Origin of the sequence: Streptosporangium sp. NPDC051023 (assembly GCF_040689595.1) — a bacterium.
GTDB lineage: Bacteria > Actinomycetota > Actinomycetes > Streptosporangiales > Streptosporangiaceae > Streptosporangium.
The window spans coordinates 10,934-62,208 of the sequence record NZ_JBFBCE010000053.1; the positions used below are offsets into that span (position 1 = coordinate 10,934).

The window sequence follows — 51,275 nt, forward strand, 5'->3', positions numbered from 1 at the left end:
CCCCGACTCCTCCAACAGGCAGGCAGAACGGAAGAAGCCATCAACGCCTGGCACCGGGTCGCCGACGCCGGAGACCTCTTCGCCACCCGCAGGCTGACCCGCCTCCTGCAGCGGGCGGGCAGAACGGAGGAGGCCATCGCAGCCTGGCACCGCGCCGTCGACGCGGGCGAGGCGGGTGAGACCGGGGAGGCCCAGGCCCGCCAGGAGCTCACCCGGCTCCTGGAACAGACGGGCCGCACCGAGGAAGCCATCGAAGTGTGGCAGCATGCCGCAAGAACCGGCGGCGCCCAGGCCCACCAGGAGCTCACCCGGCTTCTAGAACAGACGGGCCGCACCGAGGAGGCCGTCGAAGTGTGGCAACAGGTCGCCGTCACCGCCGAGGATCCGGCTGAGCGGGCGCTCGCCCACCAGGCTCTCACCCGCCTCACCCACCAGCCGCTGTCGAGCCTGCGGGTCGAATATGAGCTGCGGGCCGCCTCGAACACCGGAGACGACCTCGCCCTGCTCGCCCTCGTCCATCTTCTGGAGCAGGAGGGACGGCATCGGGAGGCGGAGGCCGTGCTCCACACGGCGGCGGTGGCGGGCAACGTGCTCGCGGCCCAGACGATCTCGCATCGCCTCACCGGCACGGACCGGCTCACCGACTCCCGGGCTCCCCACCCCCGGACCGAACACACCTGGACGCGTCATCCTGCGTCAGCCGTACGGCCTGATCCCGGCCCACCTGCGCGGTCCGGCACAGGTAGTCACCGATGACGGCGAGTTCGTCGTCGGTGTACGTCTCGAGGATCTCGGCGAACGCCCTGCCCGGGATCTCCCATTCCTGCCCGACCCTGGCCGTGGAGTCGGCCGCCAGCAGGACCAGGGTCCGCCTGCGGTCGCCGGGGTCGGCGCGTCGTACGACGAGACCGATCCTCTCCAGGCGATCGACCAGCCGGGTGGCCGACCCCGGGGTCAGACCGGTCATCCTGGCGATCTCCCCCGTGCTCAGCGGCCCGGTCTCCAGGTCGAGCAGGCTCAGACACTGCAGGTCGGTGGGGTGCAGGCCCAGCTTGTCGGCCAGCGCCTGGTTGAACAACGTGTAAGCCGCGTAGTGCCGTCTGCTCTCGGCGACGACTCGCCCGAGCAGCTTCGCCCGGTTTGACACCGAGCCTCCCTTGCCTCAAATTATGTGCGTTACACAATCTTTGTGCGACGCAATATATGTGTCACGATTACATTCTATGTGACGCCTTCCTGCGTCCTCCATCTCCGACGGCACGGGCCTCCTGGCGTGAACTCCAGCCCCACCAGCCTCAGGCCCGCGCGAAGCACCCGGGAACCCGCCGAAAGGAAACCCGAAAAATGACCACCCTCATCACCGGAAGCCGTGGGCTCGTCGGCAGCACGCTCCTGACCCTGCTGCACGGCAAGGGCCACGACGTGCGCGCGGCCTCTAAGGAGCCGGAGCGGCTCAGCCCACCCGAAGGCGTGCCGACGGTGAGATGCGACCTCACCGACCCCGCCACCTTCCCCGCGGCCCTGGCCGGGATCACCTCGGTCTTCCTCTACGCCGAGCCGTCGCACATCGACGCGTTCGTCAAGCAGGCCGCCGACGCCGGGGTCCGGCACATCGTGCTGCTGTCGTCCAGCGCGGTGCTCTCGCCCGACGCGGACATCAACCCCATTGCCAGACCTCACCGGGAGGTCGAGCAGGCCCTGACGGCCTCCCCCATCGAGACGACGCTCCTGCGGCCCGGCGCCTTCGCGAGCAACGCGCTGCAGTGGTCCTGGTCCATCAAGGCCACCGGCACGGTGAGCCTGCCCTATCCGAACGCCCACAGCGACCCCATCCACGAGGCGGACATCGCCGACGTCGCACTGGCCGCGCTCACCGACCCCGCGCTCGGCGGCAAGGAGTATCACCTGACCGGCCCCGAGTCCCTCACCTTCCAGCAGCAGATCGACCACCTCGCCCGCGCGATCGACCGGCCCGTCACGATCGAGGTCATCAGCGAGGAGGCGTGGAGAGGGGAGATGACGAAGTACGCCCCCGCTGCGGTCGCCGACGCACTCCTGAACTGGTGGCGGCAGCAGGACAACTCCCCGACCGAGCCCACCGGGACCGTCGAGCGGGTGACCGGCCACCCGGCCAGGTCCTTCGCCACCTGGGCCGAAGACCACGCGGACGCCTTCAGGAACTGAGCCCGTCCACACCCACGAGGGGCGCGCCTCTCATCACGGGACGATATGCCCCCGGGAGGCGCCGCCCGCGCACGAACCGCGCGTAGCGTGCCGAGCACGAGGAGCGGGGCCGCGGCCGGACGTCATCTCCGTCGAGAGGATCCGAGGAACAGGCGCAGCGTACGCGCAGGACAACAGACGGTTCACGGTTCGAACCCGCCCTTATCCAGCTTGACATACGAAAATGCTATGCCTTTACGGGGCTTGTCAACTTTTCTCCTACATGTCACCTTTGGTTCAGCCCTGGCCGGCCACGGCTCCTAGCTAGTCCCTTCCCCCCCTTGCGGGACTTGTGAGAGGAGTCATCCGTAGTGAGGTCCAAGACAAGGCTGGGAGGCGTCGCCGTACTGGCGGTCGCCGCCCTGGCCACATCCGCGCTCACGAGCGCGACCGGCGCGTACGCCCACAGTGCATCGACGGACCCGTCAGCAACCGCGAGTTCCGAAGGCGCGTACGCCCCGCCGGACGCCCAGAGCCGTGAGCGCGCGATCGCCACCGCGGACAAGGCGCTGGTGTCGCAGTCCCAGGCACTGCACAAGGCTCCGGAAGACAGCTTCACCCACGACAGGACCGTCGCGGGAACACTCAGCCTCCAGTACGTGCACTACAAGCGCACCTACCGGGGCCTGCCCGTCTACGGCGGTGACGTGATCGTCGCCACCGACCGGACGGGTGAGCAGGTACGGGACGTCGTCTCCGGCCAGCAGGCCAAGCTGGACCTGGACACCAACGCCACCGTCAGCGCGGACGCGGCCTCGGCCACCGCCCGCGGCCAGCTCACCACCGTCAACACCGCGGCCCAGCCCGTGCTGGTCGTGCACGCCGCCACCGAGACCCCGGTGCTGGCGTGGGAGGTCGCGCTCACCGGACGCACCGAGCACGCGGAAAGCGTGCTGCACGTGTACGTCGACGCCCACACCGGCGCCGTCGTCGACAAGGTGGACGAGGTCAAGGAAGGAACCGGCAAGGGCTTCTACAACGGCACGGTCACCATCCAGACCTCCGGCTCCTACTCCCTGACCGACACCACCAGGCCCGGCCTGAAGTGTGGCGGCCAGAACGGCTCCGCCTACACCAAGAGCACCGACTCCTGGGGCAACGGATCCGGCACCAACCTGGAGACCGCCTGCGTCGACGCGTACTACGCCGCCCAGAAGGAATGGGACCTGCTGAAGAACTGGCTGGGTCGCAACGGCTTCAACGGCACCGGCGGCGCCTTCCCCGCGCGCGTCGGCCTGAGTGACGTCAACGCCTACTGGAACGGCTCGTACACCAACTTCGGCCACAACCAGGCCAACAACCAGCAGGCCACCCCGATCGACGTGGTCGCCCATGAGTACGGCCACGCCATCTTCCAGTTCTCCGGCTCCGGCGGCTCGGGCAGCGGCAACGAGGCCGGCGGCCTGAACGAGTCCACCGGCGACATCTTCGGGGCCCTCACCGAGGCCTACGCCAACAACCCCAACGACCCGCCGGACTACAGCGTCGGCGAGGAGGTCAACCTGGTCGGCAGCGGCCCGATCCGTTACATGTACAACCCGTCCCTCAAGAGCGACCCGAACTGCTACAGCTCCTCCATCCCCAGCACCGAGGTGCACAAGGCCGCGGGCCCGCAGAACCACTGGTTCTACCTGCTCGCCGAGGGCACCAACCCCGGTGGCGGCAAGCCGGCAAGCCCCGTCTGCTCCGGATCGTCGAGCCTGACCGGCATCGGCATCCAGAAGGCCGGGAAGATCTTCCAGGGTGGCCTCAACCTCAAGACCATCCCCTGGACGCACGGCAAGGCCCGGGTGGCGACCCTGAAGGCCGCCAAGTCCCTGTACACGTGCACCGAGTTCAACGCGGTCAAGGCCGCGTGGAGCGCGGTCAACGTCCCCGCGCAGAGTGGCGAACCCAGCTGCTGACCGCGGACGCCGGACGCCGGCGACGGTGACCCCGCCGTCAGGCGCCCGCCGAGCACCCGTCTGACGCAGGCCTGATACATCTCGGGGCAGGCCGACGTCGGCGGCGGTGTCCACCGCCGGCCCCGGGGACGACGCCCGAACCCCGGCCACCCTCGACCGCTTCATGAGTGGCACACCCGCACCGTCACTCACGGAGCGTCCCGCCGGGATCGCGTTCTTCCGAGCAGGAACGCCGGATGGCCCGGACCACACCAGGTCCGGGCCATCCTCCGCGTCCGGGAGGCTTGGCTCACTCCTCCAGGGAGGTCTCCTCGCTCCCTGCGCCGAGGTCGAAGCCGATGCCGATGCAGCGGGGCCGCGGAATGACCACCACGTCGTCGACGACCGGGCCGTACAACCCGTCGGTTGTGGAGGCCAGGCTCAGCACCGCGCTGGAGTCCTGGGCGCAGAAGGTGAACCTCTCCCAGACGTAGCCCATGCTCTGTGGCGTCTTGCCGGTGGTGTCGAAGCTGAAGTCCTTCTGGGTCAGGAGAAGGCCCTGTGTCACCCTGGCGTATCCCGTCTTCACGACGGGAGCGCCGTAGGTGTTCCCCGCCAGGGCGAAGCTGGCGGTGTAACAGCGTCCCGGCGTCGTGGAGATGGTCTGTTCGATCGCCCCTCGCCGGTTGCCCGTCAGGTCCAGCGACTGCCGTCCTCTGGCCGCCCGCCACGGACCGTCCCGGCCTATCAGGTCGACCGATCCCGTCGTGACGTTCCATTCCCCGATGCCGCTGCCCGTGTCGTAGAGAGCCTGTCCGGCGATCACCGGTGTCTCGAAGCCGCCGTTGCCGACAACGGGGGCCGCTTCGGCCGAGGCCGGGGCTCCCATCGAGGTGAGACAGGCGCAGAGGGCGAGGGCACAGGTCGCCGTCCTGGCCGTCCTCCGGCCGCGAACCAACGGAACAATCATGGTCTTCCTCCTGCTACGCGTGATCTTCACTCGTGACGAGGCGACCGGCTCATCTGGCCACACGCTCACGATTGACCACACTGAGTAGTCACAAGAAGATCCACGGTAACGGGGAAGGGCCGACCTGCCTCTGTGGCACGCCAGCCGGAGAAGAGAAGAAAAGCGGTCAGGCCACGTCGAGGTAGGCGCTGGGCGGGGCGGACTCAAGCCAGGCGACGAAGCCGGTCAGGGCGCGGTAGCCCATCGCAAGCTCGAACGCGTTCTCCCCGTTCCGGCACTCCAGTGCCGTCACGCCCTCGATGAACCCGTAGAACTCATCGGGCCCGATCCTGCGGCGCCCGGAAACGACAAGGCCGCGCCTCACGATCACGTGGCGCGGCCTTGGAAGCAGACCTATGAGCGGAATCCAGTTGAGCTGGCCGTCGGCGTAGCGGGCCACACCGACCCGCCAGCCTCGCTCTCCCGACATCGGGCGCAGGCAACACAGCACCGAGCCCCGGGACCGGGTCAGGATCAGCACACGGGAGGCGAGGAGGGCGACGAGCAGCGTCACCACGATGAGTACGTCCAGCACCACCATGTCTCCGCCCCCAACAACCGGTACCGCTCAGAAGCAGAATTTATCCGACTTCTTCGCCTGCCGCGCGCAACCTGGCCCTGGCGCGCTTGGCTTCGAGGGCGGCGTCGGCGTCCTCCTGGTTGGCCTCGATGGAGGCCTGTGCCCGCTGGAGGGCGTCCTTGGCCGCGGCGACGTCGACCTCGGAGCCGAGCTCGGCCATTTCGGCCAGGATCGACACCTCGTTGTCCGCCACCGAGAGGAACCCTCCGTGGACCGCGGCGACGAGGTCGGGCTCGCCACCGCCGCGCTTGACCGTCAGCACGCCGCCCTCGACGAGGACGCCGAGCACAGGCGCGTGCTTAGGCATGATACCGATCTCGCCGTCGATGGTCTTGGCAATCACCATGTCGGCCTCGCCTGACCAGATCTCACGCTCCGGCGAGACGACTCCTACTCGCAGCTTCGCCACTTTCCTGAAGTTCCTTTCGAACCAGGCACCGGTACGGCGGGCCGTACCGGTGCCGATGGCGACTAGCGGGCGAGTTCCTTGGCCTTGGCGATGGCCTGCTCGATGCCACCGACCATGAAGAACGCCTGCTCGGGCAGGTGGTCGTAGTCACCGGCGCACAGACCCTTGAACGAGGCGATCGTCTCGTCCAGCGGCACGAACTCACCCGGCTGACCGGTGAACGCCTCGGCGGCGTACATCGGGTGGGACAGGAAGCGCTCGATGCGGCGGGCCCGGTTGACGGTGACCTTGTCCTCTTCGGAGAGCTCGTCGATACCGAGGATCGCGATGATGTCCTGCAGTTCCTTGTACTTCTGCAGGATCCGCTTGGTCTCCTGGGCCACGCGGTAGTGCTCCTCGCCCAGGATGAGCGGGTCGAGGATCCGCGAGGTGGAGTCGAGCGGGTCCACCGCGGGGTAGATGCCCTTCTCCGAGATCGGCCGGGACAGAACGGTCTGCGCGTCGAGGTGCGCGAACGCGTTGTGCGGGGCCGGGTCGGTGATGTCGTCCGCGGGGACGTAGATCGCCTGCATCGAGGTGATCGAGTGACCGCGGGTCGAGGTGATGCGCTCCTGGAGAACACCCATCTCGTCGGCCAGGGTCGGCTGGTAACCCACCGCGGACGGCATACGGCCGAGCAGGGTGGACACCTCGGAACCGGCCTGGGTGAACCGGAAGATGTTGTCGATGAACAGAAGCACGTCCTGCTTCTGCACGTCACGGAAGTACTCCGCCATGGTGAGGGCGGACAGCGCGACGCGCAGACGGGTGCCCGGGGGCTCGTCCATCTGGCCGAAGACGAGGGCGGTGTCCTTGAGAACGCCGGCCTCCTCCATTTCCAGCCAGAGGTCGTTGCCCTCACGGGTGCGCTCGCCGACGCCCGCGAACACCGAGGTGCCCGAGAACTTCAGCGCGACGCGGCGGATCATCTCCTGGATCAGAACGGTCTTGCCGACGCCGGCGCCGCCGAACAGACCGATCTTTCCACCCTTGACGTACGGGGTGAGCAGGTCGATGACCTTGATGCCGGTGGGCAGCATCTCGGTGCGCGACTCGAGGGTGTCGAAGGCAGGCGAGGGACGGTGAATGCCCCAGCGCTCCTCGATCTTGAGCGACGCGGTCGGCACGTCCAGGGACTGGCCCAGGGTGCTCCACACGTGGCCCTTGACGACGTCGCCGACCGGCACGGAGATGGCGGCGCCGGTGTCGGTCACCGCCGCACCGCGGGTCACGCCGTCGGTGGGCTGCATGGAGATGGCGCGGACCAGGTTGTCACCCAGGTGCTGGGCGACCTCCAGAGTCAGGGTCTTGGTCTCCCCCGCGAGGGTGACGTCGACGGTCAGCGCGTTGTAGATCTCGGGCATCGCCTCGACGGGGAACTCCACGTCGACGACGGGACCGGTGACCCGCGCGACGCGGCCCACGCCGGTCTCAACAGTCTGTGCAGTCATTTCACTCTTTCCCCGCTGCGGCGTCAGCCAGCGCGTTGGCGCCACCGACGATCTCGCTGATTTCCTGGGTGATCTCGGCCTGGCGAGCCTGGTTCATCTGCATGGTGAACACGCGGATCAGCTCGTTGGCGTTGTCGGTCGCCGACTTCATGGCCCGGCGACGCGAGGCGTGCTCAGAGGCCGCCGACTGGAGCAGCGCACTGAAGATGCGCGACTCCACGTAGCGCGGCAGCAGCGTGTCGAGCACGGCGCCCGCGGTGGGCTCGAACTCGAAGTACGGCAGCGGCGTCTCCGGCTTCTCGGAGGTCTCCTCGATCTCCAGCGGCAGGATGCGCTTGACCACGACCTCTTGCGTGAGCATCGACACGAACCCGGTCGAGACGATGTGGATCTCGTCCACGCCGTCCTCCGCAGAGAACGCCTCGATCAGCGTGTCCGCGATCTGCTTGGCGTGGGCGTACGACGGGCTGTCGGAGAACCCGTCCCACCGCCCGGCCATCTCACGACCGCGGAAGGTGTGCCAGGCGATGCCCTTGCGACCGACCACGAAGGGGATCGGCGTGATGCTCTTCCCCTTCAGCAGCGTGCCGAGGGCCTCGGCCTCACGCAGGATGTTGGCGTTGAAGCCGCCACAGAACCCGCGGTCGCTGGTGACGATGAGCACGGCCGCCTTGACGGGCCGCTCCTTCGCCACGGTCAGCGGGTGGTCGACGCTGTTGGTGTTGCTGACGACGCCCGTCACGGCGCGGGTGATCTCGCGCTCGTACGGCACAGCCGCCTGCATCCGCTGCTGCGCCTTGACGATGCGCGATGAGGCGATGAGCTCCTGGGCCCGCGTGATCTTCGCCGTGGACCTGACCGACTTGATCCGCCGCCGCAGCAGTCTTAGCTGGGCACCCATCGGCTACTTCTTCTCAGCCGAGCGAACGTGCTTGGTGATCTTCTCCTGGCCGACCTCGTCGGCGCCGAGCGCCGCGACCGGCTCCTCGTTGATCAGCAGCTCGCCCGCCGAGGTCTCGAAGGTCTTCTTGAACTCGGTGATGGCGTCCTTGAGAGCCGTCACCGTGTCGTCGGACAGATCCTTCGTCTCGCGGATGCCGTCGAAGATGCCCTTGTTCTCCCGGGAGAGGTAGTCAAGGAAGTCCGCCTCGAAGCGGCGGATGTCCTCGACCGGCACGTCGTCCAGCTCGCCGGTGGTGCCCGCCCAGACCGAGACGACCTGCTTCTCGACCGGGAACGGGGTGTACTGGGCCTGCTTGAGCAGCTCGACCAGGCGCTGGCCGCGCTCCAGCTGGGCACGGGAGGCCGCGTCCAGGTCGGAGGCGAAGGAGGCGAAGGCCTCCAGGTCACGGAACTGCGACAGCGAGAGGCGGAGCGTGCCCGCGACCTTCCGCATCGCCTTGACCTGCGCGGAGCCACCGACTCGGGAGACGGAGACACCGACGTTGATGGCCGGACGCACACCCGCGTTGAACAGGTCGGTCTCGAGGAAGCACTGACCGTCGGTGATGGAGATGACGTTGGTCGGGATGAACGCCGAGACGTCGTTGCCCTTGGTCTCGATGATCGGCAGACCCGTCATCGAACCGGAGCCCAGGTCGGCCGACAGCTTCGCGCAGCGCTCGAGCAGCCGGGAGTGTAGGTAGAAGACGTCGCCGGGGAAGGCCTCACGGCCCGGCGGGCGGCGCAGCAGCAGCGAGACGGCGCGATAGGCGTCGGCCTGCTTGGTCAGGTCGTCGAAGACGATGAGGACGTGCTTGCCCTGGTACATCCAGTGCTGGCCGATGGCCGAACCGGTGTAGGGCGCGAGGTACTTGTAACCGGCGGGGTCGGAGGCCGGGGCGGCGACGATGGTGGTGTACTCCATCGCGCCCGCCTCCTCGAGGCGGCCCTTGACCTGGGCGATCGTGGAGCCCTTCTGACCGACCGCGACGTAGACGCAGCGAACCTGCTTGTCCGGGTCGCCGGAGAGCCAGTTCTCCCGCTGGTTGAGGATGGTGTCCACGGCGACGGCGGTCTTGCCGGTGCCACGGTCACCGATGATCAGCTGGCGCTGGCCGCGGCCGATCGGCGTCATGGCGTCAACCGCCTTGAGGCCGGTCTGCAGCGGCTCCTTCACCGGCTGGCGCTGGACCACGGACGGGGCCTGGAGCTCGAGGGCGCGCAGGCCCTCGGACTCGATGGCGCCCTTGCCGTCCATCGGAACGCCCAGCGGGTCGACCACTCGGCCGAGGAAGGCGTCGCCGACCGGCACGGACAGGACCTCGCCCGTCCTGCGGACCGACTGGCCCTCCTCGATCTTGCTGAAGTCGCCCAGAACAACGACACCGATCTCCCGGACGTCCAGGTTCAGTGCCAGGCCACGCGTGCCGTCCTCGAACTCAAGCAGCTCGTTCGCCATCGCCGAGGGAAGGCCGGAGACATGGGCGATACCGTCGCCGCAGTCGACGACGGTCCCGATCTCCTCGCGCGCGGCGCCTTCCGGCTCGTACGCCTGGACGAAGCGCTCAAGCGCGTCCCGGATCTCGTCCGGCCGGATCGTAAGCTCCGCCATCTCTCTTCAGTCTCCCTATTCGCCTAGCCGGCCAACCGGCGGCGGACTTCTTCGATTCGTCCCGCGATGGTGGTGTCGATGAGGTCGTCCCCGATCCGCACCGAGAACCCTCCGAGCACTCGCGGGTCCACCTCGACGTTCAGATGAACGTCGCGGCCGTACGAGGTGCGCAGCCACGTGGCGAGACGCCGCTTCTGCTCCTCTGAGAGCTCGACGGCACTGCGCACCACCGCGACGAGGCGCTGCCTCTGAGCGGCGACCAGGTTGCCGAACTCGTCCAGTCCTCTGTCCAGGCTACGTCCTCGCGGATGCAGCACAAGCTGCGTGACCAGACGAAGGGTGGTCGGGGCGACCTTGCCGCCGAGCAGGGAGCCGAGCAGCTCCCGCTTGGCCTGCTCCGCGACGGCGGAGTCGGCCAGGACACGCTGCAGCTCCAGGTTCGAGGCGACGATGCGCCCGAACCGGAACAGCTCGTCCTCGACGTCGTCGAGCTTGCTCTGTGCCTCGGCCTCGGCCGAGGCGGCGACGACGCCGAGCCGCTCAAGGGCGTCGGCCAGGTCTCCCGAGCCGGACCACCTGACGGAGACGGCCTGGACGACCGTCTCCAGAGCGGCGTTGCTGACCTTGCCCTCCAGCAGGACCCGTGCGGCCTGGGCCTTCTGGGTCGCCGGACGAGCGGGGTCGGACAGGTAACGGCGGAGCCCGTGTTCACGGTCGAACAGGTCGGCGACCGCGAAAAGCTCGTCGGCCAGCGAGCCGAGGTCGGCGCTTCCCGCGACAGCGTTGAAGCGCTCTTCGACCTCGGCCAGCGAAGCCCTGCTCAGACCGCGCATCAGCGAACCGCCGCGCTGCTGGACTCGAGCTCCTCGAGGAACCGGTCGACGGTACGGCGCTGACGCGTCTCGTCCTCGAGGGACTCACCGACGATGCGGCCCGCGAGGTCGACCGAGAGACGGCCGATCTCGGAACGGAGCTGAGCGAACGCCTGCTGGCGGTCGGCCTCGATCTGGGCGTGCGCGGCCTCGATGAGGCGGCGGGCCTCGGCCTGCGCCTCCTCGCGGAGCTCGGCCTTGATCTGCGCGCCCTGCTCCCGGGCCTCCTCACGCAGGCGAGACGCCTCGTGACGGGCCTCGGCCAGCTGGTCGCGGTACTGCTTGAGGGCCCGCTGCGCCTCTTCCTGCGCGTCCGCGGCCCGCTTCAGACCACCCTCGATCGCGTCAACGCGCTCGGCCAGGGTCTTCTGAATGCGGGGCACCAGGAGACGGCCCACGAAGAACAGGACAACCAGGAACGCGAACCCGCCGACGACCATCTCGGCTGTTTCGGGCAGGAGCGGGTTCGGCGCTTCCTCTGCCACTGCCGCTAGGAGATACATGGGTGCTGCCTTCCGTCAGAGCGGGTGGTGTATCAGGCCCGGAAGACGAACGCGAGCGCGATACCGATCAGCGCGAGAGCCTCGGCGAAAACGAAGCCCAGGATCATGTTCTGGCGGATCAGGCCGTAGGCCTCGGGCTGGCGGGCGATGGCCTGCACACCCTGGCCGAAGATGATGCCGATGCCGACGCCGGGGCCGATCGCTGCGAGGCCGTAGCCGATGGAACCGAGGTTGCCGGTCACTTCGGCGAGCAGACCACTCATGGGTTGGTTTCCTTTTCTATCGACCAGTGGAGTGTCCACCGGGGTTCTCTGGCGGTGAGAAGGGAAGTCTTAGTGCGCGGGGGCGTGCAGGGCGTCGTTGATGAACATCGCGGCCAGCAGTGCGAACACGTAGGCCTGCAGCGCCTGGATGAACAGCTCGAAGGCGGTCAGCAGGATCGTCATGATGACCCCGAGCACACCGATCGGGGCGCCGAGCGGAGTCAGCTGGACGAAGAGGAAGTGCCAGCCGACCTCGGAGAACAGGGCGACGATCAGGTGACCGGCCATCATGGTTGCGAACAGTCGGATCGCGTGCGTGATGTGGCGCAGGAAGAAGGTCGAGATGAGCTCGATCGGCGCGACCAGGAAGTAGATCCACGTCGGCAGGCCGGGCGGGAACATCACGTTCTTGAAGAAGCCGATGGGGCCCTGGTTCTTGATGCCCAGGTACATCACCAGCAGCCACACCCCGAGCGAGAGGATCACGGGGTAGCCGATGCGCGACATCACCGGGAACTGGATGAAGATGACCGAGCCGAACAGGTTCATGATCCACACGAAGAGGAACATGGTGAACAGCAGCGGCATCCACCGGTCGCTGTCCTTACCGAGGTTGGGCCTGGCGATCTGCTCACGAACGAACTCGTAGGCGAGCTCGCCGACGTTCTGCACGCCCCTGGGCACCAGCTTGGGCCGGGAGAAGGCGGCATAGGCGAACACGATGACCAGCAGCCCGCCGAACAAGGCGAGGAGAGCCGGCTTGTTGAACCAGGCCTGACCTTCGACGAGCGGCGGCCAGTCGAATATGCCGAGCCCCGGAGCGTGGAACTCCTCGGAGGCGAGAGGCGTCAGCGCGGCGCTCACTCGGCGTTCCCTTCGTCGTGATGATTGGTCAAGAGGGTGTCGTCCAGCTGCCGCGCCCTGGGCGGGCCGGCCGGACGAGGAGTGTTGAGATGGTGAGGAAGCCAGGGCTCGATGGCTCCGACGGACGTCCTCTACCGTCGTTTATCGCGACGTTTATCGCGCACGCGACAATAGCAGGCGCGGCTCGGACTAGTCATATCGGGCCAGCCTCCAGGGTTCTCTCTCCCGGGACGGCCGGCCGTGACCGGTCCTGCCTCGTCTGCCAGGACGAGCTTAGAGGATGGCCTGCGAAGATCGCGACCCGTCATCGCTTGCTCCCGAACTGCCCGGGAACCGTGACGTCGGGGTCGACGTAGAGGATGCGGAGCTTCATGAAGCCGCGCGCCTCACCGGCCGTCCAGCAAATCGTGCACGCGATGACCGTCAGGGCGAACGCCATCGGGCTCCACACGGTGGTGTCCTCGAAGGCGGTCAGCAGCACCACCAGCGCGAGGATCTTGGTGAAGAAGATGCCCATCGCCGCGGCCATCATCATCGTGGGCGAGATCCGCGCCGCGTAGGCGACGGCCATCAGGCCGATCGTGAAGAACGCACCCACCACGAGAACACCGATGCCCGCACCCAGCGCCCCCTTGCCGCCCGCGAGGATCGCGGCGACGACAACGGCGACCAGACCGACCAGCGCCGTGGGGATCGCGGCGGCCCTGAGGACGTGGAGATCGTTGGCCTGCATCGGTACTCCAGGTACGGTTATCAAGCGAGCAATTGCTACGGCACAGGATGCGTTCATAGTGGGGCTTCCCGCTAGTGAAAGCTATCACAAGCTCTCGAAGGCCGCCTTTACCTGCCGTTTCAAGTAAACGATCAAGAAGTGTCCAGCGGTTGAACCTGACACGGTCCAACACGCCCCGACACGGTCAAGCACGCCCCGCGTCCGGGTCCACATCCGCCGCGCCGAGACGTCGGCGGCCTCGACGGTTCACCCGCCTCGGCGGACCGGCACAGACAGGCAACCGGCCCCGGTAAACGAGCATACCGTTTTCCGGCCCCCGGCAATCGCAATCAATTTCGCCACGCCATTAACTACCGAAAAAGAACTGTTTTCCTTTAGCGCCACCCGCGTGCCACATCACACGAATAAACCCCCCGCCTGACCGGGGATGGGAGCGGCGGCCACACCGCCGAGTAAACAAATGCCCTGAAGAAGCGACTCATTATGCGAAGTCATGACCTTGCACTGATTTTCGCCACGAACTTCAGGTTCTTCGCCGCCGCACCCCGGCGTGGAGTCAGCGCTGGCCCGCCCGTACCGTCTCGCTCCCGAGCAGCGCCTTCGCCTTCACCGTCGGCGCACCCGGCGGCGTGGGCTCGCCTCCCCATCCGCCACCGGCGAGGCCGCCCCAGGGAAGAACCACCCCGGATCGTCAGGGAAAAGAGGGCCCGAGCCTGACGTCACATTCGACCATCACATCCGAATTGGGGGCTTTCTGTGAGCTTCGCGCCGCCTACGGAGATCACCCTCAGTGACAATCTCCACCTTATGCCACATAGAGCGACAATTCCCGCCCTAAGCTGTAGACAACGGACAAAGCCATATTTCTCCCCGGAACGCGGCGCACGAATGACCGTCCCGCTCTCGCGGAGGCCACCGCCCAGGTCACCTGCTTTTCGAAAACCTCTCGCACGCCTCCAGCACGGGCCCGCGCCCCGCCGCCACACGCACGGTCGTCCCGTCCGGCGTGCCGAGCACCGGGACTCCCACCCACCGCCGCGGACATTCACCACGCCGGGCGCGCCCATCTTCCGATCACCCCCCGCCGCCCCCTCATCCGCCGCCACACAGTGACGGATCACACACGATCGCGGTGGCGAGCGGAGCGCGGCTCACCCGCAGGCGGCCCTCAGGGCAGCACCTCGGGGTTGGAGAAGCCCGGCCTCGGAGCGGTGAGGGACATGTCGGGGAGCGCGGACAGCACCGTCGTGTCGTCGCCCGCTCCCGGTGCCTGCGGAGCCGTGGGAGTGCCGGAGGGGAAGGGGACCTGTCCTGGGAGGACGGACCCCTGCCCGGGGAACGGTTCCACGTCGTCACGCACGTGACGACCTCCCGCGTGCGCTCCCCCTGCGCCGCCCTTGCGCGTACGCCAGCGCGGCAGCGCCATCATCACCAGCACCACGACCGCGAGCAGGAAGGTCAGCGGGAACAGCACGAGCGGGACGCCCTCCATGGACAACGCCACGACCGTGAAGGCGAACAGGAACGTCCAGGCGTACATGATCAGCACGGTGCGCCGGTGCGAGTGCCCGATGTCCAGCAGTCGGTGGTGCAGGTGGCCCCGGTCGGGCGCGAAGGGCGACAGGCCGTTCGAGGTGCGTCTGATCACCGCCATGATCAGGTCGAGCAGCGGCAGCACCAGGATGGCGACCGGAACCAGCAGGGGAAGGATCACCGGGAAGCGGTTGATGGTGGTCGAGTCCACCGGCGTGATGGTGATCATCGTGGAGGCCAGGACCAGGCCGATCAGCATCGCCCCGGTGTCACCCATGAAGATCTTGGCCGGGTGGAAATTGTGCGGCAGGAACCCCAGGCACACCCCGATGAGCACCGAGGCGATAACCGCCGTGACGTTGATGCTGGTGTTGCCGTAGTACTGGGACAGGACGACGGAGTAGGTCCACGTGGCCATCGCGGCGAGGCCGACGATTCCGGCCGCAAGCCCGTCGAGCCCATCGACGAAGTTCACCGCGTTGATCATCACGACCACGACCATGATGGTGATCAGCGGGCTGAGCGTGGAGTCGAGGGTGGTCAGCCCGCCCAGCGAGGTGGGCAACGGCAACCACGGCAGGCTGACGTCGAACGCCACCAGGATGCCCGCGGCGCCGATCTGCCCGACCAGCTTGACGAGGGCGCTCATTCCCCACCAGTCGTCCAGGAAGCCGGTGAGCGTGATCAGGCCGCCGGCCGCGATCAACGCCATCGCGGTGTTGCCCCCGGCGAACGTGTCCTCACCCAGCTTGCCCCCGGCGTACGGCAGATGGCTCGCGATCAGCAGGCCCGCGACAAGCCCGCCGTACATGGCCAGGCCGCCGAGTCTGGGGGTCGGGATGGTGTGCACGTCACGGTCGCGGACCTCCGGCATCGCACCGATGCGGATGGCGAACACGCGGACCAGCGGGACGAGAAGGTACGTCGTCGCCGCCGCGACCAGTGCCATGAGTAGGTATTCGCGCACGGACCTAGTTTCGCTGATAGTCCGGCCATCTGTGACCGGAAAAGCTGACAGAACACCTCATAGTTCCCTGGGATATATCTGATGGCCGCGTGACAGCTCCTTCGCGCGTTCCCTGGTTTCCGCCACAGCGTCAGGGTTGCGGATGACCTGCGCCACCATCGAGGCGACCTCCTTCATCTCCTCGGCCCCCATCCCCTGGGTCGTGACACAGGGGGTGCCGACCCGGATCCCCGACGTCACCGTGGGCGGTTCGGGGTCGTAGGGGATCGCGTTGCGGTTGAGCGTGATGCCCGCCGAGGCGCACCGCTGCTCGGCGACGGCACCGGATATCCCGGTGCCCCGCAGGTCGACTAGGGCCAGATGGCTGTCGGTGCCTCCGGAGACCGGCCGCATCCCCTCCCCGGCGAGCCCGTCGGCCAGCACCCTGGCATTGGCCACCACCTGCTCGGCGTAGTCGGCGAACTCGGGCCTGAGCGCCTCGCCGAACGCGACTGCCTTGGCCGCGATCGCATGCATGAGCGGACCGCCCTGGATGAACGGGAAGACCGCTCGATCGACCTTGCCTGCCAGCTCTCCCGTGCACATGATGCCGCCGCCCCTCGGGCCACGCAGCGCCTTGTGGGTGGTGAAGGTCACCACGTCGGCGTACGGCACGGCGGACGGCATGGCTCCCCCGGCCATCAGCCCGATGGTGTGCGCGATGTCGGCGAGCAGCCAGGCGCCCACCTCGTCCGCGATGCCCCTGAAGGCGGCGAAGTCGATCTGCCTGGGGTAGGCCGTGGCGCCACAGATGATCATTTTGGGCTGGTGGCGCAGTGCCAGCTCCCTGACCTCGTCGTAGTCGATCAGCTCCGTGTCCCTGCGGACGCCGTACGCCACGACGCCGAACCAGCGCCCGGAGAAGTTGACCCTGGAGCCGTGGGTGAGATGACCGCCGTGGGACAGCGCCATGGCCAGCACGGTGTCGCCGGGCTGGAGCAGCGCCGCGTACGCCGCCAGGTTGGCCGAGGCCCCCGAATGGGGCTGCACGTTGACGTGGTCGGCGCCGAAAAGGCGTTTCGCCCGGTCGATGGCGAGCTGCTCCGCGCGGTCGACGACCTCGCAGCCCGCGTAGTAGCGCCTGCCGGGATACCCTTCCGCGTACTTGTTGGTCAGCGTCGATCCGAGCGCGGCGAGCACGGCGGGAGAGGCGAAGTTCTCGCTGGCGATGAGCTGCACGCCGTCACAGACCCGATCGAGCTCGTCGACGAGGACCTGCGCGATCTCGGGATCCTGCTTCTGTAGGAGGCCGAAGTCGGGCCCGTAGTACGGCTCAGCACCCATGACTCACATCCCGGGGATGACGACTCACCCCACTGTATGCCCGCCTGTTGCTGTTTTCCCACGCCAGGTGCACGTTTCCACCGGCGAAGACGCTTTTGTCCAGCTAGGGGAGCATGTCAGGAGAACGCGTGCGGTGCCCCCGCGTTGACGGGGATCCACCTGGGCGTGTCGGCCGCCTGGTCGCTGATGGAAGTGAGGATCGCCTGCCGGTAGAGGGCAAGCCGGGCTCGCCACTCGGCCATCTCCTCCACGTAGCGCCCGGAGACCGGGGCGTCCCAGACGTCCTTGCTCCTGGCCAGCTGATAGGCCTTGTCCAGGCTTGAGGTCAGCGTGTCCAGTGTGGGGAGCACCTGCCGCCACATCATGACCAGCCGCTGGTAGTCGGGGTTGAACTCCCAGGAGACGGCCGTGTCAGGACTCGGCAGGCCGGGGGCTCCCGAGACGGGAGGGGTCTCCCCCGGCTGCAACGGCTGCGGGGCGGGCGGGTCCACGAACATCACCACGTTCCTCCAGCATGGATGCCCCGTCCTTCAGGGCGGGGAGGAAACGCGGAACGGTCTCTCATGATGTTCTCCGGATTTGCTCGGCGGGGCTTGTTGCGGTGAGTGAGTCGGCGATAACCAAGCTGACATCGCACCACCGCCCCAGGGCATGGGGTGGCAGCGCGGGGAGCCCTCCAGCCGTTGGGCGGGGCTGTGAACCGCGAACCGCCCGGTTTCGGCCGGGAATCCTGGCCCCTTTGGGGCCGGGAGGATGTCAATTCACACCCGACTGTCCGTCACCGGGCGGCCGGACCGGATCTTCCGAGTCCAGGTCGCCCGTCTGCCCTTCGGGCTCGGCGTCCACGGGCGTCCAGGTCTCCTCTCCTCCCCAGGCCAGCCCGTCGGACGCCTGCGCGTCCGGCATGTCCAGCGGCTTGACGTCACCCGCCTTGTCGGCGAGCGTCTTGAGCACGTCCGGGTCCGGTTGGGCCGCCTTCGCCGAGACGACGTTGTCGTTGTCCGCGTCGTTCGCCCACTGCGCGAGCACTCCGTCGCCCGCCGAGGCGGAATGGGTCCCCGTCGCGTGCGTCCCGGTCGTGTGGGTCCCCGTGGAAGAGGTGGAGTGGGTCCCGTGCGAGCCCGTACCCGTGGAGTGGGTCCCGGTGGAGTGCGTCCCGGTGGAGTGCGTCCCGGTCGAGTGCGTCCCCGTCGACTGGGTCCCCGACGAGTCGCCTCCTCCGCCGTCGTAGAACGTCCCGACGGCCTGGGTGCTCGTCTCTCCACCCGTGCCCGTGGGCTGGGGCGGCTGGTCGAGTGCGGGCTCGACGGTGTCGGGAATGGGGAAGGCGGGCTTGGCCGACGGCAGCGGATCGTACGCCTCGGCCTGGCCTGGCTGGTGGGAGTCCGCCCCGGTGGGGCCCTGATGGAGACCGGAGCCTCCGTCGAGGCCGGAGCCCGCGTCACCCGCGGGCATCTCCAGCGGCGGGATGTCCTCGATGTGGTCCAGCAGCTCGCCGACCTGCGCCGCCGTCGGCGAGTCGAGCGGGATCTGCAGCACCTTCGTCCCGTGCACCTCTACGACCTGCGGCTTGTTCCCACCGGTCTGGTCGATATCGTCGGGATGGTTCTTCTGCGGGGTGTCGATGATGTCGATCTTGCCGTCGGTCCTGGGAGATCGCTCGTCTCCCTTGGAGCCGCTGTCCGGCTTGGAATCCCCATCTCCCTTGGAGTCAGGCCGCTCCGCCGAAGAAGAGTCCTCCCCCGACCCGTCATAGGACGAATGCCCATCCCTCGGAGAGCGCTCATCCCCCTTCGAACCACTGTCCGGCTTGGAATCCCCATCTCCCTTGGAGTCAGGCCGCTCCGCCGAAGACGAATCGTCCCCCGACCCGTCATAAGACGAATGCCCATCCCTCGGAGAAGTCTCGTCCCCCTTCGAACCACTGTCCGGCTTAGGATCAGGCCGCTCCTTCGAAGACGAGTCCCCCTCAGACCCACCCCCGCCGGAAGGCGAATGCCCATCCCTCGGAGAGCGCTCATCCCCCTTGGAACCACTGTCCTGCTTGGAATCAGGCCGCTCCGCCGAAGACGAGTCGTTCCCCGACCCGCCATGGGACGAATGCCCGTCCCTGGGGGACCGCTCGTCCCCCTTCGAACCACTGTCCTGCTTAGGATCCGGCCGCTCCGCCGAAGACGAGTTACCCTCAGACCCGCCCCCACCCGAGGACGAATGCCCATCCCGGGGAGACCGCTCGTCCCCCTTGGAACCGCTGTCCTGCTTGGAGTCGGATCCGCTCTCCGGCTTCGCGTCCGGTGACGAGTGGGACTTCTGGCCGTCCTTCGGCGCGTTGTCCGCCGACTGGTCCCCGGCGTGCTGACCGTTCTCAGGCCGTACGGCGGGCTTCAGGTCCTCGGCGCGCGGCGTGTCCGGCTTCGCGTCCGTGCCCTTCGACTCCCCGGTCCCCGCGCCTTCGGCCTTCGGGGCCTCTCCCCTCGCGTCCGCGACCCTGGACGTCTCCGCCTTGTGATCGTCCGTCTTGGGGTCGCCGATCTTGTGATCTCCGGCCTTGCTGTCCCCTGCCGCCGGGCTCGCCGGGGATCCACCCTCCTGTTTGACCTTCTTCTCCAGGAGTTCCACACGGGCCGAGACGTCGCGGACCATCACCTCGCATGCGTCCGCGACCTGAGAGGGCCGGTGCGTGGACTGCGAGGGCAGCCCCGCGGCGCTCAGGATGCGGGTGACCCGGCCCTCCGTGGTCCGCATGTGCTCCGCGGCCTGTCGCACCTCGGACAGCAGATCACGGACCAGCTTGGGGTCCATTCCGTCTAACTTGCCCATGAACGTCTCCCGGAAGTGTCGGCCACCTCAAGGTACCGGGGGGACAGCCCGGCGTCACGATGATAATCGGACGGTATGGATCACGATATGAGACACGGATCCGTTGTTCAGTCGCCGGAATCCGGCTTCGCGTCCGGCTTCGTCTCGGCCTCCGGCCCGATCTTGGCGTCCGGCTTCGCCTCCGGCTCGACCTTCGCGTCCGGCTTCGCCTCGGCCTCTTGCTTCGCCTCTGCCTCGGCCTCCGGCTCGGGCTCCGCGTCCGTCGCCACGTAGCCGACCACAGCGCGCAGCTTCTCCACCGGGATGGCCCCCCTGCGCAGCAGCCGGGGCACCGCGGTGGTCAGGTCGAGGATCGTGGAGGGAATGTTGCCCGGGGTCGGGCCGCCGTCGAGGTAGACCCCGACAGAGGTTCCCAGCTGCTCCTCGGCCTCTGCCGCCGTGGTGGCCGCGGGGGCACCGGAGCGGTTGGCACTGGAGACCGCGAGCGGGCCGGTCTGCTTGAGCAGTTCGAGGGCGAGCGGGTGCAGCGGCATCCGCAGAGCCACCGTGCCCTTGGCGTCGCCCAGGTCCCACGACAACGACCGGTTGACGCGGAAGATCAGCGTGAGCGGGCCCGGCCAGAAGGCGTCGATGAGGTCCTGGCCGTACGGACCGAGGTTCTCCACCAGAGCGGTGGCCGCGCGCACGGTGCCGACCAGCACGGGCGGGGGCATATCGCGCCCGCGTCCCTTGGCTTCGAGCAACGCCGTGACGGCGGGCGGGATGAAGGCGTCCACCCCGACCCCGTAGACGGTGTCGGTGGGGAAGACCACGAGCTCGTACTTCGGTATGGCTATCACCGCGTCGGCGAGCCCCATGGCTCGCTGATCGGCGTCTGAGCAGTCATAACGTCGGCTCATGGCATACCATCCTATTCCTGACCGAAACGGGCGGTGACGAAGCGATCCCTGCGGGTGAGGTCCTGACGGCTTCGCACGTCACGCCAGCCGTTGTCCTCGGGGAAGATCAGATAAACCGGTGTGCCCTGCTCGTCGGCGTGCTCGACGGCGACGAACCCGCCGGGGCGCAGCAGCCGTCTGGCGGTCCGCTCGACCGCCCTGACCTCGTCGAGGCCGTCGCTGCCCGAGCCGTACAGCGCGCGGCGCGGATCGTAATCGCGTACCTCGGGGTCACGGGGGATCGCGCCGGGCGGGATGTAGGGCGGGTTGGAGATGACCAGGTCCACCTGGCCGTTGAGCTCGGGCAGCGCGTCCGCCAGGTCCTCAGGGTGCAGGTGGACGCGCCCCTGGCCGTGCTCGAGGATGTTGCGTTTGGCCCAGCGGTAGGCGTCAGGATCGACCTCGACCGCGTGGACGGTGGCCAGCGCGATCTCCTGGGCGATGGACAGCGCTATGGCGCCGGAGCCGGTGCCGAGGTCGACGACCACCGGGGAGGCGACGTCCATCTCCCTCAGTCGCTCGATCGCCCACCCCGCCACGACCTCGGTCTCGGGGCGTGGCACGAACACTCCCGGCCCGACCTCAAGGGACAGGTAGCGGAAGTACGCGCGCCCGGTGATGTGCTGGAGCGGCTCGCGGGCCTCGCGCCGGGCGATGCCCTCCCAGAACAGCGCGTCGAACTCCGCGTCCGTCACGTTGTGCAGCTCGCTACGCCGTACCCCGTGGACGAACGCGGCGATCTCCTCGGCGTCCGTGCGCGGCGACGGCACACCTGCCTCGGCGAGCCGGGCGGTGGCGAGGGCGATCTCGTCCAGCAAAAAGGTCATGGGCGCGTTCTATGAGTGCTCTGCGAGCTTCTCCGCCATCTCGGCGTCGAGCAGCGACTGGATGACGGCCGTGAGGTCGCCGTCCAGCACCTGGTCGAGGTTGTAGGCCTTGAAGCCGACACGGTGGTCGGAAATACGGTTCTCGGGGAAGTTGTAGGTGCGGATGCGCTCTGAGCGGTCGACGGTCCTGATCTGGGATTTGCGCTCGGCCATGGCGGCGGCGTTCGCCTCTTCCTCCGCGATGGCCTGGAGGCGGGCACGCAGAATGCGCATGGCCGACTCCTTGTTCTGGAGCTGGCTCTTCTCGTTCTGGCAGGAGGCCACCACACCGGTCGGGATGTGCGTGATCCGCACGGCCGAGTCGGTGGTGTTGACGCTCTGTCCGCCGGGGCCGCTGGAGCGGTAGACGTCGATCCTGAGGTCGTTCGGGTCGACCTGCACGTCGACCTCCTCCGCCTCCGGATAGATCAGGACGCCGGCCGCGCTGGTGTGGATGCGCCCCTGCGACTCGGTCACCGGCACGCGCTGGACCCGGTGCACACCGCCCTCGAACTTCAGCTTCGACCACACGCCGTCGTCGCCTCTGGCCTTGACCGCGACGGTGACGTCCTTGTATCCGCCCAGATCGGAGTGGGTCGCGTCGATCAGCTCGGTCTTCCAGCCGACCCGCTCGGCATAGCGGAGATACATCCGCAGGAGGTCTCCGGCGAACAGCGCCGACTCCTCACCGCCCTCGCCCGCCTTGATCTCCATGATGATGTCCTTGTCATCGTTGGGATCACGCGGGATCAGCAGGTGCCTGAGCTTCTCCTCAAGCTCGGGGATGCGGGCCTCGAGCTCCTTGGCCTCCTCGGCGAACGCCTCGTCCTCCGACGCCAGCTCCCTGGCGGTGCCCAGGTCGTTCTGGACGCCCTCGAGCTCCCGATAGGTGTTGATGATCGGGGTCAGCTCGGCGTAACGCCTGCCGAACGTGCGCGCCTGCGTGGGGTTGGCGTGCACGGTGGGATCGGCGAGCTTGAGTTCCAGCTCGGCATACTCACTGAGCAGCTCGTCGAGATTCACCGTGCGTCCTTCCTTGAAGTCCTAACGAAGCCTGCCTAATCACCACGAACGCCGACCCGGGGCACCCCTGGAGGAACGGGGGTGATTCCGAGCCGGCGTCGGGGTGGGAGCTACTGGCCCGTGGTCTTCTTGCCGAAGCGCTTCTCGAAGCGCGCCACCCGGCCGCCGGTGTCGAGGATCTTCTGCTTGCCCGTGTAGAACGGGTGGCAGGCGGAGCACACATCGGCGTGGATCACGCCGTTCTTGGCCGTGCTGCGGGTGGTGAAGGTGTTACCACAGGTGCAGGTCACCTCGGTGGTGACGTACTCCGGGTGAATGTCGGGCTTCATGTCCTTCGGTTCCTCTCCAAAGCGCGGTCGCCGGGTCGCCACTTCTCTCGCCTGTGAGGCTTGCGCGCTGTAGCACACCAGGGTGCGCGCGGGCGGGAACCGGAACCGCTGCGGTTCGGCTACCAGTGTGCCAGATGCTCCAACCACCCCAGGCCACAGGACATTCCCGAGGGCTCATGACCTGTTTCTGTGGACGAGTCACATCTGTACCACTAGGCTCCGGTGCCCAAACCGTAACTTTTACTATTATTTTTACCTGAGTAAGGGGACCAAAGATGAGGAACGGAATGCGGTTGCTTCTGGCGACCGCAACGGGGGCCGCCGTCTTCGCCAGCGGTACGGCGACAGCCTTCGCCACTCAGTCCGCCCTGCCCAAGGCCGCCGCGGCCGCCTGCTCGCTCACCACCGCCGACGTCACCGACATCAAGGTCGGGGACGCCTACATCCCGATCAAGGATGACGCCACGGTCGACTTCGAGGCGACCATCAAGAACCCGTACGCGCTGACCGCCGACCCCGGCGACAGCACCAAGAAAGTCCTCGCCAAGGATGTGACGAGCATCAGGGCGGACTTCCAGCGGGTCGGCGAGACCACCTGGAACGATGCCACCATCGCGCAGATCCCGGCCCCGCCCACGGGCAACCAGACGACGGCTCCGGCCGACGTCACGGTCAAGGGCAGCTTCAAGGTCACCAAGGACAACAAGGACGGCAAGTGGCAGGTCCGCCTGCAGGTCATCCGTACCGGTCCCCAGACGGAGAGCTGCAAGGAAGTCACCGTCGACCCGCAGGTCAAGCTCGTCAGCGCGGGAGTGACCGACCCGGTGGTCATCACCGCGGGTGAGGACACCAAGGTGGCCGTCAAGGCGAACATCCTCGGCGCCTCCGCCGTCACCGCCCGGCTCTACAGCAACGACGGCAACGACTCCGTCGACCTCACGCTCTCCAAGGGCAACAGCGTCAACTCGTGGTACGAGGACACCTGGTTCGACAGCGACTTCTCCACCGGCACCTGGACGCTCGAACTGACCGCCGGGCGCGGCAAGGAAAGCATCAAGTACGAGAAGGCCGACACCTTCAGCGTCCAGACGGGCAAGTCCAAGTCCAAGAAGTCCAAGACCAACGTCTCGTTCGACGTGAGCGCGAACAAGGTCAAGAAGGGTAAGGCGGTCCGTCTGTTCGGCACCGCGTACCGGGGCAGCTCCGCCTACTCCGGCAAGATGGTCGAGCTCTACTACAAGAAGAAGGGCTCTTCCGGCTGGAAGTTCCTCTCCTTCGCCAAGGCCAACTCCAGCGGCAAGTTCAGCAAGTCCGTCACGCCGAAGTTCGACGCCTACTGGCGTGCCGTGGTCACGGGGACCAGCAAGACCTACGGATCCACCTCGAGCGCCGAGTTCGTCGACGTTCGCTGAAACGACATGACATGAGCCGCTTCACGCCCCTCGGGTGAGCTCCGGCCACGTCACGGCACCACACCGCGCGGTGAAAACCGGGCTGCACGACTCGCGTCCCCAACCCCGGGCGCAAGCCGTACAGACGACGGGCCCGCGGATCCATGGAAACGCCCGGGAGCCTCGGCCCCGGGCGTTCTCTCGTTTCCGGCGTCTTCTGTCCTCTCGGGCCTCTGCTCCCCCGGGCCTCGTCTTCGAAGGACCTTGAGAGACCTCCGGGAGGGGTCTCACCGCCCTAGATAGGCCAGTACGGCCAGCACCCTGCGGTGGTCGTCGGGCGCGGCGCCGAGGCCGAGTTTGAGGAAGATGCTGGAGATGTGCTTTTCGACGGCGCCGTCGGTGACGGTCATGCGGACGGCTATCGCCGAGTTCGAGCGGCCCTGCGCCATCAGGTCCAGGACCTCGCGCTCTCTGACGGTCAGGGAGTTCAGCGGGTCGTCGTGCCGGTGGCGGCCGAGCAGCTGCCCGATCACCTCGGGATCGAGGATCGTCCCACCCGCCGCGACCCGGCGCACGGCGTCGAGGAAATCGGACACGTCGGCGACCCGTTCCTTGAGCAGGTAGCCGAAGGGCGCGACGCCTCCGCCCGCCAGCTCGGTCGCGTACCGCTCCTCGACGTACTGCGACAGCACCAGGATCGGCAGCGAGGGCCGCAGCGCCCTGGCCCGCAGCGCCGCGCGCAGCCCCTCGTCCGTGTGGGTCGGCGGCATCCGCACGTCCACGATCGCCAGGTCGGGGTCGTGCTCGGCCACCGCGGCCACCAGCGCCGGACCGTCCCCGACGGCGGCGACGGTCTCGATGCCACCGTCCTCGAGGAGTCGGGCAAGGCCTTCACGGAGCAGCACCGAGTCCTCAGCAATCACCACTCGCATGCGCTCAAGTGTTCACCACTCGCAGGGCAGTTCGGCGCGGATCACGGTCGGACCGCCGGGCGGGCTGTCCACGGTCAGGACACCGTCGATGGTCGCGGCCCGGTCGGCCAGACCGGCCAGGCCCCCTCCCGAGTGCGGCATCGCACCGCCGACCCCGTTGTCGCGAACCTCGACGACCACCCGCTGGCCGTGGCGGTTGACCCTGACGGACGCCTCGGTCGCCGCCGCGTGCTTGGCCATGTTGGCCAAGGACTCGGCCACGATGAAGTAGGCGATGCTCTCGACCGCCGCGGGAGGCCGGTGGGAGATCTCGACCGACAGGGACACCCGTACGGGCGCCCTGGCCGCCAGCGAGGACAGGGCGGCGTCGAGGCCCCGGTCGGTGAGGATCGCCGGGTGGATGCCCCGCGCGAGGTCGCGCAGCTCCGCGATGGCCGCCTTGGTGCCCGCGTGCGCCTGGGCGAGAAGCCGTTTGGCGGTCTCCGGGTCGCTCTCCATCTTGGCCTGGGCACGGCCCAGGTCCATGGCGACGGACAGCAGCCGCTGCTGGGCGCCGTCATGCAGGTCGCGCTCGATCCTGCGCCGCTCCGCCTCTGCCGCGTCGACCCCGCGCGCCCTGCTGGCGCGCAGCTGGGCCGCCCTGGCGATCAGCAGGCCCTTCTTGCCCGGTCCGAGCAGCGCGGCGGCGAACCGGGCGTGCAGCCACGCCATGCCCCGCGTCGCGTACATCGCGACGACGAAGACCCCCAGCCCGGCGGGAACGCACGGCAGGGCCATGAGAAGGCCGTCGACGGCGAGCCCGTCGGTGATCTTCACGGGGCCCGCGCCGGACAGCACCAGCAGCGGGGCCGTAACCAGGCCGAGAGTGAGGAGCCACAGGGCAGCGGAGACGACGAACTCCCCCAGGCCGATCGGCAGCAACAGCAGGAGGTACAGCAGGTCCTTCCAGGTCGCCGGATCGACGGCCATGCCCTTCCAGCGCACGAGCGGGTTGACGTCCGCGGAGACCCGGTAGGGATCGGGGATCGTGATGCCGAAGGCCAGCCTGAGCATCCGGCGTTCGAGCATCGCCGCGCCGCGCCAGGCGACCATGGTCACCACGAGCAGCGGCGCCCCGATCCAGAGCACGACCAGGGTCAGCGAGAACGGGATGACCGAGGCGAGCACGGCGAAGCAGAGGAGACCGTAGAACATGCTTCCCAGGAGGTACGGCACCGCACGCCAGGTCATCGGGTCGAGGAGCGTCCCCAGTGGCCCGTTCGGCCCCAGCGGGACGCGTCGGCGCAGCGGTGTCCGTGCCGTTGGCACAGGCGCGCCCGGCGCCGTCTCGGCCGTCATGCGCCTGTCCGCCTCCACACGCCGCGATCAGGGGCCCGTCCGGGGAGCCGGGCCCGGGGCCCATCCCAGCATGCCGGAATCCGGGACGCAGCGTAATGGGGCGGGCGGTAGTCCTCCAGGTAGGGATATCCCGAAGGCCGCAAGCGCGCAAGGAACGCGGAACGGCGAACGCCCCGGCCGTCGGGCCGGGGCGTTCGTCGTGAAGCGGTGTGGCCGATCACGGCCGGAGCCGGCCGTCGAGACGGCCCGCCCCCTGCGGGGTCAGTCCCGGTCGGAGCTGACCGTCGTCTTCTGGACCTGGAGGAGGAACTCCGCGTTCGACTTGGTCTCCCGCATCTTCTCCAGGAGCAGCTCCAGGGCCTGCTGCATGTCCAGGGCGTGCAGCACGCGGCGCAGCTTCCAGGTGATCTGCAGCTCGTCCTTCGACATGAGGATCTCTTCCTTACGGGTGCTGGACGCGTCGACGTCCACCGCGGGGAAGATGCGCTTGTCGGCGAGGGAGCGGTTGAGCTTGAGCTCCATGTTGCCGGTGCCCTTGAACTCCTCGAAGATGACCTCGTCCATCTTCGAGCCGGTCTCGACCAGCGCGGTGGCGAGGATCGTCAGCGAGCCGCCGTTCTCGATGTTGCGGGCGGCGCCGAAGAAGCGCTTCGGCGGGTAGAGCGCGGTCGAGTCGACACCACCGGACAGGATGCGCCCTGAGGCCGGGGCCGCCAGGTTGTAGGCGCGGCCGAGGCGGGTGATGGAGTCGAGGAGCACGACGACGTCGTGGCCCAGCTCGACCAGGCGCTTGGCCCGCTCGATGGCGAGCTCGGCGACCGTGGTGTGGTCCTCGGCGGGACGGTCGAAGGTCGAGTGGATGACCTCGCCCTTCACCGACCGCTGCATGTCGGTGACCTCTTCCGGACGCTCGTCGACCAGGACGACCATCAGGTGGCACTCGGGGCTGTTGCGCGTGATCGCGTTGGCGATCGCCTGGAGCACCATGGTCTTGCCCGCCTTGGGCGGGGAGACGATGAGGCCGCGCTGGCCCTTGCCGATCGGCGAGACGAGGTCGATGATCCGCGTGCTCAGGACGTTCGGCTCGGTCTCGAGACGCAGCCGCTCCTGGGGGTACAGCGGCGTGAGCTTGTTGAAGTCGGGCCGCTGCCGCGCCTGCTCCGGGTCCATGCCGTTGACCGTGTCAAGGCGGACGAGGGCGTTGAACTTCTCGCGGCGCTCGCCGTCACGGGGCTGGCGCACCGCGCCGGTGACCACGTCGCCCTTACGGAGACCGTTGCGGCGGATCTGGGCGAGTGAGACGTAGACGTCGTTGGAGCCCGGCAGGTAGCCGCTGGTCCGCACGAACGCGTAGTTGTCGAGGATGTCCAGGATGCCGGCGATCGGGATCAGAACGTCGTCGTCGCCGACCACGGGCTCGTTGCTGTCGAAGCGCTCACGGCCACGACGGTTGCGCTCCCTGAAGCGGCCGCGACGGCCACGACGGTCGTCGTCGTCGCCCACGCCGTGCTGGTCGCCGCGGTCCTGCGGACCGCGGTTCTGCGGGCCCCTGTCGTTGCCGCGGTCACCGCGGTCGCTCACACGGTCGTTCACCCGGTCGTTCCGGTCACCGCGGTCGTTCGTGCGGTCGCCCCGGTCGTTGCCGCGGTCGTTCACCCGCTCGCCACGGTTCTGGCCCGCGTCGGCGGCGCGCTGGTCCACACGGCCATCGCTGCGCTCGCCCCGCTCGCGGCGGTCGTTCGCGCGCTCGCCACGGTCGCTGTTGCGGCTGCGGCGGTCACCGCGCTCGCGGCGGCTCTCGCCACGCTCCGCACGCACCTCGGCCTGCCCCGTCTCGACCTGCTGCTCCACGACGGGAGCGGCGGCGACGGGCTCGGCGACGGGAGCGGCCACGGGGGCCTGCTGGGCGGCGGGAGCGGGCTGCACCGGCTCGGCGACCGGCTCGGCGACCGTGGCGGGGCGGGAACGTTCCCTCCGGCTGCGGGCCGGTCGCTCCGCGACCGGTTCAGCCACGGGAGCCGGAGCGGCGGGAGCGGCAGCGGCGGCGGGAGCTTCCTTGGTCGCGACGGGAGCCGGGGCGCTCTCGGTGGTTACGCCCTGCTTCTCCTGGATCGCCGCGATGAGTTGGCTCTTGCGCATCCGCCCGGTCCCGCTGATGCCAAGACCGGACGCCATCGCCTGCAGCTCAGGCAGCACCATGGCGGACAGGCCGGTGCCGGAGCGACGGCGCGGCTTGGCCGCGGCGCGGGTGGGGGTGTCGCCGGCCTCCGGCGATGCGCCGGTGGCGTCGGAGAGGAGTTCGGTGGTGTCGCTCACTAATGGGTCCTTCCCAGGGGTCGGGCGTGGCCATGATCAGCCAATCGTCCCGGTGGTGCGATCGACCCGGTGGGACAGACCGGGTCGGGTTGCACGTTGCGATCCTCGGCGGCCCTTGAGGACCGCCGCCACTGTCGGGGAAGGGCACATCCATGCCGTCACCATCGAGATTCGCCGACGGTGGGGCTTGGAGGACACCCCCCGGATTGCTACCGGCAACCAGATGTCGAGGTAGTTCGAACGCGCATGTCCCCTCAAACGCCGCCTCTCGTTGCCCCAACCGAATGTGGAGCATTCGGAGGCGACGGATTCGGGGAGGCCACTGCGGCGTTCACGCCCCACGGAGCGGGACATGAAGCAGCGATGTGTGGCTGACAAGCACGCACCCAACAAGGGGGCACCTGGTGCGGCTACCAGCCTAACATCACCAGCGCACACAGCTATTCCCTGAAGGTCGAAGAGGCATCAGCGTGTCTCGGGAGAGACAACACGGGCACCGCGGGTTTCGACATCCAGTGGCTGGATGAGCCAATCCGTACCCACTTCCGGTGCGATCAAATCCTGCGTATCCACTGTCGAAAACGCAAGAATGGTGGGACCCGCTCCCGAGACGACCGTAGGGACGCCGATCCCGCGCAGACGTTGTACCAGATCCGCTGTCTGCGGCATCGCAGGCGCGCGGTAGTCCTGGTGCAGCCGGTCCTCGGTGGCGGCCAGCAGCAGCTCCCGCTCCGGTCTGGCGGTCAGCGCCGCCACGAGAAGCGCCGCCCGCCCCGCGTTCGCGGACGCGTCCGCGTGCGGCACGCTCTCGGGAAGGAGTCCTCTGGCCACCTCCGTTGAGAGGCGATGCCTGGGGACGATGGCCACCGGCCGGATGTCGGCGTGCGGAACCAGTTTCAGCATATGCGGGGTACCTGACTGATCCGTCCACGCAACGGTCAGGCCGCCCGCCAGGCACGGGGCCACGTTGTCGGGGTGGCCCTCGATCTCTGTGGCCAGCGCGAAGACGTCGCCGTCGGTGAACTCGGGTGCGTCGCCCGAGTGGGTGACGGGAGTCCCGTCCTGACCGGGAACCGCCGAGTACGGCGTGCCCGCGAGCGCCCGCGCGGCGAGGATGCCCGCGCAGATCGCCGCCGAGGAGGAGCCGAGCCCCCGCGCGTGCGGGATGCGGTTGAGGCAGTTCAGCCGGATGCCGCGTGGCTGCGGGACCCCCATCCGGTCGAAGGCCGTCCGCATCGTCCGGACGATGAGGTGCCCCTCTCCGTCGTCGAGCTCGCCCGCCCCCTCCCCGCTGATCCCGATGCCGACGCCCAGGGCGTCGGGACCGCCTTCGGGGGTGAACAGACTGGCCTCGACCTCGTCGTAGAGGGCGAGAGCCAGTCCCAGGGTGTCGAACCCGGGGCCGAGGTTGGCCGACGTCGCCGGGACCCGGACGGTGACCTTGATGCTGTCGGTCATCAGACTTCCTTGAGTGTGGAGACCCCCGCCTTCAAGCGGGGAGGAAACACGGCACATCGCCACGGAACCGAAAAAATCGAATATGTGTTCGACATTTGGCTGGTCGTTCGATAGCATGCAGGGTATGGCGCAGGCCGTGAAGCGGGCCTACAAGTACCGCTTCTACCCCACCCCCGGGCAGGCCTTCGAGCTCGCCCGGACGTTCGGGTGCGTGCGCCTGGTCTACAACAAGGCGCTGGAGGAGCGCACCCGCACCTACCGGCTGGAAGGCCGTCGCGTCTCCTACCTGGAGTCGTCGGCCGCGCTGACCGTCTGGAAACGCAGCGGCGACCACGACTTCCTGTCGGAGGTGTCGTCGGTCCCGCTGCAGCAGGCGCTGCGGCATCTGCAGGCGGCGTTCGCGAGCTTCTTCGCCAGACGCGCCCGCTACCCGGTCTTCAAGTCCCGCAAGCGGTCGCGGGCGTCGGCCGAGTACACCCGCTCGGCCTTCCGCTGGCGCGACGGCCGCCTGACCCTGGCGAAGATGGACGAGCCGCTGGACATCGTGTGGTCGCGTCCGCTGCCGCAGGGCGCGCAGCCGTCCACGGTCACCGTCTCCCGGGACGCGGCGGGCCGCTGGTTCGTCTCCCTCCTGGTCGAGGAGAAGATCTCCCCGCTGCCGCCGGCCGAGACGTCGGTGGGCCTGGATGCCGGGATCACCGCCTTGGTGACGCTGTCGAGCGGGGAGAAGATCGTCAACCCCCGGCACGAGCGAGCCGACCGGCGCAAACTGGCCAGGGCCCAGCGGGCGCTCGCCCGCAAGGCCAAGGGGTCGGCCAACCGGACCAAGGCCCGGCTCAAGGTCGCGAAGGTGTATGCCCGGATCGCCGACCGCCGCCGGGATCATCTGCACCAGCTCACCACACGGCTCGTTCACGAGAACCAAGTGATCGCCGTGGAAGACCTCACCGTCCGCAACATGGTCAAAAACCCTCGCCTGGCCCGCGCCATCTCGGATGCGGGCTGGCGGGAGCTGCGCCGCATGCTGGAGTACAAGGCGGCCTGGTACGGGCGTGAGCTGCTGGTGGCAGACCGGTGGCTGCCCTCCTCCAGGTTGTGCTCGGCCTGCGGGACACGGCAAGACGAAATGCCGCTGAGCGTCCGGGACTGGGTGTGCGCCTGCGGCGCGGCCCACGACCGGGACGTGAACGCGGCCCGCAACATCCTGGCCGCCGGGCTGGCGGACAGGTGAAACGCCTGCGGAGCTGGTGTAAGACCTCAACGGGAGTTCTCTCGGGCGGGCGACCGGCGGTGAACCAGGAACCTCTACGGGCGACCGTGGGACTCCCCCTCGTTCACGAGGGGGAGAATGTCAACTACCTGCTGTCCGCCTGATGCGGGACGGTCTGCCTGATGTGGGAAGGCGCACGGCGGCCGCGGCGGGGGGACCGCCGCGGCGCGCGGGCTGAGGGGCCCTGAGGGGCCTCGAGGGGCCGGGGGCAGGGTCAGGCGAGTTCCAGGGCCGTGGCGGCCGCGTGGGCGTCGACCGGGATCGTCACCGGGGTCGGCGCGCCGGAGATGGCCCAGTCGGGGTCCTTGAGGCCGTTGCCGGTGACCGTGCAGACGATCCGCCTGCCCGGGGCGACGAGGCCCTGGTCGTGGGCCTGGAGGAGACCGGCGACGCTGGCGGCGGAGGCGAGCTCGACGAACACGCCCTCCTCCTGGGCCAGCAGCTTGTACGCGGCGGCGATCTGGCGGTCGGTCACGGCCTGGATGACGCCGTCCGACTCGTCGCGAGCCGCCTCAGCGAGCTGCCAGGACGCGGGGTTGCCGATGCGGATCGCGGTGGCGATCGTGTGCGGGTGGGTCACCGGGGCGCCGTTGACGATCGGCGCCGCGCCGCTGGCCTGGAAGCCGAACATGCGGGGGGTCTTCGTCGCGATGCCGTCCTTGGCGTACTCGGTGTAGCCCATCCAGTAGGCCGAGATGTTGCCCGCGTTACCGACGGGGATGCAGTGGATGTCGGGCGCGTCGCCGAGGGCGTCCACGATCTCGAAGGCCGCGGTCTTCTGGCCCTGGAGCCGGAACGGGTTGACCGAGTTGACCAGCGCGATCGGGTAGTTCTCCGAAAGCTTCCTGGTCATCTCGAGGCAGTCGTCGAAGGAGCCCTCGACCTGGAGCAGCTTGGCCCCGTGGACGAGCGCCTGGGCCAGCTTGCCCATCGCGATCTTGCCGCGGGGCACCAGCACCGCGCAGGTCAGACCGGCGCGGACCGCGTAGGCGGCGGCCGAGGCGCTGGTGTTGCCCGTCGAGGCACAGATGACGGCCTTCGCCCCCTCTTCGACGGCCTTGCTGATGGCCATCGTCATGCCGCGGTCCTTGAAGCTGCCGGTCGGGTTCGCTCCCTCGACCTTGAGATAGACGTCGCAGCCGGTCAGCGCCGAGACCCGGTGCGCCGGGACGAGCGGCGTGCCGCCCTCCAGGAGCGTGACGACAGGCGTCGCCGTGGTCACCGGAAGTCGGTCGCGGTACTCCTCGATGAGGCCACGCCACGCCCTGGTCATCATTGCTCCTCCCGCGCGTTCCCAGAACGCGCGTTCTACCTGCGGTGTTAGGCAGCAAGTCTACGGGTAACAGGATCGGCGCCGGGATCGGCTGTCCACCAAATGGACAAGCCAGGCGTCCTTCACCCAGGAAACGCTAAGGAACCGTGGGTAGGGTCAACGGGTCCTGAGAAGCGGGAACGCAGACAAGGAGCACCACATCATGACGGGCGGAGTGGCGATCGACCGGCCCCCGATCCGGCACAACGACTACTCCCCCCTGGATCCGCCGCCGCTGGGCGGTTGGGATCCGTCCCTCTCCGTCAGCGTGGTCATCCCCGCGTACGGCGGGCAGCATCGGCTCGACCTGACCCTCGCCGCCCTCGCCGCGCAGACCTACCCCGGTCACCTCATGGAGGTGATCGTGGTCGACGACGGCAGCGACCCGCCGCTGCGCCTGCCGGAGATCGTCCCGCAGAACACCCGGCTCGTGGCCGCGGCCCCTGGGGGCTGGGGCATCGCGCACGCGCTCAACAGCGGTGCCGCCCTCGCGGAGGGACGGATCATCCAGCGCCTCGACGCCGACATGGTCCTCTGGCGCGAGCACATCGAGGCGCTGGCCCGATGGCACCATCTGAGCGACTACCTGGTCACCATCGGCGCGAAGAAATTCGTGGAGGACCCGGTGCTCTCCCCCTCGCAGTTGCACGAGCGCGCGCGCACCGGCTCGCTTGAGGACGTCTTCGACCTGTCGAAGGCGCTGGCCAGCTCGACGGAGCAGACGATCTTCCGCACCGACGGCCTGCGGAGCAGCCGCAACCCCTACCACGTGTGCACGGGGCCGACGGTCTCGATGCGACGAGAGACCTTCCACGCCGTCGGCGGGGTCGATCCCGGCGTGCTCAGGGGCGAGGACACGGAATTCGCCTACCGGCTCGCCACGCACGGCGTGGTCTTCGTCCCCGACATGGCGGCCAGGGCCGTACACCTGGGGATTCCCGCGCAGCGCCGCGATCGACAGCGGGCCGTCCGTGCCGTCGCCCCCTACCTGGCCCATCGGGTGCCGCTCCGCCGCGACCTGCGCAAGGACAGGGGCAGGCGGTGGCTGGTGCCGTATGTGGAGGTGGTCCTCCATGTCGACGCGGACGAGAGGCAGGTGCGCGGGGCGGTGAACGCCGCCCTCGAAGGGTCGGTCGCCGACGTGCTGGTCACCCTGGTCGCCCCCTGGTCGCGGCTGCCGGAAGGTCGTCGTCCCGTGCTCGGCGACCCGTCGTTCGAGCTGCGCCTGCTGCGCGAGCACTTCGCCCACGACGAGCGGATACGGCTCGCCGACGAGGTCTCCCCGACCCCTGGGCCGACCCCGTTCCGCTACACGGGCCCGGTCTCGGTCCCCCTGGGACGCGACTCGCTGGAGCGGATGATCGCCGCGATCCAGGATGACCGCTCAGGCCTGCTCGTGGTCGACCTCGGCGACGAGGGCTCGGCGACGCTGGAGCGGGCGGAGGCGCTGGGCAGGGCCAGGCTGCTGGGCGCGGACGACGTCGTCACCTCGATCAAGGCGACCCACGGCGTACGGCACGGCGGCATGGCCGAGTTCTGGCCGGTGAGGCCTGCGCCCTCCGCCCAGGAGGGCAGGCCGCCCTCGGGCCTGAGCGGGAAGGCCGGGGCCCCGAGTGGGAAAGCCGAGCCGCCCTCACGCGTGCCTCCGCCGCCCTCCATGGGCCGTCTCACGGCGCCCAGATCCTGGCGTGGCAGGCTCAGGGCGGCGATCCGGACTTTCCGGGCCGGGTAGCCGAACGGTCCCGGGCGGGAAGACTCCCTGCCGATCAGCCTGCGGAGGGCGAGACGGGCGGCAGACTCGGTGAGGAGAGGCTCTCGCGCTCCTCGGGCAGGTCCTCGGGCAGGGGGGAGACGCGTCGCCGGATCACCAGCCCGAAGGCCACGACGAGCAGGCCGGCCACGCCCGCGACCGCGAACGGCGCCGCGGGCCGCCAGGCACTGAAAAGCGTCCCGCCGAGCGTGGAGATGACGAGGATGCCGGCGGCGCCGCAGAGCGTCTGCACGCCGTAGGCGGAGGCGCGGACCACCGGGGGGACCTGCTGGGCCAGCAGCGGGCCCGCGGTGACGATCGCGCCGATCTCCCCGAGACCGACGAGCACGGCCACGATCATCATGCCGGAGCCGAGCGGGTCGTCGATCAGCAGCGTGGACAGGTAGGAGACGGCGGCGACGGCCTGCGCGAGGAGAACCGCGTCCTGGCGGCGCATCCGGTCGCCCAGCCAGCCGAACAGCGGGGCCCCGACGGTGGCCACCGTCTGCGCGACGCCGACCACCACCCCGGCGCGGACCAGGGCCTCGGCCGTGGACAGTTCGCCCTCGCCGGTGGCGTGGACGATGACCCATAGGGGGATGAACGCGGCGACGATGGACAGGTCGGCGCGGGCGACGAACGCCGCCGCGTAGGACAGGGCGACCCCGGGGTCGCGGGCGAGCGCGATGCCCTCCCTGACCAGGCGGGTCAGCGGGACACGCGCCGAGGCCGCGTCGACCCTGACCTTGGAGAGGGTGAACCACATCAGCGCGGCGACGGCCAGGGCGATCGCGGCGACGATCAGAAACGAGTAACGGGCCGCGGTGACCGTGGCCTCCTTGCCGCCCCCGAGGACCGCCTCGAAGCTCGCGGGGATGCGGACGAGGCCGAGCACCGCGACCATCGCGCCCAGGCCGCTGAACAGGCCGACCAGGCCGTAGGACGTGCTCCGGGAGCGGTTGCGGACGTAGTCGATGGCGACCGTGGCCAGCATCCCGTTGAGGGCGGCCACGCCCAGGGCGAAGACGACCCGCAGCACGACGAGCACTGCCGTGTTCCCCGCGAACGGGAACAGCGCGGCGCCCAGGCCGCACAGGACGAACCCGACGACCACGACGGGCCGCCTGCCGAAGCGGTCGGCGAGTGCGCCGTACCAGGGCAGGCTGAGGATCATCGCGATCTCGGCGGCGGCGGCCAGCAAGGCGATCACACTGCCCTGGTTGACCCCCTCACCGTCGAGGACGCCGATCAGGATGTACGCCTGAGCCGCGGGCAGGAAAGTGATGATCATGGTCGCGGCGAACGACATGACCATCGACGCCACCAGGTTGCCGGGACGGATGCCGTCGGCGAGGTGGAGCCCGATGAAGCGGCGCTGAGGGAGGGCGACCATGTCGCGATCTTGCCAGCTCCGCGATCCCTTCTGCACCTCCCTTCCCGATATGATCACGACAATTCCGGAAATATCTCCACCGGGGAGCAGCACGTGACCGACCAGGCACCAAAGGGCATCAACACGCTCATACCCAACGTCGCACGCATGTACGACTACTACCTGGGCGGTAAGGACAATTTCCCCGCCGACAGAGAGGCCGCTGAAAGAGTCCTGACGGTCGTCCCCGAGATCCGGCACAGCGCCAGGTCGAACCGCGCGTTCCTGCGCCGCACGGTCGACTTCGTCGCCAGGACGGGCATCGACCAGTTCCTCGACATCGGCGCGGGGCTGCCGACCCAGAACAACGTGCACCAGGTCGCCCCCGGGGCCAAGGTCGTCTACGTCGACAACGATCCGACCGTCCTGGTTCACGGCAGGGCGATCCTCGGCAAGAACGAGAACGTGACCATCGTCGAGGGGGACGCGCGCCGCCCCCGCGAGATCTTGGAGCACCCGGACGTCCGCGCGGCGATCGACTTCGACCGGCCCGTGGGGATCCTCCTGCTGGCGATCATGCACTTCGTGCCGGACGACGACGACCCCTCAGGCATCATCGCAACGCTCCGCGAGGCCGTGGTCCCCGGCAGCCACCTGGTCATGTCGCACGTCGCGATCGACGCCAGGCCCGCCGCCGCCGACGGGGTCACCAAGGTCTACAACCGAGCGTCCTCCCCGTTCGTGGCCAGAACCGGCGCGGAGATCATCCGCCTGTTCGACGGCTTCGACGTGGTCGAGCCGGGCATCGTCAACCTGCCGGAGTGGCGCCCCGATCCCGGCGCCGTCGTCCCGTACAAGGGCATCGGTTCCTACTTCCTCGGCGGAGTCGGAGCCGTCACCGGCGACGGGAGATCGCCCGCCTGACGGACGCCAGCAGGCCGTACTGGACGACCTTCCTGGCCGCGGCCAGTTCCTTGCGCAAGGTGCCCACCTCCCGTCTCAGCTCGACCGCGCTCCTGCGCCAGCGGCCCGCTTCCTCGCGCCACCGGGTGACCTGGCCGCGCAGCCGCTCCGCCTCCTTGGTGAGACGGGCGACCTCGGCCTGGGCCTCGACCCGGGCGCGGTAGGCGCCACGGCGTCCGGTGAGCGCCCTGGCCTCCGGCAGGAATCCGTAGGTCTCCCCGTCGACCCAGAGCGTGCCGAAGGTGTCCTCGACCGCGTCGTCGAGCCTCTCGCCCTCCGCGCGCACGATGGTGGCGCGGGCGAACGCCGCGGCGCGTTCCAGCCTGGCCGCCACGACCCCCGGCCCCGGGTCCTCGGCCAGCAACACCGAGACCAGGCCGTATCCTCCCTCGCCCGCCAGGTCGAGCAGGCGCGCGAGGCTGTCCTCCCCCGGCGTCCACCCCGCGGGCAGCCTCAGCCGGTACGGCACGGCCGCCCAGAGCCGCCCGTCCCCGTCCGCGGGATACGGCTCGGCGGACCCGCCGGGCCTGGGGGAGGCGAGGGTGAACCGTACCCGGGCGTCGTGCGCGTAGTGGCCGCGGATCAGCACCAGGTCCAGGTCGGGGTTGCGCAGCGGGGCGCGGTCCTCGGCACCGACGCGGTCCCAGGGGCCGGGAAGGGTGACCACGACGTCGGGCACGGTGCCCGCGAGCACGGCGTCGACGGTCGCGCGGACCTCGTCGTAGCCGTGAGCGCCACCGTCGCCGGCCTCACCGCCGACGGGCTCGACGACCACCTCCAGATAGGGCACCTTCCACTGCCTGGCGGGATGGGAGCGGAGCCAGCGGTAGGCCGGAATCCTGTCTGCCACGAAGGCGTGGCTGACCCGGTCGATCGGCGCCTTGCCGCGCATCCGCATGGTCGGCCCCAGGTGGAAGGCACGGGCCAGCGGCTCGGGCACGAAGACCGCGCCCGCCTGGGCGAGCCGGTAGCCCATCTCGGTGTCCTGGCCAAGGACGAGGTCGGTGTCCATGGGCCCCGCCTTGGCCAGCAACGCGGCGTTGACGGAGGTCGCGCCGCCCACGTGCAGGCTGAAGGCGCGGTGCGGGTTATCGGTGAGGCCGTCGGTCCGCTCGATCAGGTCGACCAGCCAGGCGTGTGGCTCCGCGGGCTCGAACAGCTCGGCCAGATCCCGCGCGGCGGCCACCGCCTCCGGCGCGGGCAGCGGCGCGGGCGTGAAGCGCAGGTAGCCGGTCACCACGAGGTACGGCGCCGCGTGGTGCCAGCGCATGTGCGCCTCGACGGACCCGCGATCCAGGACCACGTCCGAGTCGAGCCAGTGGACCACGTCTCCGGTCGCGGCCCGCAGACCGGCGTTGCGGGCGTGCGCCCTGCCGGGCGTCGGGCAGGCGACCATCCTGGTGTTCACGGGCCTGAGATCGGGCAGGCGCAGCGGCGGGTCGCTGCCGTTGTCGACCACGATGACCTCGGTCAGGTCGGCGGGGTAGGTCTGGCCCGCGAGACCGGCGAGCACCAGGTCGAGCTTGTCCTGACCACCGTAGGCGGGCACGACCACGCTGACCCGCAACGACGGTGTCCAGGAGCCCGGTTCCGCCGGGGTGAGGCTCCGATAGTCGTTGCCCACGACCCGCGCGATCACGAGGCCTCCAGGATCAGGCTCGGCCTGAAGCCGTACCACTGGTTGGACGCGACACGCAGGAAGTGGGCGAGCGGGAGCCGCCAGGTGTGCTCGGTGCTCAGCGAACGCCGCAGCACGTAGCCGAGGCCGTGGGTGCGGTAGATGCGCGCGCCCCGCGCGTGGGCGGCCTTCAGGAACCCGGCGTCGACCCCGCGAGGCAGGGCGGGAAAGCCGCCGGCCTCCTCGAACCGTGCCCGGTCGAGCAGGATCGTGCCGCCCGCGACGTGGTCTGACCAGACCTCGCCGGTGTAGTCGGTACGGCGGACCGTGACGTCCAGCGGTTCCAGGTAGAAGAACTCGGCCGCCGTGCCCACGATGTCCGCGCCCGCGTACGACCTCGCGAGGAGGAGGTCGGCCAGGTGCTCGGGGCCGTACCAGTCGTCGTCGTCCCACTTGGCGACATACTCCCCCGCCGCCTTCGAGGCCGCCAGGTTGAGCACCTCCCCGAAGGGGGTCGCCGCGTCCGCCTCGGTCACCGTGATCGGCAGACCGCTCTCGCCGACCGCCCGCCGTACCTCGGGATGGTCGGCGGGGACGCCGTGCAGGCCCAGCAGGACCTCGACCTCGACCCGGCGCTGCCCGGCGATCTGGGCGAGCGCCGAGCCCAGCAGGTGCGGGCGCATGCTGGACATCACGACGCTGACCACGGGTGTCGCCGACGCTCGTGTGAAGGGCACCGCCCTGCCCGTGTGGGAGGCCGCCCCGTCCAGGCGCGCGAACCCGTGGCGGCGCAGCCGTACGCTGTGCTCCTCCCTGCGCAGGGCGGTCACCGAGCGCGGCCCGTCGTCCCTGCCCGGGCTCCGCCCCGCTCTCTCCCGCGCCGCCTCCTCAGGTGCTCCCTCGGGTTTCCAGGCCGCCAGCAGGCGGGCCAACTCGGGCTCGACCCAGCCCGGCGAGGCGGCGGCGTGCAGGGGGACACCGGCGGCGGCGAGCGCGGTGACCGCGCCGGTCGGAACCTCGGTCGAGGGCCAGACGACGGTCAGGCCGAGCAGCGGTCTGAGCCGGGCGACCTCGTCGGCATCCGGGCGGTCGCCGAGTGGTTCGCCCGCCGCCAGCCATCCGGAACCGGTCCACGACAGCTCGGCCACCCCCTCCGTCGCCGCTCGCAGGAAACCGGTGGGAGTCGCGGAAAGGACCGGGGAGGAAAGCGTCGGCTGCGCGGGCACCAGCGAAGGATAGCGAGGCTGAAAGATCAGTTCGTACCACCCTCCGGCCTTGACATGGATGCTTACCGGAGATCACTCACAGCATTCACCCAGGTCACGAAAACCTTGGGGTTTCCGTTTATCGCCATATTCACACTTCGGTAGTGGATAGCCTCAAACACCTCCCCCAGCAGACAGGAAACGACAGAGCGGCACGGAAGGTGAGCGCGGATGCCCACGCCCCGAAAATTGACGCTACTGGCAGCGATCACCGGCCCGCTGGTCCTGGCCGCGCTGGCCCTGCTCGCGGGCACCGGCGCCCTGTCGATCACGGCGGCCGTCGTGCTCGGCGCGATCGCGGTCGTACTGGCCGCCCAGGCGCTGGCGGTCGTGACCGTCCGCAGGGTCGACGGCAAGGCCCTGCGCATCGACAACAGGGTCAAGCGGTATGAGACGGAACTGGCACAGGTCAGGACGGCCACGGAACGGCTGGACCGGCGGCTTGACGAGATCGTCTCCCTGCTCAGGGAAGACGGGAGCAGGCGCGAGGAGGACCTGCGGGCGATCCTGGTCTCCCTCGGAGAGGACCGCCTCGCCTCCGTTCCCCGGCGCGGGGGGACGGAGATGTTCGGCGAGCCACTGCCGAGGGCGGCGGCCGGGGCAGGGCGGGCCGGGACGGGACAGGTCCCGGCCGAGGACAAGGCGTGAGCGACGCCCGCGCAGCCGGACGGGCCGCCGTTCCCCGGGCCCGGGTCAGGCACAACGACTACGACTCGCTGGTCCCGCCCGCCCTGGGCCGTTGGGAGCCCCGGCTCACGGTGAGCGTGGTGATCGCCGCCTACGACTGCCAGGAGTCCCTGGACCGCACGCTCGCCGGGCTGGCCGCGCAGAGCTACCCGGCGCGGCTCACCGAGGTGATCGTCGCCGACGACGGGAGCGACCCGCCGCTGCGGATCCCCGCTCTCACCCCGGCGAACACCCGGCTCGTCCGCGTGCCAGAGGGCCGCTGGGGACGAGGCTGGGCGCGCCAGAGCGGCGCCGAGGCGGCGACCGGCGACGTCCTGCACTGGGTCGACTCCGACATGGTCCTCGACCGGGAGCACGTCGAGGCCCACATGCGCTGGCACCATCTCGTCCCGTACGCCGTCGTGCTCGGTGACGTTCGCTTCACCCCGGAGCCGTCCGGGGACGCGCCCGCGCCCTCGGAGATCTTCGCCGCCGTGAAGGCCTCGGACGTCGAGGGCCTCTTCCCCGAGTCGGCCCCGCACGCGTGGCGGGCGGGCGTGCTCGCCGAGACCCGGTGGCTGCGGGACGCGGGCGCCCGCGCCTATCGGCTCCACTCGGCGGCGACCACGTCGGTCCCGCTGGCGCTCCTGCGCTCGGCGGGTGGTGTGAACACCGCGCTGAACATGGGTGAGGACACCGACCTCGGCTTCCGCCTCGCGCAGGCGGGCGCGATCTTCGTTCCCGACCCGCAGGCCGGGGCCTGGCATCTCGGCCCGTCGACGGTCATGCTCAGGGAGCGGGAGGTGCACCGGCACAACTGGTCGGTGCTGCCCGACCTCGTCCCCGACCTGCGCTGGCTGCGCACCCACCCGCGCAGGCACTGGCTGGTGCCGTACGTCCAGGTCGTCGTCGAGGCGGACGGCTCCTCGTACGAGGACGTCAGGACGACCGTCGACTCCGCCCTCGCCGGCACCCTCGCCGACGTCGCCGTCACCGTGACCGGGCCGTGGTCGGCCCTCCCCGAGGGGCGCCGCTCCTCCCTCGACGAGCCACTGCTCGACCTGCGGCTGGTGCGCAACCTGTACGCCAACGAACCACGCGTCTCCTTTGCCGAACCCGCCGGAATGGCCGGATCCGTCGAAGCCTCCAGAGTCGCCGGGATCGCCGGGATCGCCGGGAAGGCGTCGTCCCGGGGCTCGGCGCCCGCGCCCTTCCGCCTCACCTGCCCCGCCGGCTGGGCACTCGGCGCCGGCACCCTCGCCGAGCTGGTCAAACTTGCCGAGCGTGAGGAGTACGGCCTGCTGAGCGCGGTGCTCGAGGAGGGAAGCCACGGGGTCAGGGCGGCCAGGCTCGAACGCACCGCCGCCTTCGCCAGGGCAGCCCTGGTCGTCGGCGACGGCAACCACGGCGGCCCGGGCGGATTCGACCGTTCGAGCGAGTTCGACCGTCTGGGCGAGTTCGATGGTCCGGGCGGGTTTGAACGTTTGGGTGGTCCCGGTGGTGCGGGCGGCCTCGACGACGTGGTGCACGAGCTGTTCGGCTCGTTCTGGGTGAGCGCCGACGAGTTCGGCCTCACACGGTCCCGGGAGGCCCAACCCGTCACCGGGGACACCGCGAAATGGCGGGCGGACGCGGCCAGGTGGCGGCGCGAGGCCGAACACCTCGAAGGCGAGGTGAAGAGCCTTCGCCACGAGGCCGAACGCCTGCGGGCGGAGGTCGAGCGGCTGGAGGCCGAGCGTCGGCGCGGCCCGCTGGGAGAGATCATCGCGACGGCCATGCGGCACAGGAGGGCGGGCTGATGTCGTTCCTGGCCGACCTGCTGCGCGACCGGGGCGAGCGCGACGGCGGGCGGGGCATCCTGGTCTACTGCGCGGGCTTCGAGACACTCGGGGAGCTGGAACCGTACGAGGTGATCGACCTCGACGGAGATCTCGACGGCATCCCGGAGGCGGAGGAGAAGACCGCGGAGATCCTGGTGGTCGCCAGGACGCCGACGGACGTCCGCAGGGCCGCAACCCTGCAGTCACTGCTGCCCCTGGCCACGCGGGTCGTGGTCGCCGTCGAGGAGACTCCGCACTGGTACACCGCGCCGGTGCTGTCCCCGACGCCCGCGCACCGCTGGCGGTCGCTGACCGAGCTGCGCGTGCACCGCCCGGCGCGGACCTCGTGGGTGGTCGAGGCGAGGTTCTCCAAGCCCACGCCCGCGGGCCGTACGCTCGCCGCGACCGCCAGGGCGTTCGCCGGGCACCGGATGGACGCCGTCGCGGCCCCGGTGGCGGGGCTGGCGGGCCCGGGGGCGGCGCACTGGCGCCCCCGGCGACCCCAACGCGGCTCCCGCGGGCGTGACGGGCCCGCTCCCGGAGCGCTTCGGCGCCAGGGGCGGTGACCTGGTCCTGCGTGTCACCGGCCAGGACCCACCGCCCTGGTCCGGCGCGGAGACCCCGGTCGACCGCCCGGCCGCCGAGCTGATGAGCTGGGAACGGCTGGGCCGCCCCGGCGGAGCCGGGATCCTGCGGAGCGGCCTCGGAGACCTGTCGGAGCCCAGGAGCATCCCCCCGGTTGACGACCGCTCGGTCAACCCGCTCGGCTTCGTCACCGTGCCGACGCTCGGCATGGCCGACCTGTCCGTCGAGTCGGGCCGCTGGACGATCACCTGCGAGGGGCGAACGCTCATCGCCTTCGGCGTTTCCGGCTGCGTCACCGACGTGGACGTCAGCCGGATCAGGCAGGTCAGAGGGGTGCGCGTGGACTGGCGGCGCGGCCACAGTGGCCCCGTGGCCGCGCTGCGGGTCGTCACCGGGCTCGCCGCCGCCGGGGTGCCGCTGGTCTGCGACGCCGTGCCCGCGTGGGCGGGCGCCCTGGGCGGGGAACTGGCCAGGCTGATCACCTCGGTCGGCGAGACAGGGCTCGCGGACGACCTGGAACGGGAGGAGCACAGCATCAGGCTCCGCAGGGAGGCGTTGCGCACCCACGGCGTCCGCAGCCGCTGGGAGCAGCTCGGCGCCCCCGCTGCCCCCGCCCCGCTGACCTCGGTACTGCTCGCCACCCGCCGCCCCGAGATGGTGCGTTTTGCGCTGGAGCAGATGACCAGGCAGCGCGGCGCCGCGTTCGAGGTGGTTGTCGCCCTGCACGGCATCCCCTCCGGCCATCCGGACGTGGCGGGCGCGCTGGCGACCTTCGAACGACCGATCACCGTGTTCGAGGCGGACAGGGGCACCGTGTTCGGCGCGGTGCTCAATGAGGCCGCGGCCAGGGCGTCCGGGTCGTTCCTGCTGAAGATGGACGACGACGACTGGTACGGGCCGGACTTCATCTCCGACCTGCTCCTGGCCCACTCCTACTCGGGGGCGGACGTGGTCGGCATGGTGCCCGAGTTCGTCTATCTCGCCTCGATCGGGGTGACCGTCCACCGGGACCAGGTCACCGAGCAGATCACCAACTTCATCGCCGGAGGAACCATCTTCGCCGAACGCTCGGCCTTCCAGGCGGTCGGCGGCTTCCGCACGCTGCCCGGCACGATCGACGCCCAGTTCCAGCACGCCGTACAGGCTGCGGGCGGCCAGATCTACCGCACCCAGGGCCTGGGATACATCCTGCGGCGCGGCAACGCCGCCAACCACACGTGGCGCGAGCCCATCGGCACATTCCTGCGGCGTAACAAACGCCAGTGGCGCGGCCTGCGGCCAAGCGCGCTCATGGAGCTTCCCGCGGAGCCGGACGGGGAGACGGAATGACCGCGCGGGCCCGCCGGGAGGATGGGACGGACACGTCGGCTCGCCGGGGAGGGGGCGTGGACGTGCCGCGGATCCCGGGAAACGACTACGGGGTGCTGAGTCCGCCCGCGCCCGGGGCGTGGGAGCCGCGCATGGCGGTGAGCGTGGTGGTCCCCGCCAGGGGAGGTCAGGAGAAGCTCGACCTCACGCTGGCCGCCCTCGCCGCGCAGGCCTATCCCCCACACCTCCTCGAGGTGATCGTCGTGGACGACGGGAGCGCTCCCCCGCTCAGGCTGCCCGAGATCGCCCCGGGACGCACCCGGATCGTCGGCCCGGCACAGGGCCGCCGTGGCATCGCGGGCGCGCTGGAGGCCGGTACGGCCGTCGCGGACGGCGAGGTGATTCACCGGATGGACGCCGATATCGTCCCCTACCGGGACCATGTGGAGGCGCACATGCGCTGGCACCACCTGGCCGACTACCTCGTGGTGCTGGGGAAGCTGCGCTTCACCGCGATGGCGGGCACACCGCCGACCCCGGCCGAGGTCCGGACCGCCGTCGCCGGGGACAGGGCCCGCTCCCTCTTCGAGGAGGACCCCGACCACGGGCATGGCTGGATCGACGAGCTCGTCGCCGCCCATCGCGGCTTCCGGGACGCGCCCAGCCCGTTGCTGCACCGCGTCCACGTGGGCGCGACGGTCTCGCTGCCCGCCGCCCTGCTGCGGGAGGCGGGAGGGATGGACACCTCCCTGGCCCTCGGCGAGGACACCGAGCTCGGCTACCGGCTCACCCAGACGGGCGCGGTCTTCATCCCGGATTCGCGAGCCCTCAGCTGGCATCTGGGCACCACGACGGCGATGCGCAGACCGGGAGAGGTCAAACGGCACAACGACCCGTTCATCGCCGACCGCGTGCCGTACCGGCGCAATCTGCGCTCGGACCCGGGACGCCAGTGGCTGATCCCCTACGTCGAGGTGATCGTGGACGCGGGCGGCGCCTCCTTCGAGGACGTCAGGGCGAGCGTGGACGGGGCGCTGGCGAGCACCCTGCCGGACGTGAGCGTCACCGTGACGGGCCCGTGGACGTCACCCGCCGGGAGACCGGTCGGGGATCTCGCCGAGGGAGGCGGGGCACCGCTGGACGATCCACTGCTCGACCTGCGGCTGATCCGCGGACAGTACGCGAGCGACGGCCGCGTCCGCTTCGCCGGGCGCGTCCCCGCGACCTCGTTCCCCGCGCCCTTCCGGCTTACCTGTCCTGCCGGATGGGTGCCGGGCGCGGAGACCCTCGCCATGCTGATCGAGCTGGCCGACAGGGACGACTCGGGTCTGCTGCTCGTCGCACTTGAGGAGAACGAGACGGGGGTTGTCGCCGCCCGCCTCGAGCGGACCGCCGCCGTCGCCAGGGCGCTGCGCGTCGCGGGGGACGGCGAGTCCCTGGACGACGTGATCGCGGACCTGTACGGCGCGACCTGGCTGGACGCCGAGTCGTGGCGGTTCCGTCCCGCGACACGCGCCTACCCGGCCTGGGCGTCCGACCGCAACAGGGAGGCCGTGCGCTGGCGCGCGGAGGCCGAGACCCGGCGTGGGGAGGCCGAGCGTGCCCAGCGGCAGGTCACCGCGCTGAAGGCCGAGCTGAGGGAACTGCGCGCCCTCGCGACGAAGGGCACGCGCGACACCGCCAGGTGGAAGGAGAAGGCGGAGCAGCGCCGCCTCGAGGCCGTCGCCCTGCGCCATGCGCAGAAACGCTCGTTCCTGCGCCGCGCCACCGGCCGCCTGCGCAAACTCGTCGAGGGCCCCGGTTAGAGCACCCGGCCCCCGGACCGTCCACGGCCACCGCCCCTCGCCCCTCGCCCCTCGCCCAGACGCCCTACGCCACCGCCGTCCGGGCGCGGCGCGGGACCCCGTCCAGACGCGGGGCGGTCACTCGGGAGGCAAGGGCCGGTAGCGGGCCCCCACCGCCTCCTCCAGGGTCTTGACGACCGTGCCACGGGTGCCGCGGGCCGCCAGCCAGTCGAGGAACTCGTTCATGACCTTCGGTGGGACCGAGTAGACGCCGCAGGCGTCGCAGACACGGTGGAACACCAGGGGCAGGAGCCCGCCACCGCCTTTCTCCGCGTTGAGGACCTGCTGCTTCAACTGCCGCAGCGAGGTGTCCTCACGGACGGAGCCCGGTGTGCGGATCCCGTAGCGGTCCTTCGGACGCGGAGTCTCGCCGGCGGGACAGCCTAGGCAGCCCCACCGCCTGAGCCCGCCGACCGTGCGGGCGGCGTCGTAGCCGCACCCGCGCGCCACGGCCTTCGCGTCGGCGTCCACCGCGCCGAACGGATAGGCGAGGGTGGCCGGGCGCAGGCCCCACCTGACCAGTGTCCTGCGGTCGTCGCAGATCTGCCCGCGCTGCTCGTCACGGGTCAGCTCGTCGAGACGAACGTGGGTCAGCGTGTGGCCGCCGACCTCGTGCCCCGCTCTGGCCAGCGCGATGACCTGGCCGCGGGTCAGCTTGCCCGTGTGCCCGATGGCTCCGGTGTTGACGTAGAACGTCCCGCGCATACCCCTTCGCTCCAGCATGCGCGCCACGGAAGGGTGCGTCGCATCTCCGTCGTCGAAGGTGAGCGAGACGACCGTCGTGACCTTCCTCGGGGGAGCCGCCGTACGGGCCGCCTCGGCGGGAAGCACCGGCGCGGACATCGCCAGGACGACCGACATCGCCAGCAGCGTTCCCATCCGATAAACGATCTTCACGACGAGTCGTCCCTCCGATCAACGGACCAAGGTATGCAAAACACCATATAAGTCCCCAGTCCGCTTAAAGCAGGCATTGCCAAATCCCAGGGAGGCGGCCCTGCCATCGGCGAACGGCAATGACACGACCTGGAGGTGGGGCTGTGCCATCACGAGACCGCAACGCAAAACGCCCTCCCCGCAAAGAGGAAGGGCGCTTTGTGACGCGAGGAGGCCGTCAGCAGGAGGCCCTCAGGAGGCGTCCTCTCCCTCGACGCGCATGACGCTCACCACGTCGCGGACGATGTCCATCTCCCGCAGGCCCTCGATGGTGGCCGAGAGGGCGGCATCGGTGGCCCTGTGGGTGACCAGGACGAGCTGCGCGTCGTCTCCGTGCCCCTCCTGCCGGACGGTCTGGATGGACACGTCCTGCTTGGCGAACATGTCGGCGACCCGGGCGAGCACACCCGGCTTGTCGGCGACGTCCAGGGAGACGTGGTAGCGCGTGACGGTCTCGCCCATCGGGTGCGCGACCAGGTCGGCGTAGGTCGACTCCTCAGGCCCCCGCGCCCCGGCCAGCAGGTTGCGCCCGACGGCCACGATGTCGCCCAGCACCGCGCTCGCGGTCGGGGCCCCACCGGCGCCGGCGCCGTAGAACATGAGCTGCCCGGCGGACTGCGCCTCGACGAAGACCGCGTTGTAGGCCTCGCGGACCCCGGCCAGCGGGTGGGTCCTGGGGATCATGGCCGGATGCACCCGGACCCCGAAGGAGCGCCCGTCGTCGGAGCGGGAGCAGATCGCCAGCAGCTTGATGACGTAGCCCATGGCCTTCGCGCTGGCCACGTCGGTCGCGCTGATCTCGGTGATGCCCTCACGGTGCACATCGGCGGCCGTAACCCGGCTGTGGAAGGCGATCCCGGCCAGGATCGCGGCCTTGGCCGCGGCGTCGAAGCCCTCGACGTCGGCCGTGGGGTCGGCCTCGGCGTATCCCAGGGCCTGGGCCTCCTCAAGGGCGTCGGAGAACGACGCGCCCGAGGAGTCCATCTTGTCGAGGATGTAGTTCGTCGTGCCGTTGACGATGCCCAGCACCCGGTGCACGTGGTCGCCCGCGAGGGACTCACGCAGCGGCCGGATCAGCGGGATCGCGCCCGCGACCGCCGCCTCGAAGTACAGGTCGGCGTTGTTGGCCCTGGCCGCGGCGTGGACGGTGGCGCCGTCCTCGGCGAGCAGCGCCTTGTTCGCGGAGACGACCGACTTGCCGCTGTTCATCGCGGCCAGGATGAGCGACCTGGCGGGCTCGATGCCGCCGATCACCTCGACGACGATGTCCACGTCGTCACGGGTGACCAGCGCCTCGGCGTCCGTGGTGAGCAGCGCGGGGTCGACCTCGGCCTCCCGCCTGCGGCCGAGACGCCGTACGGCGACGCCCGCGAGCTCGAGCGGAGCCCCGATGCGCGCCGCCAGGTCGTCGGCCTGCTCGTGCATCAGCCGGATCACCTGGGAACCGACGACACCACACCCGAGAAGGGCAACTTTCAGTGCCATGTGGCCGCACTCCCCATCTCGTTCGCTACGCGGGACTGTCCCGCCCCTGCCGCTCCGGATCGTTTCACGCTTGTCCCCTCAGGAGGTCGTCCTCGGTCTCGCGGCGGACGATCACGCGGGACTCCCCGCCCCTGACCGCGACGACGGCGGGCTTGGGGAGGTAGTTGTAGTTGTTGGCCAGCGAGCGGCAGTAGGCACCGGTGCCCGCGACGGCGATCAGGTCGCCGGTGGCCAGGTCGCCCGGCAGCCACAGGTCGCGGACGACCATGTCGCCACTCTCGCAGTGCTTGCCGACCAGGCGCGAGAGCATCGGCTCCGACACGCTCTCACGCGAGGCGAGGCGCGCGGTGTACTCCGCCCCGTAGAGCGCGGTGCGGATGTTGTCGCTCATACCGCCGTCGACGCTGACGTAGGTCCGCAGCCCCTCGACGTCCTTGATCGTACCGACCTCGTAGAGCGTCACCCCGGCCCGGCCCGCGATGGCGCGGCCCGGCTCGACGGTGAGCCTGGGGACGGGAAGGCCCGCGGACTCCGCGACCTTGGCCACGATCTCCCGGAGGCTGTCGGCGATCTCCTTCACGTCGGGCGCGGTGTCGCCCTCGACGTAGGGGATGCCGTAGCCGCCGCCGAGGTCCAGCTCGGGCAGGACGACGCCGTGCTCCTGCTTGATCTGCACCAGAAGCTTGGCCAGGCGGCGCGCGGCCACCTCAAACCCGGCGGTGTCGGTGATCTGGGAGCCGATGTGGGAGTGCAGACCGACGAGCTGGAGCTGAGGCAGCGCGAGGATGCGCCTGGCCGCCTCCGCGGCGGCCCCGCTGCTCAGCGAGAAGCCGAACTTCTGGTCGTCGTGCGCGGTGGCGATGAACTCGTGGGTGTGCGCCTCGACGCCGACGGTCACCCTGATCATCACCTGGGGACGTCTGCCGTGCTTGTCGGCGAGGAAGCCCAGGCGGGCGATCTCCTCGAAGGAGTCGGCCACGATGTGCCCGACCCCGACCTCGACGGCCTTCTCCAGCTCGGCGAGCGACTTGTTGTTGCCGTGCATCGTGATCCGCTCGGGCGGGAACCCGACGCTCAGCGCGACGGCCAGCTCACCGGCGCTGCACACGTCGAGGCCGAGGCCCTCCTGCATGATCCAGCGGGCGACCTCACGGCACAGGAACGCCTTGCCCGCGTAATGGACGTCGCCTCCGGCGAACGCCTCCCGGTAGTCGCGGCAGCGCGAGCGGAAGTCTTCCTCGTCCACCACGTAGAGCGGGCTGCCGTGCTGCGCGACCAGGTCCCTGACGTCCGCGCCGCCGATCGTGATCGAGCCGTCGACGCGACCCGACGTTCGCGGCCAGATCGTGGGGTCGAGCGTGTTCAGGTCGGCAGGTGCGTGCGGAGGACGGTCCTCAGGCAGCACTTCGGCGTGCCGGTCACCGGCGGGGTGGGCAAATCGACTCACCCTATCGAGGCTATCGGACCCGGTGATCCCCATGGGACGAGTGCCCATGTACCGAGACGCGATCATCCAAAAACACGCAGGTTTTTCGCGTGATCGGTGAATCAGGACGGATATTTTTACGTTTGCGGACGGTCACGCCGTCAGGACACCTGCTTCGCGGGGGCGTCCCAGGTGTCACACGAGGCCACCGTCCCCTCCCGCGCCCCCCGCTCCATCCAGGCGACGGTGTGGGCCCACGACCCGTGCGTGCGCAGGTATCCCTTCAGCCCGTCGTCCGTCACCGGCACTTTGGCGTAGTCCTCAAACATCCGCCGCTGACTCTCCAGCTCTCCGGGCAGGGCGGTTCGCAGCGTCACCGCGGCCAGGCAGTCGGCCTGCAGTTCGGCGCGGCGCGCGAACTCGTCGTCGTGGCGTCGCGTCATCCACCCGTCGGTGATCGCACCGATTTCCTGGACGTAGTGGGCGTACTCGTGCGCGAGCACGAACCTGGGGGGAAGTTCCTCGTCGCCGATCCGCACGTTGACCACGTTGAGGCCGAAGCAGTAGAGCCCGCCCCACTCGTAGGCGTTCACCGCGCAGGCCGCCTCCTCCGGGGTACGGACCAGGCGCAGCTCAGGCCTGGCGTAGGTGACCCCCACCTGCGCCAGCGTGGCGGACCACATGCGGTCCAGGCAGAGCGAGAGGGCCTGCAGCGTCTTCTCGGTCTCCAGGGTTCCCGGCAGGCTGTCGCACCGGGCGTCGATCGGGCCGAGCCCGCGGTAGGAGCGATGGCCGACCCTCAGCCACACGGGCTTGGTCGGAGTGGCCGTCGCCTGTACGGAGGCACCAGGCGTGGCCGTCGCCCGCGTGGAGGCGCCGGGGGTGGCCGCAGCCCGTGCGGGCCGGCTGGACGCGCGGCCGGTCATCTCCTCGAAGTGGGTGCCGAAGTAGATCGCGCCAACGACGAGAACGAAGGCACAGAGATACGCCATCGCCCGCCGAACGGCACCGAACCGCGGCGATCCACCCTTCGTCCGG

General features: G+C 69.7%; 44 protein-coding genes and 1 pseudogene. 12 read left to right on the top strand and 33 right to left on the bottom strand.

What is annotated here, in order from left to right; all coding sequences use genetic code 11:
• Positions 1-756, top strand: a pseudogene (locus AB0395_RS29820) (hypothetical protein); the annotation flags it as partial.
• Here AB0395_RS29820 and AB0395_RS29825 read toward each other — a convergent pair.
• Positions 638-1,147: a MarR family transcriptional regulator gene (locus tag AB0395_RS29825; RefSeq protein WP_366286762.1), complete on the bottom strand. Its 510-nt coding sequence runs from the start codon at positions 1,145-1,147 to the stop codon at positions 638-640. The pseudogene AB0395_RS29820 and the gene AB0395_RS29825 sit on opposite strands and share 119 nt — an antisense overlap.
• A gap of 197 nt (positions 1,148-1,344) precedes the next feature.
• On the opposite strand from AB0395_RS29825, the gene AB0395_RS29830 reads away from it, so the two are divergent.
• Both AB0395_RS29830 and AB0395_RS29835 read left to right on the top strand, forming a co-directional pair.
• Complete coding sequence (locus AB0395_RS29830; protein ID WP_366286764.1) at positions 1,345-2,184, top strand: NAD(P)H-binding protein; 840 nt, start codon at positions 1,345-1,347, stop codon at positions 2,182-2,184.
• A 350-nt stretch (positions 2,185-2,534) separates the two neighbouring features.
• Complete coding sequence (locus tag AB0395_RS29835; protein ID WP_366286767.1) at positions 2,535-4,127, top strand: M4 family metallopeptidase; 1,593 nt, start codon at positions 2,535-2,537, stop codon at positions 4,125-4,127.
• Between the two features lie 289 nt (positions 4,128-4,416).
• Here the strand turns inward: AB0395_RS29835 and AB0395_RS29840 are convergent, their stop codons facing one another.
• The 20 genes from AB0395_RS29840 to rpmE form a co-directional block, all read right to left on the bottom strand.
• Positions 4,417-5,076 (bottom strand): DUF642 domain-containing protein, encoded by a 660-nt coding sequence (locus tag AB0395_RS29840; RefSeq protein WP_366286770.1) that lies wholly within the window; start codon positions 5,074-5,076, stop codon positions 4,417-4,419.
• A 166-nt stretch (positions 5,077-5,242) separates the two neighbouring features.
• The gene (locus AB0395_RS29845) at positions 5,243-5,656 is read right to left on the bottom strand and encodes a DUF2550 domain-containing protein (RefSeq protein WP_366286773.1); all 414 of its coding nucleotides are present in this window, start codon (positions 5,654-5,656) and stop codon (positions 5,243-5,245) included.
• Positions 5,657-5,696: 40 nt separating this feature from the next.
• The gene (locus tag AB0395_RS29850) at positions 5,697-6,104 is read right to left on the bottom strand and encodes a F0F1 ATP synthase subunit epsilon (protein WP_366286775.1); all 408 of its coding nucleotides are present in this window, start codon (positions 6,102-6,104) and stop codon (positions 5,697-5,699) included.
• Between the two features lie 62 nt (positions 6,105-6,166).
• A complete protein-coding gene (gene atpD / locus AB0395_RS29855) occupies positions 6,167-7,594 on the bottom strand; it encodes a F0F1 ATP synthase subunit beta (protein WP_366286778.1) in 1,428 nt (475 codons plus the stop codon).
• Position 7,595: 1 nt separating this feature from the next.
• Positions 7,596-8,495 carry a F0F1 ATP synthase subunit gamma gene (locus AB0395_RS29860; RefSeq protein ID WP_366286780.1) on the bottom strand — a complete coding sequence of 300 codons (900 nt, stop codon included), beginning with the start codon at positions 8,493-8,495 and terminating at the stop codon, positions 7,596-7,598.
• A gap of 3 nt (positions 8,496-8,498) precedes the next feature.
• Positions 8,499-10,148: a F0F1 ATP synthase subunit alpha gene (atpA, locus tag AB0395_RS29865; RefSeq protein ID WP_366286783.1), complete on the bottom strand. Its 1,650-nt coding sequence runs from the start codon at positions 10,146-10,148 to the stop codon at positions 8,499-8,501.
• A 23-nt stretch (positions 10,149-10,171) separates the two neighbouring features.
• Complete coding sequence (locus AB0395_RS29870; RefSeq protein WP_366286785.1) at positions 10,172-10,981, bottom strand: F0F1 ATP synthase subunit delta; 810 nt, start codon at positions 10,979-10,981, stop codon at positions 10,172-10,174.
• Positions 10,981-11,523 (bottom strand): F0F1 ATP synthase subunit B, encoded by a 543-nt coding sequence (locus AB0395_RS29875; protein WP_366286788.1) that lies wholly within the window; start codon positions 11,521-11,523, stop codon positions 10,981-10,983. The genes AB0395_RS29870 and AB0395_RS29875 overlap by 1 nt, the downstream gene beginning before the upstream one ends.
• Positions 11,524-11,555: 32 nt before the next feature.
• A complete protein-coding gene (gene atpE, locus AB0395_RS29880) occupies positions 11,556-11,786 on the bottom strand; it encodes an ATP synthase F0 subunit C (RefSeq protein ID WP_364073744.1) in 231 nt (76 codons plus the stop codon).
• 69 nt (positions 11,787-11,855) lie between these two features.
• Positions 11,856-12,650 carry a F0F1 ATP synthase subunit A gene (gene atpB, locus AB0395_RS29885; RefSeq protein WP_366286792.1) on the bottom strand — a complete coding sequence of 265 codons (795 nt, stop codon included), beginning with the start codon at positions 12,648-12,650 and terminating at the stop codon, positions 11,856-11,858.
• 304 nt (positions 12,651-12,954) lie between these two features.
• Positions 12,955-13,383, bottom strand: a complete 429-nt coding sequence (locus tag AB0395_RS29890) for a hypothetical protein (protein ID WP_366286795.1) — start codon at positions 13,381-13,383, stop codon at positions 12,955-12,957.
• 556 nt (positions 13,384-13,939) lie between these two features.
• Positions 13,940-14,065: a hypothetical protein gene (locus AB0395_RS29895; RefSeq protein ID WP_366286798.1), complete on the bottom strand. Its 126-nt coding sequence runs from the start codon at positions 14,063-14,065 to the stop codon at positions 13,940-13,942.
• A gap of 486 nt (positions 14,066-14,551) precedes the next feature.
• Positions 14,552-15,883, bottom strand: a complete 1,332-nt coding sequence (locus tag AB0395_RS29900; RefSeq protein ID WP_366286801.1) for an MraY family glycosyltransferase — start codon at positions 15,881-15,883, stop codon at positions 14,552-14,554.
• Between the two features lie 57 nt (positions 15,884-15,940).
• Positions 15,941-17,206 (bottom strand): serine hydroxymethyltransferase, encoded by a 1,266-nt coding sequence (glyA, locus tag AB0395_RS29905; protein ID WP_366286803.1) that lies wholly within the window; start codon positions 17,204-17,206, stop codon positions 15,941-15,943.
• A 116-nt stretch (positions 17,207-17,322) separates the two neighbouring features.
• Positions 17,323-17,703, bottom strand: a complete 381-nt coding sequence (locus tag AB0395_RS29910; RefSeq protein WP_366286805.1) for a hypothetical protein — start codon at positions 17,701-17,703, stop codon at positions 17,323-17,325.
• A 259-nt stretch (positions 17,704-17,962) separates the two neighbouring features.
• On the bottom strand, positions 17,963-20,026 hold the full coding sequence (locus AB0395_RS29915; RefSeq protein WP_366286807.1) for a hypothetical protein: 2,064 nt from the start codon (positions 20,024-20,026) through the stop codon (positions 17,963-17,965).
• Positions 20,027-20,133: 107 nt separating this feature from the next.
• Entirely contained in the window at positions 20,134-20,925 is a 792-nt protein-coding gene (locus tag AB0395_RS29920) for an L-threonylcarbamoyladenylate synthase (protein WP_366286809.1), read from the bottom strand.
• Between the two features lie 11 nt (positions 20,926-20,936).
• On the bottom strand, positions 20,937-21,791 hold the full coding sequence (prmC, locus tag AB0395_RS29925; protein WP_366286812.1) for a peptide chain release factor N(5)-glutamine methyltransferase: 855 nt from the start codon (positions 21,789-21,791) through the stop codon (positions 20,937-20,939).
• A 9-nt stretch (positions 21,792-21,800) separates the two neighbouring features.
• Complete coding sequence (gene prfA / locus AB0395_RS29930; RefSeq protein WP_366286814.1) at positions 21,801-22,853, bottom strand: peptide chain release factor 1; 1,053 nt, start codon at positions 22,851-22,853, stop codon at positions 21,801-21,803.
• 110 nt (positions 22,854-22,963) lie between these two features.
• Positions 22,964-23,182, bottom strand: coding sequence for a 50S ribosomal protein L31 (rpmE, locus tag AB0395_RS29935; RefSeq protein ID WP_366286816.1), 219 nt, complete (start codon positions 23,180-23,182; stop codon positions 22,964-22,966).
• Positions 23,183-23,457: 275 nt separating this feature from the next.
• Between rpmE and AB0395_RS29940 the strand changes: the two genes are divergently transcribed.
• Positions 23,458-24,594: a hypothetical protein gene (locus tag AB0395_RS29940; RefSeq protein WP_366286819.1), complete on the top strand. Its 1,137-nt coding sequence runs from the start codon at positions 23,458-23,460 to the stop codon at positions 24,592-24,594.
• Positions 24,595-24,860: 266 nt separating this feature from the next.
• Here AB0395_RS29940 and AB0395_RS29945 read toward each other — a convergent pair whose 3' ends face one another.
• The 4 genes from AB0395_RS29945 to AB0395_RS29960 form a co-directional block, all read right to left on the bottom strand.
• Positions 24,861-25,505 (bottom strand): response regulator transcription factor, encoded by a 645-nt coding sequence (locus AB0395_RS29945; RefSeq protein WP_366286822.1) that lies wholly within the window; start codon positions 25,503-25,505, stop codon positions 24,861-24,863.
• A 12-nt stretch (positions 25,506-25,517) separates the two neighbouring features.
• Positions 25,518-26,843, bottom strand: a complete 1,326-nt coding sequence (locus AB0395_RS29950) for a sensor domain-containing protein (protein ID WP_366286824.1) — start codon at positions 26,841-26,843, stop codon at positions 25,518-25,520.
• 261 nt (positions 26,844-27,104) lie between these two features.
• Positions 27,105-29,159: a transcription termination factor Rho gene (gene rho, locus AB0395_RS29955; protein ID WP_366286826.1), complete on the bottom strand. Its 2,055-nt coding sequence runs from the start codon at positions 29,157-29,159 to the stop codon at positions 27,105-27,107.
• Between the two features lie 465 nt (positions 29,160-29,624).
• Complete coding sequence (locus AB0395_RS29960) at positions 29,625-30,617, bottom strand: homoserine kinase (protein WP_366286828.1); 993 nt, start codon at positions 30,615-30,617, stop codon at positions 29,625-29,627.
• Positions 30,618-30,741: 124 nt separating this feature from the next.
• Here AB0395_RS29960 and AB0395_RS29965 point away from each other — a divergent pair, with 124 nt between their 5' ends.
• Complete coding sequence (locus AB0395_RS29965; protein ID WP_366286830.1) at positions 30,742-31,848, top strand: RNA-guided endonuclease TnpB family protein; 1,107 nt, start codon at positions 30,742-30,744, stop codon at positions 31,846-31,848.
• 253 nt (positions 31,849-32,101) lie between these two features.
• Here the strand turns inward: AB0395_RS29965 and thrC are convergent, their stop codons facing one another.
• Positions 32,102-33,160 carry a threonine synthase gene (gene thrC / locus AB0395_RS29970; RefSeq protein ID WP_366286855.1) on the bottom strand — a complete coding sequence of 353 codons (1,059 nt, stop codon included), beginning with the start codon at positions 33,158-33,160 and terminating at the stop codon, positions 32,102-32,104.
• Positions 33,161-33,362: 202 nt separating this feature from the next.
• On the opposite strand from thrC, the gene AB0395_RS29975 reads away from it, so the two are divergent.
• Entirely contained in the window at positions 33,363-34,931 is a 1,569-nt protein-coding gene (locus AB0395_RS29975; protein WP_366286832.1) for a glycosyltransferase, read from the top strand.
• Between the two features lie 34 nt (positions 34,932-34,965).
• On the opposite strand, the gene AB0395_RS29980 is transcribed toward AB0395_RS29975, so the two are convergent.
• On the bottom strand, positions 34,966-36,342 hold the full coding sequence (locus tag AB0395_RS29980; RefSeq protein ID WP_366286834.1) for an MFS transporter: 1,377 nt from the start codon (positions 36,340-36,342) through the stop codon (positions 34,966-34,968).
• A 93-nt stretch (positions 36,343-36,435) separates the two neighbouring features.
• Here AB0395_RS29980 and AB0395_RS29985 point away from each other — a divergent pair, with 93 nt between their 5' ends.
• On the top strand, positions 36,436-37,245 hold the full coding sequence (locus AB0395_RS29985; protein WP_366286835.1) for an SAM-dependent methyltransferase: 810 nt from the start codon (positions 36,436-36,438) through the stop codon (positions 37,243-37,245).
• Here the strand turns inward: AB0395_RS29985 and AB0395_RS29990 are convergent.
• Together AB0395_RS29990 and AB0395_RS29995 are read right to left on the bottom strand one after the other, a co-directional pair.
• Complete coding sequence (locus AB0395_RS29990) at positions 37,217-38,923, bottom strand: glycosyltransferase (RefSeq protein WP_366286837.1); 1,707 nt, start codon at positions 38,921-38,923, stop codon at positions 37,217-37,219. The genes AB0395_RS29985 and AB0395_RS29990 overlap by 29 nt on opposite strands.
• Entirely contained in the window at positions 38,920-40,128 is a 1,209-nt protein-coding gene (locus AB0395_RS29995) for a family 2 glycosyl transferase (RefSeq protein WP_366286839.1), read from the bottom strand. The genes AB0395_RS29990 and AB0395_RS29995 overlap by 4 nt, the downstream gene beginning before the upstream one ends.
• A gap of 210 nt (positions 40,129-40,338) precedes the next feature.
• On the opposite strand from AB0395_RS29995, the gene AB0395_RS30000 reads away from it, so the two are divergent.
• From AB0395_RS30000 to AB0395_RS30020, 5 genes are read left to right on the top strand one after another with little or no spacing between them, the layout of a single operon-like run.
• Positions 40,339-40,815, top strand: a complete 477-nt coding sequence (locus AB0395_RS30000) for a hypothetical protein (protein ID WP_366286841.1) — start codon at positions 40,339-40,341, stop codon at positions 40,813-40,815.
• On the top strand, positions 40,812-42,632 hold the full coding sequence (locus AB0395_RS30005) for a glycosyltransferase (RefSeq protein ID WP_366286843.1): 1,821 nt from the start codon (positions 40,812-40,814) through the stop codon (positions 42,630-42,632). The genes AB0395_RS30000 and AB0395_RS30005 overlap by 4 nt, the downstream gene beginning before the upstream one ends.
• A complete protein-coding gene (locus tag AB0395_RS30010) occupies positions 42,632-43,219 on the top strand; it encodes a hypothetical protein (protein ID WP_366286844.1) in 588 nt (195 codons plus the stop codon). Before AB0395_RS30005 ends, AB0395_RS30010 begins: the two co-directional genes overlap by 1 nt.
• Positions 43,176-44,567, top strand: a complete 1,392-nt coding sequence (locus AB0395_RS30015) for a glycosyltransferase (RefSeq protein WP_366286845.1) — start codon at positions 43,176-43,178, stop codon at positions 44,565-44,567. The genes AB0395_RS30010 and AB0395_RS30015 overlap by 44 nt, the downstream gene beginning before the upstream one ends.
• A gap of 56 nt (positions 44,568-44,623) precedes the next feature.
• Positions 44,624-46,351, top strand: coding sequence for a glycosyltransferase (locus tag AB0395_RS30020; RefSeq protein WP_366286847.1), 1,728 nt, complete (start codon positions 44,624-44,626; stop codon positions 46,349-46,351).
• A gap of 117 nt (positions 46,352-46,468) precedes the next feature.
• Here AB0395_RS30020 and AB0395_RS30025 read toward each other — a convergent pair whose 3' ends face one another.
• The 4 genes from AB0395_RS30025 to AB0395_RS30040 form a co-directional block, all read right to left on the bottom strand.
• A complete protein-coding gene (locus AB0395_RS30025) occupies positions 46,469-47,287 on the bottom strand; it encodes a polysaccharide deacetylase family protein (RefSeq protein WP_366286848.1) in 819 nt (272 codons plus the stop codon).
• Positions 47,288-47,518: 231 nt separating this feature from the next.
• Positions 47,519-48,811: a homoserine dehydrogenase gene (locus AB0395_RS30030; protein WP_366286850.1), complete on the bottom strand. Its 1,293-nt coding sequence runs from the start codon at positions 48,809-48,811 to the stop codon at positions 47,519-47,521.
• Positions 48,812-48,875: 64 nt separating this feature from the next.
• On the bottom strand, positions 48,876-50,258 hold the full coding sequence (lysA, locus tag AB0395_RS30035; RefSeq protein ID WP_366286852.1) for a diaminopimelate decarboxylase: 1,383 nt from the start codon (positions 50,256-50,258) through the stop codon (positions 48,876-48,878).
• 140 nt (positions 50,259-50,398) lie between these two features.
• A partial coding sequence (locus AB0395_RS30040) for a neutral zinc metallopeptidase (RefSeq protein ID WP_366286853.1) occupies positions 50,399-51,275 on the bottom strand: 877 nt, incomplete at its 5' end.

Excerpts from the sequence above, each read along its gene's own strand:
- AB0395_RS29830 (WP_366286764.1), top strand. The coding sequence starts at position 1,345 with ATGACCACCCTCATCACCGGAAGCCGTGGGCTCGTCGGCAGCACGCTC.
- AB0395_RS29840 (WP_366286770.1), bottom strand. The coding sequence starts at position 5,076 with ATGATTGTTCCGTTGGTTCGCGGCCGGAGGACGGCCAGGACGGCGACC.
- AB0395_RS29845 (WP_366286773.1), bottom strand. The coding sequence starts at position 5,656 with ATGGTGGTGCTGGACGTACTCATCGTGGTGACGCTGCTCGTCGCCCTC.
- atpD (WP_366286778.1), bottom strand. The coding sequence starts at position 7,594 with ATGACTGCACAGACTGTTGAGACCGGCGTGGGCCGCGTCGCGCGGGTC.
- AB0395_RS29860 (WP_366286780.1), bottom strand. The coding sequence starts at position 8,495 with ATGGGTGCCCAGCTAAGACTGCTGCGGCGGCGGATCAAGTCGGTCAGG.
- atpA (WP_366286783.1), bottom strand. The coding sequence starts at position 10,148 with ATGGCGGAGCTTACGATCCGGCCGGACGAGATCCGGGACGCGCTTGAG.
- AB0395_RS29870 (WP_366286785.1), bottom strand. The coding sequence starts at position 10,981 with ATGCGCGGTCTGAGCAGGGCTTCGCTGGCCGAGGTCGAAGAGCGCTTC.
- AB0395_RS29875 (WP_366286788.1), bottom strand. The coding sequence starts at position 11,523 with ATGTATCTCCTAGCGGCAGTGGCAGAGGAAGCGCCGAACCCGCTCCTG.
- atpE (WP_364073744.1), bottom strand. The coding sequence starts at position 11,786 with ATGAGTGGTCTGCTCGCCGAAGTGACCGGCAACCTCGGTTCCATCGGC.
- AB0395_RS29890 (WP_366286795.1), bottom strand. The coding sequence starts at position 13,383 with ATGCAGGCCAACGATCTCCACGTCCTCAGGGCCGCCGCGATCCCCACG.
- glyA (WP_366286803.1), bottom strand. The coding sequence starts at position 17,206 with ATGGGTGCTGAGCCGTACTACGGGCCCGACTTCGGCCTCCTACAGAAG.
- AB0395_RS29910 (WP_366286805.1), bottom strand. The coding sequence starts at position 17,703 with ATGTTCGTGGACCCGCCCGCCCCGCAGCCGTTGCAGCCGGGGGAGACC.
- AB0395_RS29915 (WP_366286807.1), bottom strand. The coding sequence starts at position 20,026 with ATGGGCAAGTTAGACGGAATGGACCCCAAGCTGGTCCGTGATCTGCTG.
- AB0395_RS29920 (WP_366286809.1), bottom strand. The coding sequence starts at position 20,925 with ATGAGCCGACGTTATGACTGCTCAGACGCCGATCAGCGAGCCATGGGG.
- prmC (WP_366286812.1), bottom strand. The coding sequence starts at position 21,791 with ATGACCTTTTTGCTGGACGAGATCGCCCTCGCCACCGCCCGGCTCGCC.
- rpmE (WP_366286816.1), bottom strand. The coding sequence starts at position 23,182 with ATGAAGCCCGACATTCACCCGGAGTACGTCACCACCGAGGTGACCTGC.
- AB0395_RS29940 (WP_366286819.1), top strand. The coding sequence starts at position 23,458 with ATGAGGAACGGAATGCGGTTGCTTCTGGCGACCGCAACGGGGGCCGCC.
- AB0395_RS29945 (WP_366286822.1), bottom strand. The coding sequence starts at position 25,505 with ATGCGAGTGGTGATTGCTGAGGACTCGGTGCTGCTCCGTGAAGGCCTT.
- AB0395_RS29950 (WP_366286824.1), bottom strand. The coding sequence starts at position 26,843 with ATGACGGCCGAGACGGCGCCGGGCGCGCCTGTGCCAACGGCACGGACA.
- AB0395_RS29960 (WP_366286828.1), bottom strand. The coding sequence starts at position 30,617 with ATGACCGACAGCATCAAGGTCACCGTCCGGGTCCCGGCGACGTCGGCC.
- AB0395_RS29965 (WP_366286830.1), top strand. The coding sequence starts at position 30,742 with ATGGCGCAGGCCGTGAAGCGGGCCTACAAGTACCGCTTCTACCCCACC.
- thrC (WP_366286855.1), bottom strand. The coding sequence starts at position 33,160 with ATGACCAGGGCGTGGCGTGGCCTCATCGAGGAGTACCGCGACCGACTT.
- AB0395_RS29975 (WP_366286832.1), top strand. The coding sequence starts at position 33,363 with ATGACGGGCGGAGTGGCGATCGACCGGCCCCCGATCCGGCACAACGAC.
- AB0395_RS29980 (WP_366286834.1), bottom strand. The coding sequence starts at position 36,342 with ATGGTCGCCCTCCCTCAGCGCCGCTTCATCGGGCTCCACCTCGCCGAC.
- AB0395_RS30000 (WP_366286841.1), top strand. The coding sequence starts at position 40,339 with ATGCCCACGCCCCGAAAATTGACGCTACTGGCAGCGATCACCGGCCCG.
- AB0395_RS30010 (WP_366286844.1), top strand. The coding sequence starts at position 42,632 with ATGTCGTTCCTGGCCGACCTGCTGCGCGACCGGGGCGAGCGCGACGGC.
- AB0395_RS30030 (WP_366286850.1), bottom strand. The coding sequence starts at position 48,811 with ATGGCACTGAAAGTTGCCCTTCTCGGGTGTGGTGTCGTCGGTTCCCAG.